This is a genomic window from Polynucleobacter sp. (genome assembly GCF_044342855.1).
GTDB lineage: Bacteria > Pseudomonadota > Gammaproteobacteria > Burkholderiales > Burkholderiaceae > Polynucleobacter.
This window is the reverse complement of record NZ_JBIIPA010000017.1, coordinates 1-44,607: the sequence shown is the minus strand read 5'-3', so window position 1 is coordinate 44,607 and position 44,607 is coordinate 1. Positions and strand designations below refer to the sequence as shown.

Annotated in this window: 57 protein-coding genes and 2 pseudogenes; 38 read left to right on the top strand and 21 right to left on the bottom strand. The window is 45.8% G+C overall.

Annotated features, from left to right (window positions below; genetic code table 11):
* Nucleotides 1-164 (bottom strand): annotated as a pseudogene (locus ACIQZ3_RS07080) (transposase); the annotation flags it as partial.
* 113 nt (nucleotides 165-277) lie between these two features.
* On the opposite strand from ACIQZ3_RS07080, the gene ACIQZ3_RS07075 reads away from it, so the two are divergent.
* Entirely contained in the window at nucleotides 278-469 is a 192-nt protein-coding gene (locus tag ACIQZ3_RS07075; RefSeq protein WP_397391656.1) for a hypothetical protein, read from the top strand.
* Nucleotides 470-600: 131 nt separating this feature from the next.
* Here the strand turns inward: ACIQZ3_RS07075 and ACIQZ3_RS07070 are convergent, their stop codons facing one another.
* Nucleotides 601-1,500 carry a histone deacetylase gene (locus ACIQZ3_RS07070; protein ID WP_397391661.1) on the bottom strand — a complete coding sequence of 300 codons (900 nt, stop codon included), beginning with the start codon at nucleotides 1,498-1,500 and terminating at the stop codon, nucleotides 601-603.
* Nucleotides 1,501-1,557: 57 nt separating this feature from the next.
* On the opposite strand from ACIQZ3_RS07070, the gene ACIQZ3_RS07065 reads away from it, so the two are divergent.
* Both ACIQZ3_RS07065 and ACIQZ3_RS07060 read left to right on the top strand, forming a co-directional pair.
* Nucleotides 1,558-1,737, top strand: coding sequence for a DUF2256 domain-containing protein (locus ACIQZ3_RS07065; protein ID WP_397391653.1), 180 nt, complete (start codon nucleotides 1,558-1,560; stop codon nucleotides 1,735-1,737).
* Nucleotides 1,738-1,740: 3 nt separating this feature from the next.
* The gene (locus ACIQZ3_RS07060; RefSeq protein WP_397391651.1) at nucleotides 1,741-2,997 is read left to right on the top strand and encodes a DASH family cryptochrome; all 1,257 of its coding nucleotides are present in this window, start codon (nucleotides 1,741-1,743) and stop codon (nucleotides 2,995-2,997) included.
* A 4-nt stretch (nucleotides 2,998-3,001) separates the two neighbouring features.
* On the opposite strand, the gene ACIQZ3_RS07055 is transcribed toward ACIQZ3_RS07060, so the two are convergent.
* From ACIQZ3_RS07055 to ACIQZ3_RS07045, 3 genes are read right to left on the bottom strand one after another with little or no spacing between them, the layout of a single operon-like run.
* The gene (locus tag ACIQZ3_RS07055; protein ID WP_397391648.1) at nucleotides 3,002-3,382 is read right to left on the bottom strand and encodes a DUF2237 family protein; all 381 of its coding nucleotides are present in this window, start codon (nucleotides 3,380-3,382) and stop codon (nucleotides 3,002-3,004) included.
* Between the two features lie 37 nt (nucleotides 3,383-3,419).
* A complete protein-coding gene (locus tag ACIQZ3_RS07050; protein WP_397391646.1) occupies nucleotides 3,420-3,995 on the bottom strand; it encodes a histidine phosphatase family protein in 576 nt (191 codons plus the stop codon).
* Between the two features lie 13 nt (nucleotides 3,996-4,008).
* Complete coding sequence (locus ACIQZ3_RS07045) at nucleotides 4,009-4,704, bottom strand: SDR family NAD(P)-dependent oxidoreductase (RefSeq protein WP_397391644.1); 696 nt, start codon at nucleotides 4,702-4,704, stop codon at nucleotides 4,009-4,011.
* A 60-nt stretch (nucleotides 4,705-4,764) separates the two neighbouring features.
* Here ACIQZ3_RS07045 and ACIQZ3_RS07040 point away from each other — a divergent pair, with 60 nt between their 5' ends.
* The 8 genes from ACIQZ3_RS07040 (at nucleotide 4,765) to ACIQZ3_RS07005 (ending at nucleotide 9,618) form a co-directional block, all read left to right on the top strand.
* Nucleotides 4,765-5,034 carry a TIGR03643 family protein gene (locus tag ACIQZ3_RS07040; RefSeq protein WP_397391642.1) on the top strand — a complete coding sequence of 90 codons (270 nt, stop codon included), beginning with the start codon at nucleotides 4,765-4,767 and terminating at the stop codon, nucleotides 5,032-5,034.
* Nucleotides 5,035-5,039: 5 nt separating this feature from the next.
* Nucleotides 5,040-5,426: a thiol-disulfide oxidoreductase DCC family protein gene (locus tag ACIQZ3_RS07035; RefSeq protein ID WP_397391640.1), complete on the top strand. Its 387-nt coding sequence runs from the start codon at nucleotides 5,040-5,042 to the stop codon at nucleotides 5,424-5,426.
* Between the two features lie 4 nt (nucleotides 5,427-5,430).
* Nucleotides 5,431-5,979: a chalcone isomerase family protein gene (locus tag ACIQZ3_RS07030; RefSeq protein ID WP_397391637.1), complete on the top strand. Its 549-nt coding sequence runs from the start codon at nucleotides 5,431-5,433 to the stop codon at nucleotides 5,977-5,979.
* The gene (locus ACIQZ3_RS07025; protein ID WP_397391635.1) at nucleotides 5,980-6,534 is read left to right on the top strand and encodes a DUF3833 domain-containing protein; all 555 of its coding nucleotides are present in this window, start codon (nucleotides 5,980-5,982) and stop codon (nucleotides 6,532-6,534) included.
* An 8-nt stretch (nucleotides 6,535-6,542) separates the two neighbouring features.
* Nucleotides 6,543-8,087, top strand: a complete 1,545-nt coding sequence (locus ACIQZ3_RS07020) for a cryptochrome/photolyase family protein (RefSeq protein ID WP_397391659.1) — start codon at nucleotides 6,543-6,545, stop codon at nucleotides 8,085-8,087.
* Between the two features lie 68 nt (nucleotides 8,088-8,155).
* Nucleotides 8,156-8,284, top strand: a complete 129-nt coding sequence (locus ACIQZ3_RS07015; protein WP_397391633.1) for a hypothetical protein — start codon at nucleotides 8,156-8,158, stop codon at nucleotides 8,282-8,284.
* A gap of 48 nt (nucleotides 8,285-8,332) precedes the next feature.
* On the top strand, nucleotides 8,333-8,608 hold the full coding sequence (locus ACIQZ3_RS07010; protein ID WP_397391631.1) for a hypothetical protein: 276 nt from the start codon (nucleotides 8,333-8,335) through the stop codon (nucleotides 8,606-8,608).
* Between the two features lie 29 nt (nucleotides 8,609-8,637).
* Nucleotides 8,638-9,618 (top strand): quinone oxidoreductase family protein, encoded by a 981-nt coding sequence (locus ACIQZ3_RS07005; protein WP_397391629.1) that lies wholly within the window; start codon nucleotides 8,638-8,640, stop codon nucleotides 9,616-9,618.
* A gap of 93 nt (nucleotides 9,619-9,711) precedes the next feature.
* Here the strand turns inward: ACIQZ3_RS07005 and ACIQZ3_RS07000 are convergent, their stop codons facing one another.
* On the bottom strand, nucleotides 9,712-10,083 hold the full coding sequence (locus ACIQZ3_RS07000; RefSeq protein ID WP_397391627.1) for a hypothetical protein: 372 nt from the start codon (nucleotides 10,081-10,083) through the stop codon (nucleotides 9,712-9,714).
* 43 nt (nucleotides 10,084-10,126) lie between these two features.
* Nucleotides 10,127-10,354 carry a hypothetical protein gene (locus ACIQZ3_RS06995; RefSeq protein WP_397391624.1) on the bottom strand — a complete coding sequence of 76 codons (228 nt, stop codon included), beginning with the start codon at nucleotides 10,352-10,354 and terminating at the stop codon, nucleotides 10,127-10,129.
* A 185-nt stretch (nucleotides 10,355-10,539) separates the two neighbouring features.
* Between ACIQZ3_RS06995 and ACIQZ3_RS06990 the strand changes: the two genes are divergently transcribed.
* From ACIQZ3_RS06990 to ACIQZ3_RS06975, 4 genes are all read left to right on the top strand, one after another.
* The gene (locus tag ACIQZ3_RS06990) at nucleotides 10,540-11,118 is read left to right on the top strand and encodes an HdeD family acid-resistance protein (RefSeq protein ID WP_397391623.1); all 579 of its coding nucleotides are present in this window, start codon (nucleotides 10,540-10,542) and stop codon (nucleotides 11,116-11,118) included.
* Between the two features lie 38 nt (nucleotides 11,119-11,156).
* Nucleotides 11,157-11,345: a hypothetical protein gene (locus ACIQZ3_RS06985; protein ID WP_397391620.1), complete on the top strand. Its 189-nt coding sequence runs from the start codon at nucleotides 11,157-11,159 to the stop codon at nucleotides 11,343-11,345.
* A gap of 51 nt (nucleotides 11,346-11,396) precedes the next feature.
* Nucleotides 11,397-12,473: an acyltransferase family protein gene (locus tag ACIQZ3_RS06980; RefSeq protein WP_397391618.1), complete on the top strand. Its 1,077-nt coding sequence runs from the start codon at nucleotides 11,397-11,399 to the stop codon at nucleotides 12,471-12,473.
* 66 nt (nucleotides 12,474-12,539) lie between these two features.
* Nucleotides 12,540-13,148: an NYN domain-containing protein gene (locus tag ACIQZ3_RS06975; protein ID WP_397391616.1), complete on the top strand. Its 609-nt coding sequence runs from the start codon at nucleotides 12,540-12,542 to the stop codon at nucleotides 13,146-13,148.
* Between the two features lie 163 nt (nucleotides 13,149-13,311).
* Here ACIQZ3_RS06975 and yjgA read toward each other — a convergent pair whose 3' ends face one another.
* The gene (gene yjgA, locus ACIQZ3_RS06970) at nucleotides 13,312-13,839 is read right to left on the bottom strand and encodes a ribosome biogenesis factor YjgA (protein WP_397391614.1); all 528 of its coding nucleotides are present in this window, start codon (nucleotides 13,837-13,839) and stop codon (nucleotides 13,312-13,314) included.
* Nucleotides 13,840-13,952: 113 nt separating this feature from the next.
* Between yjgA and ACIQZ3_RS06965 the strand changes: the two genes are divergently transcribed.
* From ACIQZ3_RS06965 to ACIQZ3_RS06940, 6 genes are all read left to right on the top strand, one after another.
* Entirely contained in the window at nucleotides 13,953-15,596 is a 1,644-nt protein-coding gene (locus ACIQZ3_RS06965) for a GMC family oxidoreductase (protein WP_397391612.1), read from the top strand.
* The gene (locus tag ACIQZ3_RS06960; protein ID WP_397391610.1) at nucleotides 15,589-16,518 is read left to right on the top strand and encodes an EamA family transporter; all 930 of its coding nucleotides are present in this window, start codon (nucleotides 15,589-15,591) and stop codon (nucleotides 16,516-16,518) included. The genes ACIQZ3_RS06965 and ACIQZ3_RS06960 overlap by 8 nt, the downstream gene beginning before the upstream one ends.
* A gap of 145 nt (nucleotides 16,519-16,663) precedes the next feature.
* Nucleotides 16,664-17,848, top strand: coding sequence for an ABC transporter substrate-binding protein (locus tag ACIQZ3_RS06955; RefSeq protein ID WP_397391608.1), 1,185 nt, complete (start codon nucleotides 16,664-16,666; stop codon nucleotides 17,846-17,848).
* Nucleotides 17,849-17,996: 148 nt separating this feature from the next.
* Entirely contained in the window at nucleotides 17,997-18,875 is an 879-nt protein-coding gene (locus ACIQZ3_RS06950; RefSeq protein ID WP_397391606.1) for a branched-chain amino acid ABC transporter permease, read from the top strand.
* Between the two features lie 2 nt (nucleotides 18,876-18,877).
* Nucleotides 18,878-20,806, top strand: a complete 1,929-nt coding sequence (locus ACIQZ3_RS06945; RefSeq protein WP_397391604.1) for an ATP-binding cassette domain-containing protein — start codon at nucleotides 18,878-18,880, stop codon at nucleotides 20,804-20,806.
* 31 nt (nucleotides 20,807-20,837) lie between these two features.
* Entirely contained in the window at nucleotides 20,838-21,566 is a 729-nt protein-coding gene (locus ACIQZ3_RS06940) for an ABC transporter ATP-binding protein (RefSeq protein ID WP_397391603.1), read from the top strand.
* An 80-nt stretch (nucleotides 21,567-21,646) separates the two neighbouring features.
* Here the strand turns inward: ACIQZ3_RS06940 and ACIQZ3_RS06935 are convergent, their stop codons facing one another.
* Both ACIQZ3_RS06935 and ACIQZ3_RS06930 read right to left on the bottom strand, forming a co-directional pair.
* Nucleotides 21,647-22,144: a hypothetical protein gene (locus ACIQZ3_RS06935; RefSeq protein WP_397391602.1), complete on the bottom strand. Its 498-nt coding sequence runs from the start codon at nucleotides 22,142-22,144 to the stop codon at nucleotides 21,647-21,649.
* A 59-nt stretch (nucleotides 22,145-22,203) separates the two neighbouring features.
* Entirely contained in the window at nucleotides 22,204-23,028 is an 825-nt protein-coding gene (locus ACIQZ3_RS06930) for a sulfite exporter TauE/SafE family protein (RefSeq protein WP_397391600.1), read from the bottom strand.
* A 66-nt stretch (nucleotides 23,029-23,094) separates the two neighbouring features.
* Between ACIQZ3_RS06930 and ACIQZ3_RS06925 the strand changes: the two genes are divergently transcribed.
* Together ACIQZ3_RS06925 and ACIQZ3_RS06920 are read left to right on the top strand one after the other, a co-directional pair.
* Entirely contained in the window at nucleotides 23,095-23,967 is an 873-nt protein-coding gene (locus ACIQZ3_RS06925; protein WP_397391598.1) for an MBL fold metallo-hydrolase, read from the top strand.
* A 13-nt stretch (nucleotides 23,968-23,980) separates the two neighbouring features.
* The gene (locus tag ACIQZ3_RS06920; protein ID WP_397391595.1) at nucleotides 23,981-24,298 is read left to right on the top strand and encodes a metalloregulator ArsR/SmtB family transcription factor; all 318 of its coding nucleotides are present in this window, start codon (nucleotides 23,981-23,983) and stop codon (nucleotides 24,296-24,298) included.
* 50 nt (nucleotides 24,299-24,348) lie between these two features.
* Here ACIQZ3_RS06920 and ACIQZ3_RS06915 read toward each other — a convergent pair whose 3' ends face one another.
* Genes ACIQZ3_RS06915 through ACIQZ3_RS06900 form a run of 4 tightly spaced genes read right to left on the bottom strand, consistent with a single transcriptional unit; the run spans nucleotide 24,349 to nucleotide 27,090 of the window.
* Nucleotides 24,349-24,795: a hypothetical protein gene (locus ACIQZ3_RS06915; protein WP_397391593.1), complete on the bottom strand. Its 447-nt coding sequence runs from the start codon at nucleotides 24,793-24,795 to the stop codon at nucleotides 24,349-24,351.
* Entirely contained in the window at nucleotides 24,792-25,619 is an 828-nt protein-coding gene (locus tag ACIQZ3_RS06910; RefSeq protein WP_397391592.1) for an FAD:protein FMN transferase, read from the bottom strand. The genes ACIQZ3_RS06915 and ACIQZ3_RS06910 overlap by 4 nt, the downstream gene beginning before the upstream one ends.
* Nucleotides 25,616-26,170, bottom strand: coding sequence for an FMN-binding protein (locus ACIQZ3_RS06905; protein WP_397391590.1), 555 nt, complete (start codon nucleotides 26,168-26,170; stop codon nucleotides 25,616-25,618). The genes ACIQZ3_RS06910 and ACIQZ3_RS06905 overlap by 4 nt, the downstream gene beginning before the upstream one ends.
* An 11-nt stretch (nucleotides 26,171-26,181) precedes the next feature.
* Entirely contained in the window at nucleotides 26,182-27,090 is a 909-nt protein-coding gene (locus ACIQZ3_RS06900) for a DUF6662 family protein (protein WP_397391589.1), read from the bottom strand.
* Nucleotides 27,091-27,243: 153 nt separating this feature from the next.
* On the opposite strand from ACIQZ3_RS06900, the gene ACIQZ3_RS06895 reads away from it, so the two are divergent.
* Nucleotides 27,244-27,483, top strand: coding sequence for a DUF3820 family protein (locus ACIQZ3_RS06895; protein ID WP_216228743.1), 240 nt, complete (start codon nucleotides 27,244-27,246; stop codon nucleotides 27,481-27,483).
* 4 nt (nucleotides 27,484-27,487) lie between these two features.
* Here ACIQZ3_RS06895 and ACIQZ3_RS06890 read toward each other — a convergent pair whose 3' ends face one another.
* Nucleotides 27,488-28,507, bottom strand: coding sequence for a DNA/RNA non-specific endonuclease (locus ACIQZ3_RS06890; protein ID WP_397391587.1), 1,020 nt, complete (start codon nucleotides 28,505-28,507; stop codon nucleotides 27,488-27,490).
* A gap of 109 nt (nucleotides 28,508-28,616) precedes the next feature.
* Here ACIQZ3_RS06890 and ACIQZ3_RS06885 point away from each other — a divergent pair, with 109 nt between their 5' ends.
* Both ACIQZ3_RS06885 and ACIQZ3_RS06880 read left to right on the top strand, forming a co-directional pair.
* Nucleotides 28,617-28,781, top strand: a complete 165-nt coding sequence (locus ACIQZ3_RS06885; RefSeq protein ID WP_397391586.1) for a hypothetical protein — start codon at nucleotides 28,617-28,619, stop codon at nucleotides 28,779-28,781.
* A gap of 245 nt (nucleotides 28,782-29,026) precedes the next feature.
* Complete coding sequence (locus ACIQZ3_RS06880) at nucleotides 29,027-30,010, top strand: transglycosylase SLT domain-containing protein (protein WP_397391585.1); 984 nt, start codon at nucleotides 29,027-29,029, stop codon at nucleotides 30,008-30,010.
* 76 nt (nucleotides 30,011-30,086) lie between these two features.
* Here ACIQZ3_RS06880 and ACIQZ3_RS06875 read toward each other — a convergent pair whose 3' ends face one another.
* The gene (locus tag ACIQZ3_RS06875) at nucleotides 30,087-30,434 is read right to left on the bottom strand and encodes an FKBP-type peptidyl-prolyl cis-trans isomerase (RefSeq protein WP_397391583.1); all 348 of its coding nucleotides are present in this window, start codon (nucleotides 30,432-30,434) and stop codon (nucleotides 30,087-30,089) included.
* A gap of 75 nt (nucleotides 30,435-30,509) precedes the next feature.
* On the opposite strand from ACIQZ3_RS06875, the gene ACIQZ3_RS06870 reads away from it, so the two are divergent.
* On the top strand, nucleotides 30,510-31,526 hold the full coding sequence (locus tag ACIQZ3_RS06870; protein WP_397391582.1) for a DUF6352 family protein: 1,017 nt from the start codon (nucleotides 30,510-30,512) through the stop codon (nucleotides 31,524-31,526).
* Here ACIQZ3_RS06870 and ACIQZ3_RS06865 read toward each other — a convergent pair.
* Nucleotides 31,523-32,725, bottom strand: coding sequence for an MFS transporter (locus ACIQZ3_RS06865; protein ID WP_397391581.1), 1,203 nt, complete (start codon nucleotides 32,723-32,725; stop codon nucleotides 31,523-31,525). The two genes, ACIQZ3_RS06870 and ACIQZ3_RS06865, sit on opposite strands and share 4 nt — an antisense overlap.
* A gap of 252 nt (nucleotides 32,726-32,977) precedes the next feature.
* On the opposite strand from ACIQZ3_RS06865, the gene ACIQZ3_RS06860 reads away from it, so the two are divergent.
* The 6 genes from ACIQZ3_RS06860 to ACIQZ3_RS06835 all read left to right on the top strand — a co-directional run bounded on the left by ACIQZ3_RS06860 (nucleotide 32,978) and on the right by ACIQZ3_RS06835 (nucleotide 39,305).
* Complete coding sequence (locus ACIQZ3_RS06860) at nucleotides 32,978-35,212, top strand: NADP-dependent isocitrate dehydrogenase (protein WP_397391579.1); 2,235 nt, start codon at nucleotides 32,978-32,980, stop codon at nucleotides 35,210-35,212.
* 159 nt (nucleotides 35,213-35,371) lie between these two features.
* Nucleotides 35,372-36,334, top strand: coding sequence for a protein-methionine-sulfoxide reductase catalytic subunit MsrP (gene msrP / locus ACIQZ3_RS06855; protein ID WP_397391578.1), 963 nt, complete (start codon nucleotides 35,372-35,374; stop codon nucleotides 36,332-36,334).
* A gap of 23 nt (nucleotides 36,335-36,357) precedes the next feature.
* Nucleotides 36,358-36,945 (top strand): sulfite oxidase heme-binding subunit YedZ, encoded by a 588-nt coding sequence (locus tag ACIQZ3_RS06850; RefSeq protein ID WP_397391576.1) that lies wholly within the window; start codon nucleotides 36,358-36,360, stop codon nucleotides 36,943-36,945.
* 13 nt (nucleotides 36,946-36,958) lie between these two features.
* Nucleotides 36,959-37,534 (top strand): lipocalin family protein, encoded by a 576-nt coding sequence (locus ACIQZ3_RS06845; RefSeq protein WP_397391574.1) that lies wholly within the window; start codon nucleotides 36,959-36,961, stop codon nucleotides 37,532-37,534.
* A 1-nt stretch (nucleotide 37,535) separates the two neighbouring features.
* On the top strand, nucleotides 37,536-38,474 hold the full coding sequence (locus ACIQZ3_RS06840) for an MBL fold metallo-hydrolase (protein WP_397391572.1): 939 nt from the start codon (nucleotides 37,536-37,538) through the stop codon (nucleotides 38,472-38,474).
* Between the two features lie 60 nt (nucleotides 38,475-38,534).
* Entirely contained in the window at nucleotides 38,535-39,305 is a 771-nt protein-coding gene (locus ACIQZ3_RS06835) for an SDR family oxidoreductase (protein ID WP_397391570.1), read from the top strand.
* Between the two features lie 6 nt (nucleotides 39,306-39,311).
* Here the strand turns inward: ACIQZ3_RS06835 and ACIQZ3_RS06830 are convergent, their stop codons facing one another.
* Nucleotides 39,312-39,851: a DUF2889 domain-containing protein gene (locus ACIQZ3_RS06830; RefSeq protein WP_397391568.1), complete on the bottom strand. Its 540-nt coding sequence runs from the start codon at nucleotides 39,849-39,851 to the stop codon at nucleotides 39,312-39,314.
* Nucleotides 39,852-39,952: 101 nt separating this feature from the next.
* On the opposite strand from ACIQZ3_RS06830, the gene ACIQZ3_RS06825 reads away from it, so the two are divergent.
* A complete protein-coding gene (locus tag ACIQZ3_RS06825; RefSeq protein WP_397391566.1) occupies nucleotides 39,953-40,687 on the top strand; it encodes a pseudouridine synthase in 735 nt (244 codons plus the stop codon).
* Nucleotides 40,671-40,982, top strand: a complete 312-nt coding sequence (locus ACIQZ3_RS06820; RefSeq protein ID WP_397391564.1) for a 4a-hydroxytetrahydrobiopterin dehydratase — start codon at nucleotides 40,671-40,673, stop codon at nucleotides 40,980-40,982. Before ACIQZ3_RS06825 ends, ACIQZ3_RS06820 begins: the two co-directional genes overlap by 17 nt.
* Before the next feature lie 4 nt (nucleotides 40,983-40,986).
* On the opposite strand, the gene ACIQZ3_RS06815 is transcribed toward ACIQZ3_RS06820, so the two are convergent.
* The 3 genes from ACIQZ3_RS06815 to ACIQZ3_RS06805 all read right to left on the bottom strand — a co-directional run bounded on the left by ACIQZ3_RS06815 (nucleotide 40,987) and on the right by ACIQZ3_RS06805 (nucleotide 42,348).
* Nucleotides 40,987-41,205: a hypothetical protein gene (locus ACIQZ3_RS06815; protein ID WP_046329638.1), complete on the bottom strand. Its 219-nt coding sequence runs from the start codon at nucleotides 41,203-41,205 to the stop codon at nucleotides 40,987-40,989.
* 58 nt (nucleotides 41,206-41,263) lie between these two features.
* Entirely contained in the window at nucleotides 41,264-41,737 is a 474-nt protein-coding gene (locus tag ACIQZ3_RS06810) for an isochorismatase family protein (RefSeq protein WP_397391562.1), read from the bottom strand.
* Nucleotides 41,738-41,817: 80 nt separating this feature from the next.
* Nucleotides 41,818-42,348, bottom strand: a complete 531-nt coding sequence (locus tag ACIQZ3_RS06805; protein ID WP_397391561.1) for a GNAT family N-acetyltransferase — start codon at nucleotides 42,346-42,348, stop codon at nucleotides 41,818-41,820.
* Between the two features lie 110 nt (nucleotides 42,349-42,458).
* On the opposite strand from ACIQZ3_RS06805, the pseudogene ACIQZ3_RS06800 reads away from it, so the two are divergent.
* From ACIQZ3_RS06800 to ACIQZ3_RS06790, 3 genes and pseudogenes are all read left to right on the top strand, one after another.
* Nucleotides 42,459-43,231 (top strand): annotated as a pseudogene (locus ACIQZ3_RS06800) (sulfite exporter TauE/SafE family protein).
* Between the two features lie 19 nt (nucleotides 43,232-43,250).
* Nucleotides 43,251-43,568 (top strand): hypothetical protein, encoded by a 318-nt coding sequence (locus ACIQZ3_RS06795; RefSeq protein WP_397391559.1) that lies wholly within the window; start codon nucleotides 43,251-43,253, stop codon nucleotides 43,566-43,568.
* A 48-nt stretch (nucleotides 43,569-43,616) separates the two neighbouring features.
* On the top strand, nucleotides 43,617-44,435 hold the full coding sequence (locus tag ACIQZ3_RS06790; RefSeq protein ID WP_397391557.1) for a peptidyl-prolyl cis-trans isomerase: 819 nt from the start codon (nucleotides 43,617-43,619) through the stop codon (nucleotides 44,433-44,435).
* Nucleotides 44,436-44,607 lie beyond the last annotated feature (172 nt).

Sequence of the window (44,607 nt, the reverse complement as noted above, 5' to 3'; positions counted from 1 at the left end):
CGACGCACTTCACTGGCACCTAAATCACCATATTTTTTCTTCCAAATGTAGAAGGTAGCTTGCGATATTCCAATGCTGCGGCAGACATCTTCAACAGCGGTTCAGGATTCAGCCTGGCGCAGAACGTAGGTAACTTGCTCTTCAGTAAATTGAGATCTTTTCATCGTTTTTCCCTATTTTTTAAAATGGGTCTAAACGACATTACTCTAGTTTTGAGGTCTACCAGTTTATTGGGAGAGGGTCACTATTTGATAAGCGTCGTTCTGAGCCCGTTTTTATGGAGGCAATGAAAACTGGTGAGGGGGTTGGTGCTGGATATCAGCAGCAGTACCAAGTCATCATCTTTAAAAATACGGACGCTATCGATCAGTTCCTATTAACCTCAATTGATGGGCAGCGTGGTGGCATGGATGTTGACGCGAATTTCTCAGATGGTTCCGGTGGAACTGTTCGCTCTTTCAATCCATAAATTTCGATCTATACGGTTGGTTTGTCTGGATACGATCTGCAGGCAAATTATGGTGGAACGCTACTACCTAGTAGACAAACAGTTAAACGATGTCAAAACGTTAAACTCCTTGCCATCCAAGAGTCAGTAATTTATAAAAATTGTTGTTGGTATCGCAGTGCAGTTTGGATGGTTTGAAAATGAATGTCCACAGTCGACTGAATTTCCCTGCCATAGCCACCCGCCATGCTAAATGCGATCGGGATTTGGTGAACTAAGCCGTACTGGAAAACGGTTTCGTCTCGCTGGCGCATACCATCTTTACTGATACTGAGTTTTCCTAGGCGGTCTCCTTCATATGGATCGGCCCCAGCCAGGTAAATAATGAAATCAGGCTTGAATCTATTGAGTATCTCCAAGCCTTGATTAAGGGCGCTGAGGTAATCGCCATCCTCACATCCATTGGGCAGTCCAATATCTAAATCACTCTGCTCTTTGGTAAATGGGAAATTATTTTCACCATGGATGGAGAGGGTAAATATAGAGGCATCATTTTGCAGAATTGATGCCGTGCCATTACCTTGGTGTACGTCTAAATCCACAATGGCCACCTTCAGTTTTGGATAAATTTCTTTTTGCAATACTCTTGCTGCAATTGCTGAATCATTGAATACGCAAAAGCCGCTACCCATATTGCGATAGGCGTGATGTGTACCACCCGCAAGGTTTGCTGCCAAGCCTTCATTCAAGGCGGCTTTAGCGGCTGCGACAGTAGCGCCGGCCGAGCGCCTAGAGCGCTCCACCATGAGTTCACTCCAAGGGAAACCAATATCCTGTTGCTCTTTTGGGCTAAGGCTTCCTGAAATGACTTTAATCAGATATTGAGGATCATGGGCATAGAGAATCTGCGTATCCGTAGCGGCTGGCGCCTCGACGAGCTCGACTCCCTCTAGATTGGTGACAAGGTCTCGTAGCTGACTGTACTTTTCCATCGGGAAGCGATGCCCCGGTGGAAGTGGTAAAACATAGTGGTCGGTATAAAAAGCTTTCAAAGCCAGTCTCACGCATGCGGTATGCACATGAGTCTATTCGTTTTTCTATAGGTAGGTATGTCTCGATCTGAAAAAGCAGGTTTTAAGGGGAATAAATCATTTTTGCCTAGCAAGACTTGCCTCGTCTGTGGCAAAGAGGTGACCTGGCGCAAATCTTGGGCTAAAAATTGGGATGAGGTTAAATATTGCTCCGATGCCTGCCGCTCTAAAAAATCAGGCAACAAGACTGAGGCGTAATCTATGAGTACATTGATTTACTGGTTTCGCAATGATTTGCGCTTAGCGGATAATCCGGCATTTACACAGGCTTGCTTATGTGCGGATCATCTTCTGCCGGTTTATGTACATGACTCGAAAGAGCAGGAAACAGTTTATGGTTTTGAGCGACAAGGACCGCATCGCCAGGCTTTCTTAAGGGCGTCCTTGGATGACTTAGGGGCTCAGCTTCGCACTCTAGGCTCAGACTTATTAGAGTTTTCTGGCAAGCCAGCGGAGGTATTGCTGCGCTTACTCAAAGATGCGTCTGCAAAAGCAATCTACTGCGAACAAATTGAAGCCCCCGAAGAAATTGAGCAAGTACGAATTTTGCAGGAACAGGGTGTTGATGTTGAAGAGTTCTGGCAATCAAGCATGTTGGATCCGCAGGCTTTTCCATTTGAGTTGGAAAAAATGCCTGATGTCTTTACTGCATTTCGTCGCGAGATTGAGAAAGCGCAACTCAAGTTTGCACAGCCCATCGATGCACCCAAGAAAATTCCTGCGCTACCAGCAGCTTTGCCTCACGGCTCCATATTGCCTTCTAGAGCTCAATCATTTTTACACCCTTATTTATTAGGGGGTGCCAGCTATGCGTACGCCCACCTGAAGCAATATCTAGAGCGGCGTTTGCCGGATAGTTATAAGGAGACTCGTAATCAGCCCATTGGCATGGATTACTCCGGTAAGTTTTCGGCATGGCTTGCCTTGGGCTGCATCTCAGCGCGCGATATAGCGGCGCAACTCCACGAGTACGAGCATTATTACGGTGCTAACGACGGTACCTATTGGCTTTGGTTTGAACTACTGTGGCGTGACTATTTCCGCTTTATTCACTTTAAGTATGGTCAGAAGTTATATCGCGCTAGTGGCTTAACCGGCGTACCCGTAAAACCATCTTACGCACCCAGCTTTGAGCAGTGGCGTACAGGAACCGCCGGAACTGCTTTAGTGGACGCAGGTATGCACGAGCTTCAGCAAAGCGGTTATCTCTCCAATCGGATGCGTCAGATTGTGGCGAGTTACTGGATATACGATATGAAAGGTGACTGGCGTGCTGGCGCAGCCTGGTTTGAATCCCAACTAATAGACTATGACGTTTACAGCAATCAGGGTAATTGGCTGTATATCGCTGGACGCGGAACAGACCCTAGGGGAGGCAGGCCATTTAATGTTGCCAAGCAAACTCAGGACCACGATCCTCAAGAAATCTATCGCAAGCTTTGGCTCTCACCCGAGTAAGTTTTTACAGTTTTTCTACTTCCGCATATTGCTCTAGTACTTCTAGAGAGACTTTCTCCAAGGCTTTGATGTGCGTACTCTCTAGCTTAATCATTGGCGCACAGTTGGCCTCTAGAGCTTCGATCCAGCGATTGAGACATAGGCACCACTGATCCCCTGCAATCAGCCCTGGGAACTGGTACTCCGGTCTTGGGGTAATCAGATCATTGCCACGTTTCAGACTAAATTGTAAAAAGTCATTGCTGACTAATGCGCAAACTAAGTGACTCCCGACATCTTGTTCGTCGGTCTTGCAGCAACCATCCCTAAAAAATCCCGTTAAAGGATCGAAGGAGCAGGGAACCAGTGGTTGGCCTAAAACATTGAGGGGTAATTCAGTGGACATAGTTACTCTTTTGGAAGTGATGTATTGATTGATGAAGTTATGGACTAGGGTAGAGCTTGTGCGATACAGCTTGGCCCGAGGAATTGACCTTCACTAAAATCATGTCACCTGAATTAAGCGCCTTACCCGTGAAGGATTCGATATTGACATGGTGGGTCACCATAATGATTGGTGCATTTGGATATTTAATGCGCTCTGTCTGAATTAACTTTGCCAAATCTTCAGTCTGCTTTTTCGCCTGACCCATATCATCAAAGAAAGACCCGAGTGCCGCCTCCTTTTTAACTTGACCCTTATTGAGAAGAGTTGCAGTATCAAGACATCGACACCAAGCACTGCTATAGAGCTGCGCCTTGGTAATACCCTGCTTGGCTAGCCACTCGCCAATAGCTTGGGCTTGTTTCCTGCCACGCTCTCCTAGATTGCGTTGTGTGGAACACTGGTTCAGTTGGTAGCCCTGAGGATCACCATATCCGGGTGCATCAGCATGGCGCATGAGTAAGACATGTTGGCCATCTTGCATAGCGCTAGCCAACTCAGTTTGAGCTAGGGTAACGGTCTGCACCCCGATCAGCATGAGTAGTGCAATTAAAAATTGGGAATAATATTGCATAAGGTGTTGTAAGTTACCAAGGTAATTTTTCGCTAGAGTAAGTAAGGAAGCTTCCTGAATCCTCTTTATCGATTGAGAGAAGAACATTCAGCATGTCTTGCGCAGCATCAAGAGGAGGCCTGCCAATTTGCTCCCCCTTAAAAGCTTTTGATAGGTGGGAATTGACTGTCCCTGGATGTAGTGCAACCAAAGCGGTGTTGGGTTTGGTTCTTGAGAATTCAATTGATGCTGTCTTAATCAGCATATTCAATGCTGCCTTAGAGGCGCGGTAGCTGTACCACCCACCGAGACGATTATCTTCAATACTCCCGACCTTGGCAGAGAGCGTTGCCATGACGGAGTTGTTAGGGTCTAGTAACTTAGAAAAGTACTTAATAGTTAATCCAGGTCCGATGGCATTAATTTGGATCAACATCTGCAATTGTTCGGCATTGAGATCGTCCAGCCTCTTTTCGGGCATCCAATCCGCAGAGTGCAATATGCCGATGGTATTGATAATCAGATGAAAGGGCGCTTCATCCGAGAGGGCCTTCGCTGCCGATTCAATAGTGCTGAGATCTTGATAATCAATCGGGTTATCGGAGTTTCGATGAATTCCAGTTACCCCCAAGCATGCTGGATCATTTTCTAGTAATTCCACAAAGGCAGAGCCGATGGTTCCAGAGGAGCCGATCACAAGTGCGCGGAAGGGTTTGGGGATTAATGGCATGAATTAGGGGGAATAGATAGGGTCTCAGCCAGTTTATTGAATAAGTCTTAAACTTGCCTGATGACAACGCGCTTACCCCAGACACTATCAGAAGCTGATCTCTCGAGGTTGATTGAGATGGCTTGGGAGGATCGCACCCCTTTTGATGCGATCGAGGCTACTTTTGGGTATTCCGAACCTCAAGTCAAGGCCTTAATGAGGAAAAATCTCAAACGTAATTCGTTCGAGTTATGGCGCAAGCGAGTGACTGGTAGAGCGACCAAGCATGTTGCTTTGCGCAGTAAGTTGGTTACTCGTGCTTATTGCGCAACTCAGTACAGGCTAAAATAAGCGCCATGAAAAAGCTGACTATGTTTTATGACGGCCTTTGCCCCCTATGTCAGGCGGAGATTCAATTTCTGTCTGGGCGAAATCAGGCGGGATTACTCAGCTTTGTTGATATTAATTCATCTGAATACTCTCCTGAACGCGTGGGCGTCTCTTGTGATCAAGCCTTGGCTTCCATGTGCGCGCAATATGATGATGGCCAGCTGCTTGAAGGTGTTGAAGTATTTTCAGCAGCCTATAGTCGAGCAAATCTTCCTAGGCTGGCGTGGATTTTTTCTAGACCGGCACTCAAGCCTTTTTGGAATATAGGCTATCGATTGTTCGCAAAGCATCGTCATGCGATTTCATCCTTGTTTGGGCCTCTTGCTTTACGGCTAGTAAATAGAAAAGGGTAAAGATATGAAGCTCTCCCGTGCATTGGTAATTACTTTAGCTCTCGGCGTACTCACTCCAAACAGTTTTGCTAAGGGGCCGCCACATATTAAGAGCATGATGGGTCAAGTCCAATTGCAGGGCTTTGGCAGGCTCAACTTTTGGGGCTTTCATGTTTACGATGCCAATCTATATCGTGGTACTGCCAAGGATTCTCAAGAGTTTGCTCTCGAACTGAGGTATCAAAGATCATTCACCGGCGAAGCAATTGCCAGCCGTACGGCCGAAGAGATGAAAAATTTAGGTGTCTCCGATACTCAAGCAACTGCTTGGAGTAAGGAGTTAGCGAGCATTCTTCCGAATGTGGAGCCTGGCCAGACCATTGCTGCCGTATATATTCCTAAACAAGGAACCAGTTTCTTTTACGAAGGCAAAAAGATATTCCAAATTCAGGGTGCTGATTTTGCAAAAGCCTTTTTTGGAATTTGGTTAGATTCAAAAACGAGCGTCCCAAAACTGAGGGCAGAACTCTTGGGGCAGGGCTGCCCACCACCACTTATTTCAGGAGCATGTTAAATGCGTAAAACTTATATCGCTGCAAAATGGATGATCGTGGGTTTAGCGATTGCGGGCTTGTTTGCTTGTTCCTCGCCTTTAGTAACGCAGTACGCAAATGAAAAACCAAATCTAGATCTCAGTGAATACTTCAATGGCACGATAGATGCCTATGGAATCTTTACCGACCGTAGCGGTGAAGTTAAAAAACGGTTTACTGTGCTTTTGGTGGCGCAGTGGAAAGTTGTTGATGGTAAAAAAGTCGGCACTCTGGATGAAAGCTTTGAATATTCCGACGGCACTAAACAAAAGCGCATCTGGACTTTGACTGAAACTGCTCCCGGTAAATATATTGGTAAGGCAGATGATGTTGTAGGTGATGCGCTGGGCGAATCAGCAGGTAATGCCCTCAATTGGACCTACACCTTGGCATTGCCAGTAGATGGCACGATCTATCACGTGCAATTTAATGATTGGATGTACCTTGTAACGCCTAAGGTTATGCTGAACAAAGCCAAGATGAGTAAGTTTGGCATTGATCTTGGCGAGGTTACCCTGAGCTTTTACAAGCGCTAAGCCCGGTAATCAGCGAGGATAGACACCTGAAGAAGCTTGTTCTGATACTGGGTGATCAGCTAGATATCAATAGCCCGGTAATAAAAAAACTCAATCTCAAGACTGATCAGGTGGTCATGATTGAGTCTACGGATGAGGCTACGTATGTTTGGTCTCATAAGGCAAAAATTGCTTTGTTTTTGTCGGCAATGCGCCACTTTGCTAAGCAACTAGAAGAACTTGGTATACCGCTGAAATATATTCAACAGTCTCCCCAATCGATTGGAGACACTCTACGAGCGATTATTCAAAAAGAAAAATGCACTCATTTGGTTTGTCTTGAACCGGGGGAGTATCGACTCAAGTGTGAAATTGAAACATTAGCTTCTGAATTAAACATTGAATTAGAAATGCAGGAGGATCCCCATTTCTATTGCTCCCGTCAGGAATTTTCTAACTGGGTTGCTGGTAAGAAAGAATTGCGTCTGGAGTACTTCTACCGACTGATGCGCAAGACTCATAACATCCTGGTCGACAAAGAAGGCAATCCCGAGGGTGGTCAATGGAATTTCGATCGAGACAATCGCAAGCCTTTTCCAAAGAAAGGCCCTGGTTTAATCCCCTCTCCTGAATTATTCGAACCAGACGTCATCACCAAATCTGTTCTGGCTGAGGTGGAAGAGCTCCATCCAGATCACCCTGGATCATTGGCGAACTTCCAGTGGCCGGTGACTCGCCAACAAGCACTACAAGCTCTAGAGGGATTTTTGGAGCACCGTTTAGCGACTTTCGGTAATTATGAAGATGCGATGTGGACGGACACTCCTTTTGGTTGGCACTCTTTGTTGTCGAGTTCACTGAATTTGAAGTTGCTGAACCCGAGAGAGGTGGTTGACGCAGTTTTAGTTGCCTGGAAAAAATATGACCTAGAGTTGGCAACTGTAGAGGGATTCATTCGCCAGATTTTGGGTTGGCGAGAATTCGTGCGAGGCATGTACTACCTCGACATGCCGCAAATGGCTGAAGATAATTTTTACAAGCACCAGAATTCTTTACCTGACTGGTATTGGACCGGCGATACAAATATGAAATGTATGCAGGAGTCGATTGGGCAAACGCTACAGTACGGCTATGCCCATCATATTCAGCGCCTGATGGTTATTGGTAACTTCGCATTGCTCGCAGAAATTCTGCCCCAAGAGGTGTGTGATTGGTATCTAGCTATTTATGTGGATGCGATTGAGTGGGTGGAGTTGCCCAATACTGCTGGTATGGCCTTATTTGCTAGTGGCGGCCGCTTCACTAGCAAGCCTTACATTGCGAGCGGCGCTTACATTAAGAGAATGAGTAACTATTGCGGCTCATGCCAATATAAGACTGATATCCGATTTGGGGAGGGTGCCTGCCCAATGACTAACCTTTATTGGAACTTCCTCATTAAACATCGCAAGCAATTTGAGGCTAGTCCTCGCACTAGATTGATGACTGCTAATTTATCCAGAATTGATGAGTCAGATCAAAGATCTATCCAGGAGCACGCCAAGACCATTTTGGGCAATCTGAACGCGCTGTGAGCGGGGGCGGCAAGGTTCTGGGTTTTGTGTCACACTTTGCCAATTAAATCAATAGCTTAAAGACTGCAATGCGAATAGAAGACACTGATCCGGCACGGCATGCTGGCATTGAGTATCCCATGGAGGTAGGTGCACCCGTATTTGCGCCGATCAAAGTCTTGGAAGAGAAAGACAAGGCAGTCAATGTCGCTCGCTAAAATGCCAAGCTTGAATATGACCGCATTATGGAGCAGGCTGAAGTGCTCATGAAGCAGGCACGTGCTCTTCAAGCTAGATTGGACGCGACAGAAATGGTGCACAGCGCTAAATTTGGTTTTAATCCTCTGCATGGCAAAACTTATCACCTGTATTTCGATAGCTGTATTGGTACAAATGTGTTGATCCAAAATGGCTCTGATCAATGGAGTTGTGGCATACCTGATTCTTGGGCCTATGTCATGGCAGTTAAAAAGCTCGGTGATAGTACCTGGGCAATCGTTGAGGATGGGGAGCTGACATCTTCATCTGTTGCGGTAAGATAAATTTTCCTATAAAAATAATAAGGTGACTTGTGACAACTGCTCGAATTGTTAGTCTTTCAGAACTCGGTAATGCCGATGTAATTCAACTAATCGATAAAGAGCTGCCAGCTCCAGGAAGGGGTGAAGTACAACTTCGTCAAACTGCAATTGGCTTTAACTTTATCGACGTGTATCAGCGCTCAGGTATTTTCCCATTGGAATTGCCAACGGGCTTGGGTCACGAGGCGGTTGGTGTTGTCGAGGCGCTTGGTGAAGGCGTCACTCGATTCAAGGTGGGCGATCGCGTGGTGTATATGAATGCGGGTATCGGTGCTTATGCCAATGCACGCAATGTGGCGGGGGATAAGCTGGTGTCGGTGCCAGACAATGTATCTGATGAAGTCGCTGCTGCTGTGTTCTTTAAGGCAATGACTGCGCAATACTTAATTCAAAAGACCTACAAGGTCAAAGCTGGTGACGTCGTGCTTGTGCATGCTGCTGCTGGTGGTGTTGGCCAAATCTTAGCGGGTTGGGCAAAATCATTGGGCGCTTTTGTAGTGGGTACTGTTGGCTCCGAAGTCAAGTTTGCTGCAGCAAAAGAGGCGGGATGCGATGCTGTGGTCGATTACTCAAAACCCAATTGGGTTGAGGAGGTCATTAAGGCAACAGGTGGTCGCAAGGCGAATGTGGTTTACGACTCTGTTGCTAAAACTACTTTCTTGGGATCTCTCGAGTGCGCCGCTCCATTTGGTACGGTAGCCTTATTTGGTGCGGCTTCTGGCCCAGCGCCAGAGATTCAGCCAGAGATTTTGAACAAGAAAGGCTGCCTCTTCTTAACAAGACCTTCAGTGTTTCCGCATAACGCTACTCCAGAGTTGCTTCAAGAAAATGCTCGCGCGGTATTTGATGCGATTGCACAAGGTCGTGTAAAAGTACAAATCGGTGCTAAGTTCTCTCTCGAACAAGCTGCAGATGCACATAGAGCGGCCGAGGGAAGAAAAGTTTCGGGTGCGATTGTCATTACGCCTTAATCCAGGCATATGAATAAATAGCCGACTAGTATTGTTTACTTAAAAGCCCCGCTGATGAACTGGGGCTTTATTCATTTATGTATCAGAAGCACTCTAGAAGCTAAATTCCCTGTAATGCCGATAGAGGTTGGCAATTGATGCAAAGCCCAGAACTACGATCAGAACGGCAAAAAGGTAGTCAATTGTTAGGTAGGTAAACACGCCTGCCTGAATCGCAATAGCTGCGGCAAGAAAGGCGGCGATGGCACCCAGTACCACCAACTTAAAGCTGGGAATGAATGCCCCCAGAGTTATGGCCACAAATAACAGAATGAGTTCTGAAACGAGCTGGTCGGCCATCAAGAAGATTCCGTTGGTGAACTCTGGGTTGGTGATCTTGCCAACAATCGCAAGCACAAGAATGCTGCCCAGCAACGCAAAGTTGAGTTTGGCTTTCTTGAGAATCGTGAGAAGTTGATCGTTCATAGTGGCGGGATGCTCCTAGTTTTTTTTCTTCTCTTAGTTGCTATTAATAATTAGGGCTGCCGCTGAAAACCAGGCTGATGCCGATCCACAACAAGATGAAAGCAATCAAAATAGTGAAGCCGAGTTTCTTGAGGAAGTAACCCAGGGTATCCATATAGGCTTCGTCATTACGACCAAAATATTGGTCAAAGCGCTTCCATGCCAAGCGACCCACAACAAGGGGTAGCAACATGGCAACAATGCCAAGAACAACGGTGAGAGTGGTATCCATCTAAATTCAATACTTTCTTAGGCTGGCGGCTAGTGACTAGCCATATAAAAGAAGTAAGAATACCTGTTTTTCCTACGCACCAATTGGGCCTAGAGGCTTGTTCAGCCTGATTTATGCTCTAAAACCCTGAGTTTGTTGATACAGTAGAGTCTTTACTGGTCAATATTTCTTCGAAAGCATTCAATATGACCGAATTATCCGTAAGCCAAATTAAAGAAATCCGCACTGCAGTCCTTGGTGCCGCAGCTAAAGTGCCTGGTGCACTAATTGGCATGGGCGTTTTGTTTATTGCCTTGGGAATGATTGGTATCGCTGGTCAGACATTGTTTTCATTTATCACTATTAATGTATTGGGTGCATTCTTGATTTTTGGCGGTGCCGTTCAATTTGCCCATGCTCTCAAATCAACCGGCTGGAAGAATGTCGGAATTCAAGTGGTATTGGCTGTTTTGTATATTGCCGCTGGTGTTTACACCTGGGCCTTCCCAATTCCTGCTCTAGAAGCAATTACTCTCTGGCTTGCTGCAATCTTTTTTATTACCGGCTTTCTGCGTTTGATTTCTGCATTTCAGCACCGTCATTTCCGTGAATGGTTCTGGTTGGTGTTGTCCTCTGCGATTTCTATCTTGATGGGTGTGCTTATCATGAATGGTTATCCAGAAAGCAGCTTGTGGTTACCTGGCTTACTCATCGCAATCGAGTTGCTCTTGCAAGGCTGGTCGTTATTGTTCTTGGGCCTAGCCGCACGTTCATTAACTAAATAAAAATAGAGCCGTAAAACTTATTTAGAAATGCAAATGTTATGTCAATGAAAAAAACCGATCTCTATAAAAACCTGGCCCTGACCACTGCGCAGCGTATGAAGAATGCCGCTAAGACGCCAAAGCCAGGTGCTGCGGAGAGTATTGCGAAAACCAAAAAAGAGCTTGCCAGCAGTAATCCTATGCTGGCCTCTTTGATGGGCAAAACAAAGTCCGAGAAATCCAAATAATTACTTTCTATAGACACTCTTTATTCATTTGAGTGCCGGTCTATTTCTGTTTTGAAGCAAACCCAATCCCTTTTCTTAATTGATCTTATCAAGGTCTTCGCAGCGCTGTTAATTATTCTGCATCACCTATCTAGCTACGGCCAGATTGCAGAAGATGCGCGCTTAATATTGCCAGGCTTGATGACATGGCTCTTTGAGTATGGTCGCTATGCCGTGCAAATCTTTTTAGTGATGGCCGGCTACTTGGCAACTCAGTCCCTCACGCGATTCGCTAATGCAAAATTCAGTAGTCGGAATTTACTGCGAGTGATCATCAATCGCTATTTACGCTTATTTCCCCCTTACATTGCCGCTTTGATTTTCACGACTCTCTGTGCCTGGATTGCGCGCTTATGGGTGAATGATGAATTCGTTGGCGAGCAAGAGACCTTGAGTCAATTTATTGCCCACCTATTTTTTCTGCAGGGCATTCTAGGTCTTGATTCGATCTCTGCAGGCGCTTGGTACGTAGCGATTGACTGGCAGTTGTACTCAGTGCTGGCGGTACTACTCATTTCTTTTTCTTCTTATCAAGCCTTGATATGGTTGATCAGCATTGTTGCTGTGAGCTCTTTGCTGTACTTCAATCATTCCGCACAATATGAAGCCTACTTTATTTATTTCGTCGGCTCTTATGGTCTTGGCGTGCTGGCTTATCTTGCTAAAAACTTTGCCGATCAGAAGATCCAAGGATTAGCCAAGTTTGCACTCATTGCTATTGGGGTAGTTATTGCGATCTCCACTTTACAACAAGTGTGGTTGCGTAACTTCTTGGCTTGGTTTGTAGCCTTACTATTATTTATATGGGGTAATGCTACTTATCCTGCTATTGGGGCTGCAACTCGAGGATTGAAAGCATCAACATTACGTGCAATTGCTTGGGCGAGTCCGCGCTCCTACTGCGCCTTCTTAATTCACTTTGCCTTTATCTTGCTGGCGAATACGCTTTATATTGCCTCTGGAATGCACGCTCATGAGAGTGGTCTGATTGCAATCAGTCTTATGCTGGGAGTTGTGGTGTGTAGCGCTTTTGCTGCTAGCTACATGTATCGCTTGGTGGAGATTCCTTCAGCGAAGTTAAAGATTTAGAAGATTTTTTATATTTCAGAATTGAAAACCATTTAATATTTAGGTGAATTCACCAATCTTCAAAAGGTGTATGATTTATCCACGACTCACCCATTAACCGTTCGGTATATCCGATTGCTTTTTGGGCGACAGACCACCTTCGGGTGGTTTTGTCTTTTATGGAATGGGAAAATTATCAAAACTACTATTTGTATTGATGGTTACAACCTCTATTACGGCTTGCTAAGAAATTCAAAATTGAAGTGGCTTGATATTGTTAGGTTATTTTCTGAGTACATCTTAGATAAAAATGCAGAATTAACACAAGTACGCTATTACACGGCGCCTGCTCTAGGAAGGATGTCGGATGACCCGATGTCAACCCAGCTACAACGCTTATATCTTCAGGCCTTAAGAAAAATGTATCCCAATTCTTTGGAAATAATCCAAGGAAAAATTTTGGCGACAACACCCTATCAAAGATTGGTGAGACCGATTAATGAGGTCCCTGAATTAAAAATAGTTCAGGTTTATGACTTCAATGAAAAAAAGACGAATGTTAATTTGGCATCAGATCTAATTACTGGGGCTTGGACGGGGGCTTATGAGCAGGCGGTAGTTTGCAGCAATGATTCTGATCTTGAAGGTGCGTTAGCAGCGGTAAGAGGCACCATGTGCAATTGCGAATTGGTTTAGTTGCGCCAATTCAAAGTAAAAATCACCGACATATTTCGGGTGATCTAGCAAAACACTCAGATTGGAGAAAGATTCTCAGCGTTACACATATTGCTGCTGCGCAGCTTCCACCCAAGATCCCAAACTCAAAAATTCAAAAGCCTGATTCTTGGTAATTGGGAGGCTAGATTCCCATATCTTTTAAGACGCGGAAGATTTCACGGAAAGCCTTAGGGGGTTTATTGGCTTCTTTTTCTTTGCGCGCATTACGAATAAGAGTACGCATATTCTGAATATCCATATCTGGATATTGCTCAATCATTTTGGTAAATGTTTCATCGTTCGCTATTAGGCGATCGCGATAGGACTCCAGATGGTGGAGTTTTGCAGTTTCTGCCTTGCTAACGCCCTGAATGGCATCCAAGCGCTTTTGAATCGCATCAAGCTCTTCCTCATCCAAAAAGCGCATGAGCTTGCCAAGATACTGCTTATGGCGACGGATCGCCTCAAAACTCTTAATCTTGTTTGTTTCGGCAATGGAGGTTTTAATAGCCTCATCCATTGGTATGGTCTTTAAGGCATCACGACTAAGCGCTGCTAGCACTTCGGCCAGCTTTTGGCGCTCGGTCATCAACCGCTTTAGCTCCGATTTGCTTGGTCCCTCATCAAGATCTTCTTTCTTGGGGGTGCGGTTCTTTTCATTGACATGCATGGGGCTATTTTAGACGGGTATTTGCCGTTTCTAGCTGAATCGCCTAATTTCTTCGTAATGGGAGATTTGGTAAATAATAGAGTTTAAAAATAGACATCTATAAAAGTAGAGACATGAGCAAAACCAGCCATCCAAACACCTACGACTACATCATCATTGGCGCTGGCAGCGCCGGCTGCATGCTTGCCAAGCGCCTGACTGAGAATCCCGCTAAACGCGTGCTCTTAATTGAGGCTGGCAAGAACGATAACTACATCTGGATACATGTGCCAGTTGGTTATTTATATTGTATCGACAACCCAAGGGCAGATTGGCGCTTTAAGACTGCTGCGGAAAAAGGTCTGAACGGACGCTCATTGTTGTATCCGCGCGGTAGAGTTTTGGGCGGTTGCTCATCTATCAACGGCATGATTTATATGCGCGGCCAAGAGGGTGATTACGCCTCATGGGTTAAGGCAACCGGTGATGAATCTTGGTCTTGGCAAAATGCATTGCGCCGTTACAAATCATTTGAGGACTATCACGGCGCAGCCAATCAGTGGCATAGCAAAGGCGGAGAGTGGACTGTATCTAAGCAGCGTTTGCGTTGGCCCATCATGGATGTCTTTAAAGAGGCTGCAGTAGAGGCAGGTATTCCGGCATCAGCTGACTTTAATCAAGGCGATAACTTCGGTGTCGGGTATTTTGATGTCAGTCAGCGTAAAGGTTGGAGACTCAATACTTCAAAAGCATTTTTGCGTGATGCTGCCAAGAGATCCAACCTCACTGTAGTTACCGAGGCTATTGTTGATAAACTATTGATCGATCCCAGTTCGAAAAATTGTTACGGCGTTCAATATATTAAAGATAGTAAAACTATCGACGTGCATTGCACCGCTTCTGATGCTGGCAATCAAGGTGAAGTGATTTTAAGTGCGGGTGCCATTGGCAGCGTGCAGGTTCTAGAGCGCTCAGGTATTGGCTCAGCTGCGCACCTCAATAAGCTAGGCATTCAGGTGATTGCTGATTTACCTGGCGTAGGCGAGAATTTACAAGACCATTTGCAATTGCGCATGATCTACAAGGTCAACAACATCAAGACTTTAAACACTAAAGCTAATTCTTTATTGGGTAAGTTGTTAATTGGCATGGAGTACGTATTTAAGCGCTCCGGCCCGATGTCAATGGCTCCCTCGCAGCTGGGTGCTTTTGCATACAGCTCGCCTGATCAGCCCTCAGCAAATCTGGAATATCACGTTCAACCTCTATCGCTAGAAAAGTTTGGCGAAGATTTACATTCCTTCAACGCGATTACTGCTAGCGTTTGTAATTTACGCCCAACATCTCGCGGTAGTGTGCACATCAGCTCGCTTGATCCAGAAACGCCCCCAGTGATTGCGCCAAACTATTTATCGACTCAGGAAGATCGAAAAGTTGCGGCCGATTCTTTGCGCCTCACGCGCAAGATTGTGGAAAGCCCTGTACTTAAGCCATACACGCCAGATGAATACAAGCCAGGCAAGCAGTATCAAACTGATGAAGAGCTTATCAAAGCTGCTGGTGATATTGGTACAACGATTTTTCATCCAGTGGGCACTTGCAAGATGGGGCGCGATGACGATCCGTTGGCAGTGCTCGACTCTGAGTTACGCGTGAGAGGTATTCAGCATCTGAGAGTAGTGGATGCATCTGCGATGCCAACAATTACTTCTGGTAATACTGCAGCTCCGACCATGATGATTGCGCAACGCGCTGCAGAATTGCTTACGAGTGAGTAGTTCAAAACTACAAAGTAGTTCGCAGCCACATCCTGGCCTCCCAGCGAGTCACTTGTTATTAGCGCTCGCTATCGTTGCGGTATGGGGGACGAACTTTGTCGTTATCAAGATTTCTCTTGCTAGCTTTCCACCATTTTTCTTTGCTGCACTGCGATACATTTTTGCTTTATTGCCGGTAGTATTTTTTATGCCTAGGCCCAAAGTCTCCTGGGGCAATCTTTGTGTCTATGGCTTGGCAACTGGGGTGGGGCAGTTCGGTGTCATGTATTTTGCGATTGATGGGCGTATTTCTCCTGGCCTCGCTTCTTTAGTGATTCAGACGCAGGTGTTTTTTACGATTGGCTTTGCGATGTTCTTCGCTAAAGAGGGTCTCAGGCTGTATCGGGCGGTAGCCGTGGCCGTAGCAATGACGGGTTTGGTAATTATTGCGCTGCACACAGATGCCACAACAACTTTCTTGGGCCTCGCTTTGGTGGTATTTGCTGGCTTCTCATGGGGTGTTGCTAATACGGTGAGTCGTAGGGCTGGCGCTATCAATATGCTGTCTTATGTTGTTTGGGCAAGCGCATTCTCAATACTGCCCTTAATGATCGTTTCGCTCATCTTTGAGGGCGGCTTTACTCATTTATGGGAAGTAACTCTAGCGGCGCCTCCAGGAGCATGGGTTGGCGTACTCTGGCAGTCTTGGGCCAACACCTTATTTGGCTATGCGGCATGGGGCTGGTTACTCTCAAAGCACCCGGCAGCCGTGGTGGCCCCTGCACCTTTGCTAGTACCCATCTTTGGAATGGGGGCTTCAGCCTTCTTCCTGGGTGAAGCCTTGCCAAGCTGGAAAGTCATGGCAGCTGGCTTGGTAATCGCTGGTCTTGTGGTCAATCTTTTTTGGCCCACATTGCGCGAGAAAAGTCGTCGGTTTTTTTAATGTGACTTTTATCTCTTGGCCTAATGTAAAACCCTAATACAAACCCCCTTTTTTGCCCCTACATTAACTGTAAGATGGTTATTCGTTTTAAGTTGTACCTAAAAAAGAATTTATTTAATTAAGCATTTTTAGCCATGGAGACTTTATGAATATTCGTCATCACATTTTTGCTGTAGCTGCTGCGGCAATGTTTACAACCGGCGCTTACGCTGCCGACATCAAAGTTGGCGTTATCGGCCCATTCACAGGCGGCTCATCCTCAATGGGTGTGAGCATGCGTGATGGCGTCCGCTTAGCTGCTAAAGAAATTAATGCTGCTGGTGGTATCAACGGCAATAAAATTGTTTTAGTTGAGCGCGATGACGAAGCTAAAAATGAACGTGGCGTGCAAATTGCTCAAGAATTGATCAACAATGAGAAGGTTGTTACTGCTTTCGGCTATATCAACACTGGCGTTGCCTTGGCGTCCCAACGTTTCTTCCAAGAAGCAAAGATTCCGGTGATTAACAACGTAGCAACCGGCTCCTTGATTACCAAGCAGTTCCCTAACGCTCCTGAAAACTATGTTTTCCGTAATGCTGCTGCAGACGTTATTCAAGCTCCAATGATTGCTAAAGAAGCAGTTGAAAAGCGCGGCTTGAAAAAGGTGGCGATTTTGGCTGACTCTACAAATTACGGTCAATTGGGTCGTGAAGACTTAGAGAAGGCATTGAAGGCATACGGCGTAACTCCAGTTGCCACTGAGAAGTTCAACCTTGGTGACGTCGATATGACATCCCAGTTGCTCAAAGCAAAAAATGCTGGTGCTGAGGTGATTTTGACTTATGCAATCGGACCTGAGTTGGCGCAAATTGCTAACGGTATGGCGAAGTTGGGTTGGAAGAAACCAATGATTGGTTCTTGGACATTATCTATGGCCAGCTTTATTGATACGGCTGGTAAGAACGGTAATGGCGCAACAATGCCAGAGACTTTCATTCAGCAACCTGCCACTACTCCAAAGCGTAAAGCATTCGTAGAGGCTTACCTTAAAGAGTTCAAGCCAAAGAATGGCGTCATTGCTTCACCAGTTTCTGCTGCTCAGGGCTATGACTCTATTTACTTGTTCGCTGCTGCAGTTAAGCAAGCTAACGGCACAGAGGGTCCTAAGTTGTTGGCTGCTTTGCAGGACCTGAAGGCTCCAGTAGACGGCGTCGTAATGACCTACAACAAGCCATTTAGCGCAACTAATCACGAAGCGATTTCTGAAAAAGACGTTGTGATGGGTGTTGTAGAGAATGGCCGTGTTGAATTCTTGAATGCTGAGGACGCAACAGCTAAGAAGAAGTAATTTAAGTTCAATTGGTAGGCATTAGCCTTACTTATTTTGCACTGCAGCAATTGTTAGGCCAAAGCGCCGCCCAAAAGGCGGCGTTTTGCTTACAATGTCGAATTCTTCAATAAAACCGTTTTAAGTATTTTCTTTTGGGCCAATAAAAATGGACATGCTTGCACAAATCCTCTCAAGCGGTATCGCAGTGGGGATGATCTATGCGGTAATCGCTTTCGGTTTCCAGCTAACTTTTGCCACATCTGGCACATTGAACTTCGGACAAGGTGAGGCACTGATGTTGGGTGCCTTAGTTGGGCTGACTTGTGTAGATACCTTTGGTATGAACTACTGGGTCATGATTCCTGTAGTTTGTTTATTCGGCATGATTCAAGGTAGCTTTGTTGAATTGATTGGCGTGCGTCCAGCAATCAAAATTAAATCCGAGTTTGGTTGGATTATGTCCACCATTGCACTCGGTATTATTTTCAAGAACGTCGCTGAAAATATCTGGGGCCGCGATGCCTTGCCGTTCCCATCACCCTTAGATATGGAGCCTATGAGCTTCATGGGCGCAAATATTTTGCCAATGGAAATCTTGGTGGTGGTTGGCGCATTGGTCATGATGTTGTTGGTGGAATTTTTTAACCGTAAAACGATTTACGGTAAAGCGGTAGTTGCGACAGCAAACGATCGCGATGCAGCTGGCTTGATGGGTATTAACACGAGCTTAGTGATTACCTTCTCTTACGCTTTATCTTCTTTGACTGCAGCTTTTGCGGGTGTATTGATTGCACCATTGACATTAACAGGCGCGACGATGGGTGGCGCTCTGGGCTTAAAGGCTTTTGCAGTGGCGATTATTGGCGGCTTATCTAGCGGTCTCGGAATCATTGTGGGTGGTTTGATTCTGGGTATTGTCGAGACTGCTACTGGTTTCTATATTTCTACTGGCTATAAAGATGTGCCAGGTTTGATCTTGCTCTTGCTAGTGCTTGCATACAAACCATCTGGTCTCTTTGGTAAATCTGCAATTAAGAAAGTTTAATGATGAAATTGAAGTCTCTATTACCTCTATTAATTGCGATCGTTGGCTTGTTTTGTCTGCCTTTGTTCATCCACAATCCGTATTACATTCACTTAGCTGAAACGATTCTGATCTACACCATTCTGTTGTTTGGTTTGGATATCGTGGTGGGTTATGTGGGTCAGGTTTCCTTAGGGCATGCTGCCTTATTCGGAATCGGTTCCTATACAGCTGGCGTGTTGTTCTTCCACTTTGGACTGCCAATTTGGGCAACCTTGCCAGCTTCCGTTGTAGTTACCGCTATTTTCGGTGGCATCTTGGCGCTTCCGGCCTTGAAGGTGATTGGACCTTACTTGGCGATGGTAACTTTGGCGTTCGGAACAATTGCACAGATCTTGATTAACGAGATGACTTGGTTGACTGAAGGTCCATTGGGCATCAAGATTCCTAAGCCAGAACTCATGGGTGTGCCGATGACCAAGGCTGAGTATTTCTGGCTGGTCTCGATCATTCTGATTCTTGCCTTGATCGTGGTTGATCGCTTTGTGAAATCACAAATGGGTCGTGCTTTTGAGGCTTTGCGTGACAGCCCAATCGCTTGTGACTGTATGGGCGTATCTGTATATCGCTTTAAGGTGATCGCATTTGTGATTAGTGCTGGCTTTGCTGGTTTGGCTGGTTGCTTGTATGCCTACTCTGAGCAATACATCTCACCAAATACTTATAACAATGAGTTGGCCGTACTTTTCTTGCTCGGCATCATCATGGGTGGACGTAAGTCACGTTTAGGTGCGGTGATTGGCGCGGCAATTATTGTGCTGCTACCAAAACTCCTTGATGATATTAATTTATTCCGTATTGTTGCCTCGATTATTGCAATCGTTGTGGCGGTCGGTGCTGCAATGGCTTTATCTAAGAAGGTAACTACTCCAAGACGTGTAGCCGTGCCTTTGGCAGGCGTTATTGGTTTGGCGGTTTTCTCATTCTGGTTAGATAATATTTCTGACTGGCGCTTGAGTATTTTCGGCTTCATGATTTTGTTGGTGGTGTACTACCTCCAAAACGGCATTGTTGGCTTTGCGAAGAGCTTCTACCAATCCATCGTTGGCAAAACAAAAACTACTCGTGGTGAAGAAGTTGAAGCGGTAGATGACTCAATTAGCTTTATCAGCAAAGTTAGCGATCAAAATTCTGGTGCCGAACTTCTGAAAGTAGATTCCGTCTTGATGCAGTTTGGCGGCTTAAAAGCGCTAAACAACGTGAGCCTCAGCATTAAGCGCGGCACCATTCATGGTCTGATCGGTCCTAACGGCTCCGGTAAGAGCACGATGATGAACGTGTTGACTGGTATTTATATCCCTACTGGCGGTAATGTGCTGTTTACTGGTCAAAGCGTAGTTGGTCGTACGTCTTCAGACATTGCACTTTCTGGTATCGCTCGTACCTTCCAGAACGTACAGCTCTTCGGTGAAATGACAGCTATCCAAAATATTTTGGTTGGCTTGCACCACACCTTCAAGTCCAACATGGTAGAGATTGCCTTGCATCTACCGCGTTACAAGAAGGAAGAGGCTGAAGCGCACGCTCGTGCAATGGCCCTCTTGAAGTTCGTTGGCTTGGATGACTTGGCAAATGAAGAAGCGCGTAACTTGCCATACGGTAAGCAACGTCTCTTGGAGATTGCTCGTGCCTTGGCCTTGGATCCAGAGTTGCTCTTGTTGGATGAGCCAGCTGCTGGTTTGACAGCACCAGATATTAAGGAACTCTTGCGCATTATTCGTAAGATCCGCGATAGCGGTATTACCTTCATCCTAATTGAGCATCACATGGATGTGGTGATGTCAGTCTGCGATACCGTTTCTGTATTGGACTTCGGTCAGAAGATTGCAGAAGGTAAACCAGCTGAAGTTCAGGCAGACGAGAAGGTGATTCATGCCTACTTGGGTACTTAATCACTAGAACCATATTGAATCGGTAAATACCATGTTATCTATTAAGAATCTTGAAGCAGGCTACGGCAAAGTAAAAGTTCTGCACGGCATCAATATTGATGTTCCTAAAGGACAAGTCATTACTTTGATCGGGTCAAACGGCGCCGGTAAAACAACGACCATGCGCGCTATCACCGGAATGATTAAGCCAACTGCTGGTGAAGTAACCTTGGGCGGTGAAAAAATTGATGGTTACGACTCTCATAAAATCGCTCGCCTAGGTTTGGCTCATAGCCCAGAAGGTCGTCGTGTCTTTACGACTATGTCAGTCAATGACAACCTATTGTTAGGTGCATTCCCACGCTTTACAGGTAGCCGTCCAAAAGGCGATATTAAGAACGATCTAGAACGTGCTCTAGAAATGTTCCCACGCTTAAAAGAGCGTCGCAACCAATTGGCTGGAACATTGTCAGGTGGTGAGCAACAGATGTTAGCGATGGCTCGTGCCGTGATGCTCAATCCAGAGATTATTCTCTTGGATGAGCCATCAATGGGTCTCGCCCCAATTTTGGTTGAGGAAGTATTTAAGATTATTTCTAACCTTAAATCTCAAGGCGTGACGATGTTATTAGTTGAGCAGTTTGCTGCCGCAGCTTTGAATGTTGCTGACTATGGTTATGTTCTCGAGAACGGCAAGATTGCAACTCATGGCCCGGCCGACAAGTTGATGCATGACCCAGCTGTGAAAGCGGCTTACTTGGGCGGTGCTGGCAGTCACTAAGATTTAGCGGTACCGTGTTTGTTAAAAAGCCCTCGACAGAGGGCTTTTTCTATTGAGGTGCAATCAAGCCACTTCCCGATCTAATTCTGAAGCAGTGAGATCGCCTCTCTGATGAGTAGGGCGCGATAGCCCATATAAACTGCTACACCTACAAAGCCCAGTAGGAATAGTTTGGGTACTAAAGCGCCCTCGGCCACTAGCTCTGAATTGAGAAGACCCACCGCAACAGCCAGGAAGAAGAGGGCGCCTAGACCTAAGACTCTCCAATTCTCATGATTGCTCACTTGCCGGGTCTGATTAACATAAGCGAGCACCTGAAAGCCATTGCCTTTTTGATGGCCGGAGACTGTCAAGGTGTCACCATCACTCACCACCATGGGTGTTGAGAATTTAGCTTCGACAGCCAGATTGCCTAAATTGAATTTAGACACAAAGAAGCGCTGGTAATACACGGAAGAATGATCGTGAGTTGGCTTTTCAGGATTGACATATTCCAACAGCTCATTATTGAGATTGCTGACCGTTCCAGAAATGATGCTCACAGAGTTAGTTGGAAAAGAACTGGGTTTCAGTGTCATGAGTATGACTCCCATCAGTATGAGAGAGAAAGTAAGAAGAAAAGATAGAAGCGGACGTTTCACGGATTTAAAGTTAGCACACCTTTAATGAGCAGGCTAACTGCAATCGCTAAAGTGAAAAGCGAGAAAATCAGTTGAGTATGTGGACCACTTAACTTTTTACCCAGGAGGAGTCCAATCAATAGGCCGCCTAGCGCTGCCAGCGCAAATGGCGCAGCTACTAATATATTGAGACTGCCAGACGCTGCCGAGAAGATCACACCCCCACCGGTGATGATGGCAAGAACCCCGAGTGAGGTGGCAACTATGGATTTGATTGGTAAATCGGTATAGCGCTTGAGTGCTGGGACGATGATAAAGCCGCCGCCAACACCGAGTAATCCAGATAAGAAACCTGCAATACTGCCGGCAAACATCAGTGCACGTGCGCAGGGTAGCGTCCATTGGAGCTTTCCAATGGCCGAGTTCATTAGGCAAGGAGGCGGCTTTCTGCTTGTTTCGGGGATGCCGTTAATCTGACTGTGAGCTTGTCTCAATAGGCGGACAGCTACATATAAGAGAATCAAGCTAAATAGAATCTGTAGTGGTGCATTTGGAATCTGTGGGGCAAGCCAAAGACCTAGAGGTGATAGCGCTAAACCAAAGATAGCCATGAACACTGCCGCCTTGTAGCGCAAGATTTTATTTCTTAGACCTAGGATGGCCCCAACGCTAGACGCGAGGGCAACGGCACAGAGCCCAATCGGAGCTGCTTCTGCAATAGGGAGCCCCAGAAAGAAGACCAGCAAGGGAACCGACAAAATACCGCCCCCGGCACCGGTGAGGCCCATAAGGACGCCCACTAAGATTCCTAGTGCTGGGCTGATAAGGGTTGAATAGTCCATTGCAATTTATTTTAGAATAATATACTATATAAATATATATAATATTTATTCAATCGAAAGAATATCGTGAGCACACAGCAAAGCCCGCTAATTAAGGACTTTTTTGATTCAGAAACCTCGACATTTACTTATGTGGTCTATGAAGGTTTTGGTAGTTCATGCGTCATCATCGATTCCGTACTGAACTACGACCCCAAGTCAGGTAGAACCAGCATAACATCAGCGGATGAAGTCATTTCTTTTATTAAAGCTCACCAACTTCAGGTAAGTTGGATTTTGGAGACCCATGCCCATGCGGATCATTTAACTGCTGCACCTTATTTACAAAGTCACCTAGGTGGTAAGTTGGTAATTGGAGATCACATTAAAAATGTACAGACGGTATTTAAGGGTGTCTTCAATTTAGATGATTGCTTTAAGCCTGACGGCACTCAGTTTGATTACTTATTAAAAGAGGGCGAGTCACTCGCCTTTGGAAATCTTTCCTTGAAAGCACTTTTGGTACCGGGCCATACCCCTGCCTGCATGGCTTATGAAATCGGTGATGCCATCTTTGTGGGCGACACCTTGTTTATGCCGGATGTCGGTACAGCCCGCTGTGATTTTCCTGGTGGTGATGCGAAGACACTCTATCGCTCGATTCAAAAGATCTTGTCTTACCCTGGCCAGACCAAGCTGTATATGTGCCACGACTATCCGCCAAATGGTCGTCCAGCCATGGGCGTGACTACTATTGCTGATGAAAAGGCAAGCAATATTCACTTACATGATGGTGTCACTGAGGAGCAATTTGTACGGATGCGTACAGCGCGAGATAAAACCTTGGAAATGCCAACCTTAATTTGGCCTTCTATTCAGGTGAATATTCGGGCAGGGCATTTTCCTGAGCCAGATGCCAATGGCGTTGCCTATCTAAAAATCCCTTTAAACGCACTTTGATTGTGAGATGACAATGAATATGCCTATCTCGAAAGCGGAGCTAAAAAAGATGCAGTCATCGGCGGATGATGCTTGCAAACTCATGAAGGTCTTATCCAATCGTGACCGCATGATGCTCTTGTGTGAAATTGGTCAAGCGGAAAAGTGCGTTGGGGAGTTGGAGGCTGCATTAGATTTACATCAACCAACACTCTCTCAGCAGCTCACCGTATTGCGTAAGGAAAATCTAGTTAAAACGCGTAGAGAGGGCAAACAAATTTATTACTCCCTATCAAGCCAGGTCGCTGTAGCAGTCATGAGCTTGCTATACAAGCATTACTGTAAGAAATAGTAGTAAGTAATCTCTCCGATGTGTGATTAAGGTGTAATGAGGGATAAAACTCAATACACCTTATTTCCATTTGGGGTGACTATATTTTTAGCATAAACGCCGTGCAACAAAAAGATGGCAAAGAAAGCAATGCCAATCACCCAGTGGGTTGTGATGACGCTATCTCGAATTTCTTCAGGGCCGTAGTACAACAAGGCGCCTGATATCAATAAAGTAGCCAAAAAAGCCAATTGGCTTAAACCGCTCCACAGTTTCCTCTTAGACTTTAGGCCCGCCTTTAGGTGAAAGGGTAAGACTGAGCCCAAAGCCATCGTCGCTATCATTGCGGCAATGCCATGCCACATCAATATAGAGTGAGCGCCCAATGCAGTACCTTGAATGTGAAATTCATGTCCAAGCAAATAGGCTGTGCCGGTAAGAGAGCAGCTCAACATGCCAGTGAGGACGAAATATCTTTGCCATGCTGGCATCTTGCCAAGGCGATTAGTATTTTTCATAAGGTGATGGCGTGAGGAATTTTGATCGCTTGAGCAGAAAAATGACTCAAGCAGGGATGCTGGGTGTTGCCAGAAATACTGACTACCTTTGTTAAGGCATCCGCATAGACACATTCATTAGCGATGACTGAGTAAGACTCTGAAAACTCAATGTATTCATGATTGAGGGGATTGACCATATAACTTTTGGCATCAGCGTCGCGTTTTGAAAAGTAGAGACTGCTAGTCGCAATCGCGCCCACTTTCATCTTGCCAATCTGAATGAGCTCATGAGGCAATGAGGGGTTGCGGATTTTAATATCCTTCGTGAGATTTCCAAAGACGCGCATATCGCCACCAGCATTGACTGATCCAGATTGGATGTCGTGAGCAAATAAGACCTCTACCGCTTTATCAACTGCATAGCCTTTAGCAATGCCACCAAGATCAAGGCAGAGTGGGAGCTTAGATTGAACTAGGTTTGGCTCAATAAATCGGAGATCTTCAATACCTCCGAATGAGTGATCATGTAGGTTGACATACCTTGGCAGCAGACCTGCTTCTACCAGGCGGTGACCAATCCCACAATTAAATATGCCTTGAGACTCAATATGAATCTCTTTGGCAATGGCCAGCACCTCGGCTGTCCAGGAGTGAATGCGAATTGGTTCTAAATGGGATATAGCATTAATTTGAGAAAGCTCACTCTCCGGATCATGAAATCCCATTAAAGATTGAACCTGTTCAATGGCTGCGAATGCCATCTCTATTGCACGCAGTGAAAGTTCTCCATCATCAGTTGAAATTTCAACAAAGGTGCCTAAGAGTGGTTTGCAGCGAATCATTTTGCTTTGGGCGCTTGAGATTGGCTTTTGAGTGCAATGTCATAAAGCACCGCAATGCGCTTGACGCCATCGGTTAGATGTTTGCAGGAGAGTGTTGCGCCACCAATATTTTGAATATCTTGATTGAGCTTAATGGGATCGGTTGCTGTTTTTCCAATGAACTGCTTGCGCCACTGGGCTTCTGCTACTTCGTATCCATAGGATTCAACATATTCTAGGATCTCGATGCCGGTGACTGCCCCCGATGGGCTCAGTACCACGGCATAAGTAATCATTTCATGTTTACCGACTACCTCATCTACGATGAACCAACTTCCATCGGCCGCCTTCCAAATGCGATCTCCTTGAAAGGGGTGGCGAACGCTTGAAGCCGAACGCATTTTGTCCTGGAGTTCATCTGTAATGATGATTGGGTTTTTGATAAGCGGTTTATTGGGTACGAGTATCTTTTGCGCTTGCTCCACGGGTAGGTAAATCTTGGCGTGCGCTACGATCGGTGCCGTTGCTGCAGCGAGGCCAGCCATTAATAGGGGGTTAAGTTTCCAGTTCATTATCTTTTTCTTTAGTTGAGCGGAAATCCAACTTTGACAATGAATTCATTTACTGAATGACTATCCCAAACTCGGGCGTTGGAACACTCGGCTTCACCGCCGCCCATGCAGGTGCCACCCTTTAATTGATAACGCCAGGCGCCGGTGACCCACCAGTCTTTTGCTGCGTAGTGCATGTTTGGTCCGACAAAGGTTGCGCGTTGTACTTGATTGCGTAAATTCAATTCTGAATAGTCATTATGAAAACGTGCCTCAACACCAGCAGACCATTTGGGAGCGAATCGATAGCTAGCACCTACGAGAAAGTCGAGCATCGATTCAGGTACGTTGCCATTCTCAATAAACTTTAAGCGTTCATTTGCCACGACTACGTTACCTGCCAAGACCAATCGATCGTCAATAAAATTGGATTGCAATAGTAAGCGACCTTCAATTTCATCTTTGTTTCTTCCCCAGGTAGGCTCTAAATACAAACCAACCCCAACAGGTGATGTCACTGGATTGGTCAGTCGATAAATAGCCTCCAAGGACCCACCCTCGATGCCACTCTTTCTATAAGGGGTTGAAGGGTCATGGCCTGATGGCACTCCGTAACCACCTGTGCAACTTGGGCTATCGCCACAGGCTTCAGGATTGGTGTAGTTCTGATTAGCGTTGGTGTAGTAGGAGTTGATATAGCCGGCAATTTGCAAATCATTGGTCAGGCCATATTCCAACTCGGTTCTCGCTGTCCATGCATCGTAGGTGCCAGCGGCTTGTTGTTGATTGAGCTGTAAGCGCTGCTCGAACTCAAGCTTTCCTTTTGGTTGGAGGTCTAGGGTGTAAATCCATCCAAACGCACCTTCACCCGCATTGGCGAATGAGAAGTGCAAGGCGGTGGCTAATAGGATGCTAAAGGCAACGAGTCTTTTGATAGTCATTTTCATAGTGAGGTGGTCTGGTTAGTAAAAGTAATTGAGAATCATTCGCAATATACAGTAAATGAGAATAATTCTCAATTGAGAAAATGACCCTATGTGCTTTGATGTTGAGAATTGACTGGAGTTACTGCCAAGCTTGTAAGATCCGTAGCTATGGATTCAGAAGCCCTTGTGAAGCTGGTCACAATGAAGATGCCTTATGGCAAGCATGCTGGTCGAGCGCTTGCCGACCTGCCTGGGAATTATTTGGCCTGGTTTGCTCGCGAAGGCTTTCCTAAGGGCGAGCTTGGACAGCTCCTGGAGCTAATGCACACCCTCGATCACAATGGATTGCGAGGCTTGTTGGCGCCTATTCAGCGGGCCCATGGAATTGCTCCCCGCACTCGGGGGTAATAATTTATTTGTTGTGCACTATGGCTATGATGCGATTGCGTTCATAATTTACATTGGCTGAATCCGGCGGACTACTTTGCGAGAGTGTGACCAAGCTTGCGCTCTGAGCTTCAATCTCTTTCGCTAGGCTTTGAGCCAAATTGAGATTGCGGTCATATTGAAGCTCTATGCTGGCAACCCTGCCTGACTTGATGTTAGAGATGATGGCTGCCACCTTCTCGGGTGAATATTGGTCAAAAAAGACCGGATACCAGCCACCCATTACTTGCCTAGGAGCTGATGCGCCCTTCGTAGCTGATTTGGTTGGCTTACTTTCAGCGCCCTCTACCGGTAGGTGAAAGTCGATACCAGTTTTCTGAATCAGATCAGCATAGGAGATTGGTGCGCTCATTTGCGCATCGTCGGTATTCTCGACCCAATAAGCCCAGGCTAATTTTTTGTTGGGGTCATAGACCAGTTTATATAGATGGCTTGGAATAGTGACCTTACTTTTACCAATGCTGCCCGCATTGCCAACTGATCCAGTAAAGACGTATACATTGCCATGCGCGCGTTTGATATACACCCTCGTAGGCTCTTCAACCCGTTTTGCCCAGATGCCCTGATTATTTTGTCTTGCCTGCGGCATCATATTTGCTAAGGAGAAGGACTGCGCCATCCCCTTTTCATTTGTCATATCGCCAGCTGGAACGTTGTGTCCACGGTCATACCCACTGCCGCGATAGTCAGTCAGTAGGGCGCGTTCATGAAAAGGCAGTCTAGCCTCCTCATAGAACTGATTGGTACGGCGCGGGTGAGGCGCTTGGAGTTGCTCACCATTGAGTTTCTCAATGGTATAGATAGGCTTTTTATTTAAAGGCGAATAGTAAATCGCAAAATCATCGAAGCAAAGGTCTCGTCCCGCCTGAGTCGTTGTTGGTAATTGCTGGGTTGGGAATAAATCCCTGCATTGATCGAATAGGGCGAGCGCACTTAGTGGTAGCCAAAGTAGGCTGAGTAAGAGGGGCTTAACCAGGAATTTCATTGCATGTCAGTGTAATGAGTACCACCATCAACAAGTAATAGTTTTTTGTCTATCAGGCTTTTAAGTTAGCTCTAGAGCTAGTGCGGATGGGGCTTGAGAAGCATTTTGCATGACCGCTTTACGTCATCGTCATGCGCAAAGAATGCGAGAGTCTCCCTTGGTGGTGAAGACCATCAAAACACTACCGGTAGAAAATCCAACTCATTGGAATACTAGATATATGGGTCAGGCAGCTCTTTTGAAGTTGAAAAATAGTAAAAAAGTTGGATTTTGAGTGCTTTTTTATTATATGAAATAAGTGCTCACTAACTTATTTAAGTGACTGAAATTAAAGGGTTAAATATAAAAATTAGGTGCCTCATTAGGGGGCATCCTTATTTCAAGACCTAAAAGTTATTGAAATAGACTCCTTTATTCTTGACTTGATATAAGAACCTTCTTAGCATGACCTATGTTTTTTACTTATTGCATCGCAACATAAATCAGAAGTTTGATTTTCGGTGTGCTGCAAGACCCTGAATGATTAAATGTTTTTCTGCCAATTCGAGTGACTTACAACTAGCCCAGCCGGCAACGGCTAACGCTAAAGAGTTGTTAGCTCACGCACTATCGCCTGTGTATCGGGTGATGATTGGTATATTGATCGTGACTGTTTTCATGATCGTGGGACTTTGGCTCTCCGGCAATGGAACTCAAGCGGGCTCGTTTGGTTTGGCTCGCATTCTGGTTCCCGATGAAGCGCGCCATATGGTGTGGCAAAACGGTTTTGGAGTGCTCGATCTGCACCAGGAGGAAACTCCAAAGGCCATTGCAGATAAAGAGATTGCCAACGTGATCTACGGCAAGGCTTTGGTCGCCCCTAGTAGCGGCCTTATGCTCGCTAAGCAGCAAACAGTTGCTCTATTGATGCCATCAGTGGCTCATGCCCAGGTAAAGCCGATTTCTCATTTATCGGATCGCATTCCCACTTCAAAAATTGATCCTCAGGCGCTCGATTCCAAGTTGATGGTATCGATTCAGAATCAACGTGCAGTTGCTGACTTCTTTGAGAAGAAGTACAAGTTAGATCGTGCCAAGATTGAGGAATACGTTTCCAATACAGTATTAATCGCAAAAGAAGTCAACATTGATCCAGTTTTGTTGCTTGCCGTAATTTCAGTGGAGTCGAACTTTAATCCGCTGACTAAAAGCCAGGCTGGTGCCGAAGGATTGATGCAGGTGATGACCAGTATCCACAAGGATAAATATGCCATGTACGGCGGGGCGACTGATGCTGTTAAGCCTGAAGTGAATATTCGGGTAGGCGCTTACATCTTGAAGTATCTGATTGCTACTAGTGGCTCATTGCGTAATGGCCTGAAATACTACGTCGGCGCTGCAAATGCGGATAACGATGGTGGCTATACCGATAAGGTAATGGCTGAAAGAAATCGCTTGATTGGTTTGTGTCAGCCAGCAACGAAAAATAAATTAACCTTAAACGGAAAAGACTTGCGTTCGTAAGATCGGCAGTTTTTCTTTGGTAAAAAATAAGGCCACTCATCGAGTGGCCTTATTGCTTGCAGATGCTAGCTTGGAATTAATTTACTCCGTGTAGCTCTACGTCAAATACCAAGGTTGCGTTTGGTGGAATGACGCCACCAGCACCGCGTGCGCCATAGCCCATTTCAGAAGGAATGATGAGAGTACGTTTGCCGCCGATCTTCATGCCTTGTACGCCTTGATCCCAGCCTTTGATGACATGGCCAGCGCCTAAAGGAAAGCTAAACAGTTGGCCGCGGTCTAGGGAACTATCAAACTTCTGACCTTTGTTATCTGGCGCTTTGTCATCAAACAACCATCCGGTGTAATGCACGTCTACATGATTGCCGGCTGTCGCTTCTTTGCCATCACCAACAACGGTATCTCTTTTTTGGAGTTCGCTCACGTTTATCTTCCTCTTTGGCTGAAATTGAAGGGCTAGTATATTCTGAGCGTAATCTTTTTGTTCGAGCAAACTAACATGACAAACTTTTGGCTCCATTCTGCGTATAAAACCCTCGCGGTTGGCTCGGATAATCAATTACTGGTGACGGATGATTTTCTGCGCACTTACTTATTGCGCCCAGAGTTAAACCTGGTTCCTGAATCCTGTGATGCAGAGCGTGCCCTGCATCAGCGTTTAAGTGAGAACCCCCGAGCAACTATTTCAGAGCAAGAAGTAGCTGCCATGGCGGATCCGGATATTCAGGTGAACTATCAAGTTTGGTTGAGGTATCGAGCCAAGCTATTGGCAGCCAGCTCTTTAGAAAACTTCTATATGAGTTTATTTAAAGGTGATGGCGTTGATGTACCCCCATTATTTATTTCTCAGCTGGCGCAAATATTTATTCGACACATCTTGGGTGAAGATTGCCATCCTTTGGATGCGCGTATGGGTGAGATTTTCTTCCGGACTCAAAAGATCACGGTACTAGAAGACGGCGTTGTGATGAGCGCGGATGATGAGGTGGTGACTCGCAATGCGCAAGCTGGTGAGAATGGAAACATCCTGGATCTTCTGAAGAGTAAGTCGATGTCCATGCGCTCGATCGATTTGGATGTATTACATGAAGAAAACGCGGATCTATATTGGGAGAAGAATGAAAACCATGATTTTGCAGTTCAGCTGAATTTTGCTCAGCCACCCATCAATCATTTTTGTCGTGTCCTTGAGAAATGGGTGCAACACTTTTTAGGTGCCCAGGTACGCATTACTCCAATGCAGCAAATTTCCGATCCGAAGTGGTCCTGGCATGTTGGTCTAGATGCCGCTGCAACCGATATCTTGAATAAGCTTTACAACAAAGAGCCAGTCGATTCTGACGAGCTTGAGAAGGTGATTTGTTTATTCCGTCTAGACTTTATTGATGAGGCTGCAGTCACCCAATCTCAGGCTGGCAAGCCGGTTTATATGGGCATTGCCATGAATGATGAAAAGCAGCTCAAACTCAAACCGCAAAACTTACTCTTTAATTTGCCCTTAGCTAAAACTTCCTAAGTAGCAGAAGCTGCGCCAGTCTTCTTGCGATTGGCGCTCAGCCAAATCAAAGCGCACGCCGTGACCGCAACGGGGAGCAGTGATCCGAAGTTCAGGATATTCCAGCCCTGCGAGGTAATGAGTGCGCCAGATCCAAATGAAGTGAAGGCCATGGTGCCAAACACAAAGAAGTTAATTGCTGCCTGAGCTTTGTCACGTTCTTCTGGGCGGTAAGTTGTCATCGCTAATGAGGTGGAGCCAGTAAATAAAAAGTTCCAACCGACACCCAATAAAAATAGTGCGATTAAGAATTGATGCAAGTTGGTGCCGGAAAGTGCAATTGCAATACACAGGAGATTGAGGATCACCCCAACGCCCATGATCTTGAGTGTGCCAAAGCGCTGAATAAGTGAGCCAGTAAAAAATCCAGGTGCGAACATACCAATCACATGCCATTCCAATACCAGTGCTGTCTCGGAAAAGGGTAGTCCACAAATCTGCATGGCCAGTGGCGTTGCCGCCATAAGCAGGTTCATGACGCCGTAGCCCAGAGATGCGCCAATCACAGCAACCATAAAGACGGGTTGGCGAAGAATGGTCTTGAGATCTCTGCCGTCAGAAAGTGAGTGCTGGGTTTTGAACTCTTCTGGGAAGTGGATGAATTGCATCACGATGATCCCGATAAAGCCGGCTATCGAGAGGGTGAGGTAAGTGCCCAAGAAGGCGGTATCAAAGAAGTCTTTAGTCCATGAGGCGAGGTTGGGTCCAATTACGGCGCCAAGGATTCCTCCGGCAAGCACCCAGGAGACCGCCTTATCCCTCTGGCTGACAACAGTTAGCTCGGCAGCTGCAAATCGATAGAGCTGCCCATTGGCGCTGTAATAGCCTTCAATAAAGGTGCCGAGTACGAGAAGCCAGAAGTTCTTAGTAATGGCGGCATAGGCGCACAGGAGCGCCGAAAAGACGGCTACCAATAGACCTAGCTGAAAGGAGATTTTCCGGCCAAAGTAATTTTGGGTTTTGGCCACAATAGAGGTTGAGAATGCGCCGCCTACAACGTAACCCATCACCGGCAAGGTGGCCATCCAGGCAACTGGGCTCAGACTAAGTCCAACTAGGCCATTAATGGCAATAAAGGTCACATTATTGGTTAAAAACAAGCCCTGGCAGAGAATCAACAGTACGAGGTTTTTGTTGAGTAGGGGGTGCTTGTTAGTCATGTATCGCAGTTTACGTTGTAAGTGGATGGGGGATTGGCTTGGTGGATTCCCTTAATATTGACCCACTTCAGCCAATTTGGTGCCTAAAAGCCCTTAAATTGCCAGGGTCGATGATTTAAAATAGATGTCTCGGTCCAGTGCGTGAAATTACACCCAAGACAGCCAAAAGCGCCTGAAGTGTTGCGTGCGGAATGCGAGAGTGATTCGGTATAAGACCGAGCCCTAATATTTATCCATATCGAGGAAACATCAATGGCTTCAGAGAAATCAAAGATCATTTACACGCTGACAGACGAGGCGCCCTTATTGGCGACCTGTGCATTTTTACCAATCATTCGTACTTTTACAGCGCCAGCTGGGGTACAGGTTGTAGAGAGCGACATTTCTGTTGCGGCACGTATCTTGTCGGAGTTCTCTGATTGCTTAACGGCTGAGCAGAAATTTCCTGATAATTTGGCTGAGCTTGGCCGTATGACTTTATTGCCTGATACCAACATCATTAAGTTGCCCAATATCAGTGCTTCAGTTCCACAGCTGCTCGCTGCTATTAAAGAATTGCAATCGAAGGGCTACAAGATCCCTGATTTCCCAGATGATCCTAGGGATGATGCTGAAAAATCAATCCGCACTCGTTACGCAAAGTGCTTGGGTAGTGCAGTAAACCCAGTATTGCGCGAAGGCAACTCTGATCGCCGCGCACCAAATGCTGTTAAGCGCTATGCCCGCAAGAACCCGCACTCGATGGGTGATTGGAGCCAAGCTTCCCGTACGCACGTATCCCATATGCATGGCGGTGACTTCTACGCAGGTGAGAAGTCAATGACCATGACTAAGGCGTGCGATGTGAAGATGGATTTAGTAACGAAGAGCGGCAAGACGATTGTTCTTAAGCCAAAGGTCTCTTTGCTTGCTGGTGAAATTATTGACAGCATGTACATGAGCAAGAAAGCACTCTGCGAGTTCTACGAAAAGGAAATCGAAGATGCTTATAAGACTGGCATGATGTTGTCCTTGCACGTGAAGGCAACCATGATGAAGGTGTCACACCCAATTGTGTTCGGTCACGCTGTAAAGATTTTCTACAAAGATGCTTTTGAAAAGCATGCCAAGTTGTTTGAAGAGTTGGGCGTTAATCCTAACAACGGTATGAGCAGCTTGTATGACAAGATTAAAACTTTGCCAGAATCTAAGCGCGAAGAAATTATTCAAGATTTGCACGCTTGCCATGAGCACCGCCCAGCATTGGCGATGGTGGATTCTGCTAAAGGTATTACCAACCTCCATTCACCAAGCGATGTGATTGTGGATGCGTCTATGCCGGCGATGATTCGTGTTGGCGGCAAGATGTGGGGTGCTGATGGTCGTCTGCACGACACCAAGGCAGTTATTCCAGAAAGTACCTTTGCCCGTATTTACCAAGAGATGATTAACTTCTGTAAGACTCACGGTAACTTCGATCCAACAACGATGGGTTCTGTACCAAACGTGGGCTTGATGGCTCAGCAGGCAGAAGAGTACGGTTCACATGACAAGACTTTTGAGATCCCTGAAGCGGGTGTAGCTCGTATTGTTGCGGATGACGGCACAGTATTGCTCGAGCAGAATGTCGAAGAGGGTGATATCTGGCGCATGTGTCAGGTTAAAGATGCGCCAATTCGTGACTGGGTTAAGTTGGCAGTCAATCGTGCACGTTTGTCTGGTACTCCAGCAGTATTTTGGTTAGATGAGTACCGTCCACACGAGGCTGAGTTGATCAAGAAGGTTCAAACCTACCTGAAAGATTACGACTTAACTGGTGTAGATATTCAGATCATGTCTCAGACTCGTGCAATGCGCTACACCTTGGAGCGCATCATTCGCGGTAAAGATACGATCTCTGTGACAGGTAATATTTTGCGTGACTACCTCACTGACTTGTTCCCAATTATGGAACTCGGTACCAGCGCCAAGATGTTGTCTATCGTGCCTTTGATGGCAGGTGGTGGCCTCTTTGAAACCGGTGCGGGCGGCTCTGCTCCTAAGCACGTTCAGCAATTAGTTGAAGAGAACCATTTACGTTGGGATTCTCTAGGTGAGTTTTTGGCCTTAGCTGTTTCATTGGAGGATATTGGTGACAAGACTAATAATCCAAAAGTGAAGATTTTGGCTCGCACTCTAGATGAAGCAACTGGTACATTGTTAGATAACAATAAGTCACCATCACCACGTACTGGTGAGTTGGATAACCGCGGTAGCCAGTTCTACTTGGCGATGTATTGGGCTCAAGCCTTGGCAGCGCAAACCGAAGACAAAGAGCTGCAAGCCCACTTTGCTCCGATTGCAAAAGCCTTAACTGAGAATGAGCAAAAGATTGTTGCTGAGTTCAAGGAAGTGCAAGGCAAGCCAGCTGATATTGGCGGCTACTTTATGCCTGATCAAGCTAAGTTCAAAGCGGTAATGTGCCCAAGCACTACGCTCAATGAGATCTTGAAAAAAGCTGCAGCTTAAGCTGAGTTAGCGTCACAAAAAAAGGCAAACCAAGCGGTTTGCCTTTTTTCTTGTGTACTTCTATTTGCTGGAATTTAGCAGTTCAGCAAGAAATTGATAGGCGTAGGAGAATGGTTGGTATTGGCAATGTTGGCCTATATCCATTGAGGAGAATTGAATATGCGCGCAAATGAACTGAAGCGGCTATCTCAGGAGGTAACCCCCAAGTCAGTTTTTGAGGGACGTCGTGACTTGATTAAAAGTGCTGCTGCTGGCGCTTTTGGGCTTGCACTTGCTCCTTGGTTTTCGCGCGAGGCGCTGGCAAGTAATCCACAGAAGTTACTTGCTACACCGAACCCAAACTTTGTTCTGAAGGACGAGTCGACTAGCTATAAGTATGTGACCAGCTATAACAACTTTTATGAATTTGGAACAGACAAGTCGGATCCTGCCGCTAATGCTGAGAGTTTGCAGACGCGTCCGTGGATAGTAACGATTGAGGGTCTGGTTAAAAAGCCAATGACCTTAGATATTGATGCACTGCTCAAGCTCGCCCCGATGGAGGAGCGCATCTATCGCATGCGTTGTGTTGAAGGTTGGTCGATGGTCATCCCATGGGATGGTTACTCTTTATCTAAGCTGCTGAATCAGGTTCAGCCTTTAGGCTCGGCCAAGTATGTCGAATTTATTTCCTTGGCAGATCGCAAGCAAATGCCAGGACTCAAGAGTCAGATTATTGAATGGCCTTATCGCGAAGGTCTGCGCTTGGATGAGGCAATGAATCCATTGACTCTTCTTACCTTTGGTCTTTATGGCGAGACTCTGCCAAAGCAAAATGGCGCTCCAGTACGCATTGTGGTGCCTTGGAAGTATGGCTTTAAGAGTGCTAAGTCGATTGTTAAAATTCGTTTGACAGAAGAAATGCCTAAGACTAGCTGGAGTCAGTTCGATGCAAGGGAGTATGGCTTTTACTCCAACGTTAATCCTTTAGTCGATCATCCACGCTGGAGTCAGGCGGCCGAGCGGCGTATTGGCGATCCCAAAGGTGTATTTGCTCCCAAAATCAAAACCCAAATGTTCAATGGATATGGTGATCAGGTAGCAAGCATGTACTCCGGGATGGACCTCAAGAAGTTTTACTAAGGTCATGTGATAAGTACAGCTTGATGAAGTTACTGATTTTCCTGTTGGCGCTATTACCTTTAGATCGTTTGATCTGGCTAGGCTTTGCTGATAGCTTGGGCGCCAACCCCATTGAGTTCATTACGCGTTCAACTGGCACATGGTCGCTAGTCTTTCTGTGCTTGACTTTGGCAATGACGCCATTGCGTTTGCTGACAAATTCAGTTTCATGGATTCGGTATCGCAGAATGTTGGGCCTATTCAGTTTTTTCTATGCCTGCCTGCATTTTGGTATTTGGCTTTGGCTGGATCAAGACTTTGATCTAGCGGGAATGATTAAAGATGTGGTGAAGCGGCCATTTATCACCATGGGTTTTATTAGCTTTGTGTTGCTCATCCCATTGGCTTTGACTTCTACCCATTGGGCTCAAAGAAAGCTAGGTCGTCGTTGGGCGCAACTACATCGACTAATCTATCTGATTGCTTGCACCGTGATCCTGCACTATTGGTGGCACAAGGCGGGCAAGAACGATCTGGATACCGTGACAATCTATGCAGTTGTTTTGCTATTACTGTTATGTTGTAGGATTCCTTATATCCGCAAGCTCTTGGGCAGGCAGTTCATTACTTAACATCAACTCTTCTATGACTCTGTTTTCACATTTTCGCGCTTCACTTATTCCCATATTGGGTGCGCTGCTGATTTGCCTAGGATCATCACAGGCCACAGCTCAGCAAGGCGACCAAGCAGTCAAGACCATAGCCTCCTTGGATGTCCCTCGCTATCTAGGAACCTGGTATGAGATAGCGAAGTTTCCGAACTGGTTTCAGAAAAAATGCGCCTCGAACACCAGGGCTGTATATACCGCTAAGCCTGATGGTAATCTTCGAGTACTCAATAGCTGTAAAACTGCTGGTGGAGAGACTTCAGAAGCAGAGGGTTTGGCTCGTCAAATTGGCGCTAAGGACTCCCCAAAATTAGAAGTACGCTTTGCTCCGGACTGGCTTTCATTTTTACCAATGGTATGGGGTGATTACTGGGTGATTGATTTGGATGCGCAATATCAGGTGGCAGCTGTAAGCGATCCGAGAAGAGAATATCTTTGGGTTTTATCGAGAACACCGCAACTCGATCCTAAAGTCTATGCCGATTTATTGCAGCGCTTGAAGCAGCAAGAGTTCGACATTCAAAAGCTTGAGCTAACTTCCCAGAAAAATTAAGGTGTCTGAAAAGCAAATCGGCAATTACTTGCTACCCCCCGGAATCGATATCTTCGAACGTGGGTGGTTATCAGCAAATAACATTTTTATTTTCGGTGATGATGATGTTTCCTTGGTTGATACTGGGTACTGCGCTCATCAACAGATGACGGTTGACTTAGTCGTCAATGCGCTCAAACGGCATGGCTTAAAAACGCTTAATAAAGTAGTCAACACCCATTTGCACTCAGATCATTGTGGTGGCAATGCAGCTCTATCAAACGAATTTGATTGCGAGATCTGTATACCAGAGGCCGAGGCAATTGCTGTGCAAGACTGGGATGAGAATTTACTCAGCTTTCAGCAGTTGGGGCAAGAGTGCCCACGATTTAGACATCATGCTCTTCTCATACCTGGACAAGAAATTACCTTAGGCTCTTATCGCTGGCAAATTCTTGCAGCTCCCGGCCATGACAACCATTCAATCATGCTGTACCAAGAGCAGCATCAAATCTTGATCTCCGCTGATGCGCTGTGGGAGGAGGGCTTTGGAGTCATCTTCCCTGAGCTCTGGGGTGAGGGCGGCTTTGAAGAGGTGGCGCAGACGCTAGAACTGATTGAAGGGTTTCAGGTTGCCTTGGTTATTCCGGGGCATGGCAAACCGTTTACTGATGTAAAGAAGTCTATCGATACTGCTAAATCCCGCCTGGATTACCTCTCAAGCGATGCCGATCGTAATGCCCGTCATGGAGCTAAGGTGCTTCTCAAGTACAAATTATTGGAATGGCGCAATCAGGATTTGGCAAAAGTTAACCAGTGGATTTCAAATACGCCAGTGCTGGAAAGCATCCGTCAGCAAATGAATCTCGGTGTCGAGGAATTTCAGGATTGGCTGGTGCAGGCTCTAGTGAAATCTAAGGCTGCAGCGATTGACCGAGATATGCTGGTCAATCTGGATTAATAGCTCAACAAGCGTTTAATATGCATTACTCACGTATTTAAATAAACTCATAGAGAGAATATGGAACATACAGTTTTAGTAACCGGCGCTACAGCTGGCTTTGGAGAGGCAACTGCTAGACGATTTCTGGCGAATGGCCATAAAGTGATTGCTGTAGGCAGAAGGGTGGAGCGCTTAGAAGCTTTAAAGGCATCCCTTCCGGCAGAACAGCAGAAAAAATTACTTACCTTGGCCGTTGATGTTTGTGACAGTGCGAAGGTTGATAGTCTTGCGGCAACATTGCCGGCCGACTTTGCGAAGGTAACGGTGCTGGTAAATAACGCTGGATTAGCTTTGGGTTTGGAGCCAGCACATCAAGCATTTCTCTCGGACTGGGATCAGATGATTGATACCAATATCAAGGGCTTAGTGCATATGACGCGCGCTTTCTTGCCTGGAATGGTGGAGCGTAAATGTGGGCATGTGATCAACCTAGGTTCCGTGGCGGCAAACTATCCCTACCCAGGCGGCAACGTTTACGGTGGTACTAAAGCCTTTGTGCAGCAATTTAGTTTGAACCTCAGGGCGGATTTAATTGGTACACCAGTGCGCGTTACCTGCGTTGAGCCTGGCATGTGTTCTGGAACAGAATTTTCTAATGTACGCTTTAAGGGTGATGATGATAAGGCGGGTAAGGTTTATAGCGGTGTTAAAGCATTGAGTGCGGATGATGTTGCTGAGGCTATTTACTGGTCCGCCAACTTGCCAAGCCATATGAATATTAATTTAGTCGAGTTGATGCCAGTGCAGCAAGCTTTCAACGGCTTTAATGTTCACCGTGGTGAGTTTTAAGGAAACCTAGACTGTAGGTTTCCACTTGTAAAACTTGGGATAGACGCGCATTACTACTGGCCCATCAAAGTCCCACGATTTACAGGTTCCTAAATAGAGCGGTGGCTTGTTGTCATCCGGATCAAGTAAGGCTCCGGGAATAGATTGGAAGGCAGCTGTTGCGATATTACTTAGCAGCTCTCGCAAGTGCGTGCACCCTTTAATTCCGCCAAGATGTTCATTGATGGTTTTGCGCCAACCTTTGCCAAGGCGGGCGCCAATTAGCGCATCCATCGGTGGTATGACTTGAGGGCATTCTGGGTGAGGATGACTATCCATTGCCACCTCAATTGCTTGAATGATTAATTCTGTATTGACGGTAATGCGAACCCACATATCGTGAAAAGCTTGGCCAGGCTCCCAGGTTTTTCCACCAGTAGTAAAGGGGTGAAATTTGAAATCCCGTAAATGGGCCTCAATGTCCCACAGGCCATCTTCTCGAGCATAGCCCTGAAAAGTAATTTCACGGGTATGTAAGGGGATTCTGGGGGCTGGGGTTGAGAGCATGGCGGCAGTAAGTAAGAAGCTAAGTGAAGGTATATATCAATCATAACGGCTTCATTTCAGGGTCGTGTAGTCAGTCTACTTTGTAGTATTCTCGGCAACATATGGCCAAACCAATTTCTCTCGAAAAAATATTATTTAGTCAAGGATTTGGCACAAGGCGCTTTTGCAGCGATTTAGTCTATGCCGACCTAGTCAAGGTCAATGGTGTTTTGGCGGAAGATCCTGAAGAGCGGATTCCGACAGAGGGCTTGATGCTCAATGTGGAAGGTAAGGACTGGGAGTTTCATGAAAAAGCCTATGTCGCCTTTAACAAGCCCCCAAACTATGAGTGCTCTCACAAAACCACGCATCATCCAAGCGTCTATAGCCTGTTGCCTAAGCCGTTTGTAGAGCGGGGCTTGCAATGCGTTGGCCGTTTAGATTTTGATACTACCGGCTTAATTCTGATTTCAGACGATGGTCAGTTTATTCATAAGATGACTACGCCAAAAAAGAATATTGGTAAGGTGTATGAGATCACCACTCCAGAGCCTATTACCCAAAAACAGATCGATCACTTGCTTAATGGTGTTGTGCTAGATGATGATCCAAAGCCTTGTTTTGCCGCAGCATGTAAACAGCTCGGCGAAAATTTATTGGCGATGACTATTGTTGAGGGTCGCTACCATCAGGTGAAGCGAATGATGGCTGCAGTAGGTAATCATGTTGCCAAGCTACACCGTACCGAAATCGGGCAATACCTGATGCCTGCAGATTTGGCCGAAGGTGAATGGCGTTGGTTATATCCAGAAGATTTACAAAAGTTATCCAAAAGCGTGGATGCCCCCAGTGCCTAAGCCAAAGCTAGTTGCAAGCGATTTTGAGTTTGAAAAAATACTACCCGAGTGGCAGGTGAATCGGAACGCTCAAGAGCTGGCTCGAGTATTTGAATTTAAAGACTTTAAAGATGCCTTTGAGTTTATGGCGCTCTGTGCAGACTTTGCTGAAGAGCTTGATCATCATCCAGATTGGTCTAATTCTTGGAATAGGGTGTCAATTCGCTTGAGCACCCATTCGATGAAAGCCTTGACTGAGCTAGACATCACGATGGCAAGCGCCATGGATCAATTTGCCCATCAAGTCTTGACCTAGCTATTTATTGAACTTCCTCGTCATCTTCATCTTCGGAAGTGATGCTCATGAGGATGGTTGCTAGTAGGCCATAAACAACTTCGGTTGCGATCATGCCATCTTCATCAAGCTCGTCAATCAGATCATTCAAGCAATCTTCTGTCGGCTCATTTAAGAGTGTCATGGCGCATTCGCACCCATAGTCAAAATCTTCGTCGTTTTGGGTTTGAGTGTCGTTTGTCATATAAATCCTTTAAGTGATGATGCAGAATAGCAAATAAAGCCCCGCTAGCCCAGCCCTATTATTTGAGTAGAGCAAGAACTTCTTTGAAGGTTGGATTTTGAGCGCTCTTGAGCCACTCAAATCCCAGCATCTCTCCAGTGATGAGTCTGGCTCCAGCGGTTTGCAGCCGGTCTAGCGCGATTTGCTTATCGAGCGCTCTGCGTGATCCAACTCCGTCCACCACTATTGATACATCGTAGCCTTCATCGATGAGTTTGAGTGCTGTTTGCATTAAGCAAACGTGGGTTTCGCAACCCATCAAAATGCATTGCTGGCGATTGCTGGGAATTGCTGCAGTAAGACCATCAGCGCAGGCATTGAAATGCTCCTTGCTAATAGTTGTGTCGCAAAAAGGCTTAATGGAATCGACATTGCTCCCTAGGCGGCTTGGGCTCTGCTCTGTGCCGATAATTGGAATCTCAAGCAGTTGGGCAATCTTGGCGGTGCGGATACATTGATTTAGTACCGCCTCGCCTTGATCTATTGCGGGCATAAGACGTCCCTATAAATCGATCAAGACCAAGATGGATGAATCTGAATGAATGTGATTGGATCTATTCATAGCTATTAGTTTTATAGAAGAAGACTCACAGTTTTAAAGTCGGGATCATCATCGAGATTGGTTATTTGAAAACCCAGATCAGAAACTAGGTGCAACATTTTAAGATTTTTACTTAAGACATAACCTAGCATTTCTTGTAATCCATTTTCTTTTGCATGTGCAATGAGGTCAAGCATTAGATGCGTACCAATACCATGGGTAGCATGGCTATCACTAACGCTCAGAGAAAATTCACAACTACTTTTCTTGGGCGGCGTCACGTAACGTGCGATTCCAACAATCTCATCCGTGCCTGAATGATTTGCAATGACTGCAACTAAGGCCATCTCTCTTTTATAGTCTAAGTGCAGGATGTCATCTAGAAAATCATCCGGCAACTTAGAAATGGCATGGGCAAAGCGCAGGTAGCGGCTTTCGGGTGAGAGGTGATTAAAGAGCCCAATGATTCGCTCTCGATCATCCAGTTGGATAGGGCGAATAAGGTAATGCGACCCACCGTCAAGCGCATACGTCTTATTGGAAAATGAAATCGGTGTCATCATCAGCTAGATATAGTCGAGGCTCCTTTCTTCAGGATACCTTTTTATAGCTACCTCCATCGTGTTTTAGCTCTAAAATAGGCTTTCGCCTTATCGCACTTGGCAATTCCCTCATGATTTCTTTGGTTCAGGCTTTTAACGACCATTCCGCACTCTTCTTCGTATTGGCGGTTATTAGCGTCATTATTGTCGGGATCTCTAAAAGTGGGTTTGGTGCTGGCTTGGGGATCCTTTCCTTGCCTCTGATGGCAAGTCAGTCCAGCATTAATGAGGCTTTAGCAATTCTGTTGCCACTCTTGATTGCCATTGATTTAGTAGGATTGCGACGATTTCTCAGAAATGCTGATTGGAGAATATTAAAGCTGGTCTTATTGCCAGCTGCCTTCGGAATGTTTTTAGGCTACCTCTTTTTTCTGCTATTACCCCCAAAATTCTATCGCTCTCAATTGGTATATTTACCTCACTCTTTTTGATACAAAGTGTGGTGATCTCGCGCTTGAATCTTAAAGAGGCTAAACCATTTCCTTGGCTTGGAAGGCTGATGGGAGGATTATCTGGTTTTACCTCGTTTATTGCGCATGTAGGCGGTCCACCAATCACAATCTATATGCTGAGGGAGAAGGTTTCACCCATGGTGTACACCTCAACATTGGGTATATTTTTTACCGCGATCAATTTTGACAAATTAGTTCCTTATGCCTATCTTGATTTGCTGAACTTTAATCAGTTGGCTACCTCAATACTCTTGCTGCCATTAGTGCCTGTAGGGGTTTATCTAGGTTTTTATTTGGCCAAGAAGATTTCGGTTAAGTGGTATTACATCATCGTCCAATTTTTCTTATTAGTGGCTAGTATTAAATTAATTGCTGATGACTTGCTGGCCTAAGTACAACCAAGAAAGATGTATGAATTATTCCATTCGGCTTAAAGCGTTTTTGATCTTCGGGATTACTTTTAGCTTTGCATTCCCCGTCGCCGTTATTGCGCAGACTTTTTCACCCTATACTCCTGAGCAAATCCAAGAGTTTAATAACCAGCCTATTGCGCCGATGGAGACCCCTGCAGGCCCGGTTTACTTGGATCCACCCCCAGTTAGTCAAAAACCAAAGGTGCCTTTTGATTCACGCTATGTCAAAAATCCAGATGGTGAAGAGCAGGCTGAAGCGCAGGAGACCGATTCCGCTGCGCCCTTTGAGCCAATACCTGCCACCTTTACCTTCTAGCAAGGCCTAACTGTTAATATTGTTTCTACATATTAGAAAAGAGTTCCCATGAAATTACATTCCATTCGTTTGCTTGCAAGTGCTGTAATAGCCTTAGGTTTTGTTACAGCGGCCCATTCCCAAAACTCGCTGCCGATTAATGCGGCTGCCTCTGTGAATGGATACGTTATTTCCAATGACGCTGTCGAGCAAGGCATTCAAGCAGCTTTGTCTCAGGGTCAAAAAGATTCCCCAGAGCTTCGCAAGGCAGTCTTGGCAAAGATGATTGAAATTTCTCTCTTGTCACAACAGGCTGATAAAGATGAACTTGCAAATTCTGATAGAGCCAATAGTCAACTGGCTATGATTCGTCAAAATTATTTAGCGGATCTAGAGTTATCTACTTATATGTCTAAAAATCCCGTGACTGATGCGGATGTTCAAGCAGAGTACAACCGCGAGATTGCTTCTTTAGGCCCACAAGGCGCGATTGTGGAGTACAAGGTGAGTGATATTGCTGTTGCTACTGAGGCGGATGCACAAGCTGCCTTGGCCAGAATTAAAAAAGGTGAGTCTTTCGATAAAGTGGCTAAGAGTGTTTCATTGGCCCCAAACAAAGTGCAGGGCGGCGCTGTAGGTTGGGTGCAGGCAGGTCAGACTTTGCCACAAATTGCCAGCGTCCTGACAACTCTTTCTAAAGGTCAGGTTTCTCCAGCGCCAATTCAGATGCCGCAAGGTTGGTATTTAATTAAGTTGGAAGATAAAAAATCCAGCAAGCCGCCAACTTTTGAGCAGGCTAAAGCAGCTATTCGTAATGGCTTGATGCAGAAGAAGCAGTTTGAATTCTTGTCCCAATTGCGTCAGGGTGCCACTATCGTCGTGCGTTAAATCAAGTTAAACGATGAAAAAGGGCGCCGAGTGAACTGACCCACAAAAGTTGGACAGTTTATTCGACCCTGTAAATAAATTTGTGTAAGTTCCTGCGGCCAATGAACCTTCATAGAAGGAGAGCCACATGGAACACAGCACAATGGATCGTAGTAAATTACAAGCCTTAGCC

What these genes read in the sequence shown, in the direction of transcription:
- ACIQZ3_RS07075 (WP_397391656.1), top strand. Translation starts at nt 278, where the DNA reads ATGGAGGCAATGAAAACTGGTGAGGGGGTTGGTGCTGGATATCAGCAG.
- ACIQZ3_RS07065 (WP_397391653.1), top strand. Translation starts at nt 1,558, where the DNA reads ATGTCTCGATCTGAAAAAGCAGGTTTTAAGGGGAATAAATCATTTTTG.
- ACIQZ3_RS07060 (WP_397391651.1), top strand. Translation starts at nt 1,741, where the DNA reads ATGAGTACATTGATTTACTGGTTTCGCAATGATTTGCGCTTAGCGGAT.
- ACIQZ3_RS07055 (WP_397391648.1), bottom strand. Translation starts at nt 3,382, where the DNA reads ATGTCCACTGAATTACCCCTCAATGTTTTAGGCCAACCACTGGTTCCC.
- ACIQZ3_RS07050 (WP_397391646.1), bottom strand. Translation starts at nt 3,995, where the DNA reads ATGCAATATTATTCCCAATTTTTAATTGCACTACTCATGCTGATCGGG.
- ACIQZ3_RS07045 (WP_397391644.1), bottom strand. Translation starts at nt 4,704, where the DNA reads ATGCCATTAATCCCCAAACCCTTCCGCGCACTTGTGATCGGCTCCTCT.
- ACIQZ3_RS07040 (WP_397391642.1), top strand. Translation starts at nt 4,765, where the DNA reads ATGACAACGCGCTTACCCCAGACACTATCAGAAGCTGATCTCTCGAGG.
- ACIQZ3_RS07035 (WP_397391640.1), top strand. Translation starts at nt 5,040, where the DNA reads ATGAAAAAGCTGACTATGTTTTATGACGGCCTTTGCCCCCTATGTCAG.
- ACIQZ3_RS07030 (WP_397391637.1), top strand. Translation starts at nt 5,431, where the DNA reads ATGAAGCTCTCCCGTGCATTGGTAATTACTTTAGCTCTCGGCGTACTC.
- ACIQZ3_RS07025 (WP_397391635.1), top strand. Translation starts at nt 5,980, where the DNA reads ATGCGTAAAACTTATATCGCTGCAAAATGGATGATCGTGGGTTTAGCG.
- ACIQZ3_RS07015 (WP_397391633.1), top strand. Translation starts at nt 8,156, where the DNA reads ATGCGAATAGAAGACACTGATCCGGCACGGCATGCTGGCATTGAGTAT.
- ACIQZ3_RS07010 (WP_397391631.1), top strand. Translation starts at nt 8,333, where the DNA reads ATGAAGCAGGCACGTGCTCTTCAAGCTAGATTGGACGCGACAGAAATG.
- ACIQZ3_RS07000 (WP_397391627.1), bottom strand. Translation starts at nt 10,083, where the DNA reads ATGAACGATCAACTTCTCACGATTCTCAAGAAAGCCAAACTCAACTTT.
- ACIQZ3_RS06995 (WP_397391624.1), bottom strand. Translation starts at nt 10,354, where the DNA reads ATGGATACCACTCTCACCGTTGTTCTTGGCATTGTTGCCATGTTGCTA.
- ACIQZ3_RS06990 (WP_397391623.1), top strand. Translation starts at nt 10,540, where the DNA reads ATGACCGAATTATCCGTAAGCCAAATTAAAGAAATCCGCACTGCAGTC.
- ACIQZ3_RS06985 (WP_397391620.1), top strand. Translation starts at nt 11,157, where the DNA reads ATGTCAATGAAAAAAACCGATCTCTATAAAAACCTGGCCCTGACCACT.
- yjgA (WP_397391614.1), bottom strand. Translation starts at nt 13,839, where the DNA reads ATGCATGTCAATGAAAAGAACCGCACCCCCAAGAAAGAAGATCTTGAT.
- ACIQZ3_RS06965 (WP_397391612.1), top strand. Translation starts at nt 13,953, where the DNA reads ATGAGCAAAACCAGCCATCCAAACACCTACGACTACATCATCATTGGC.
- ACIQZ3_RS06955 (WP_397391608.1), top strand. Translation starts at nt 16,664, where the DNA reads ATGAATATTCGTCATCACATTTTTGCTGTAGCTGCTGCGGCAATGTTT.
- ACIQZ3_RS06950 (WP_397391606.1), top strand. Translation starts at nt 17,997, where the DNA reads ATGGACATGCTTGCACAAATCCTCTCAAGCGGTATCGCAGTGGGGATG.
- ACIQZ3_RS06945 (WP_397391604.1), top strand. Translation starts at nt 18,878, where the DNA reads ATGAAATTGAAGTCTCTATTACCTCTATTAATTGCGATCGTTGGCTTG.
- ACIQZ3_RS06940 (WP_397391603.1), top strand. Translation starts at nt 20,838, where the DNA reads ATGTTATCTATTAAGAATCTTGAAGCAGGCTACGGCAAAGTAAAAGTT.
- ACIQZ3_RS06935 (WP_397391602.1), bottom strand. Translation starts at nt 22,144, where the DNA reads ATGACACTGAAACCCAGTTCTTTTCCAACTAACTCTGTGAGCATCATT.
- ACIQZ3_RS06930 (WP_397391600.1), bottom strand. Translation starts at nt 23,028, where the DNA reads ATGGACTATTCAACCCTTATCAGCCCAGCACTAGGAATCTTAGTGGGC.
- ACIQZ3_RS06920 (WP_397391595.1), top strand. Translation starts at nt 23,981, where the DNA reads ATGAATATGCCTATCTCGAAAGCGGAGCTAAAAAAGATGCAGTCATCG.
- ACIQZ3_RS06915 (WP_397391593.1), bottom strand. Translation starts at nt 24,795, where the DNA reads ATGAAAAATACTAATCGCCTTGGCAAGATGCCAGCATGGCAAAGATAT.
- ACIQZ3_RS06910 (WP_397391592.1), bottom strand. Translation starts at nt 25,619, where the DNA reads ATGATTCGCTGCAAACCACTCTTAGGCACCTTTGTTGAAATTTCAACT.
- ACIQZ3_RS06905 (WP_397391590.1), bottom strand. Translation starts at nt 26,170, where the DNA reads ATGAACTGGAAACTTAACCCCCTATTAATGGCTGGCCTCGCTGCAGCA.
- ACIQZ3_RS06900 (WP_397391589.1), bottom strand. Translation starts at nt 27,090, where the DNA reads ATGACTATCAAAAGACTCGTTGCCTTTAGCATCCTATTAGCCACCGCC.
- ACIQZ3_RS06895 (WP_216228743.1), top strand. Translation starts at nt 27,244, where the DNA reads ATGGATTCAGAAGCCCTTGTGAAGCTGGTCACAATGAAGATGCCTTAT.
- ACIQZ3_RS06890 (WP_397391587.1), bottom strand. Translation starts at nt 28,507, where the DNA reads ATGAAATTCCTGGTTAAGCCCCTCTTACTCAGCCTACTTTGGCTACCA.
- ACIQZ3_RS06885 (WP_397391586.1), top strand. Translation starts at nt 28,617, where the DNA reads ATGACCGCTTTACGTCATCGTCATGCGCAAAGAATGCGAGAGTCTCCC.
- ACIQZ3_RS06880 (WP_397391585.1), top strand. Translation starts at nt 29,027, where the DNA reads ATGATTAAATGTTTTTCTGCCAATTCGAGTGACTTACAACTAGCCCAG.
- ACIQZ3_RS06870 (WP_397391582.1), top strand. Translation starts at nt 30,510, where the DNA reads ATGACAAACTTTTGGCTCCATTCTGCGTATAAAACCCTCGCGGTTGGC.
- ACIQZ3_RS06865 (WP_397391581.1), bottom strand. Translation starts at nt 32,725, where the DNA reads ATGACTAACAAGCACCCCCTACTCAACAAAAACCTCGTACTGTTGATT.
- ACIQZ3_RS06860 (WP_397391579.1), top strand. Translation starts at nt 32,978, where the DNA reads ATGGCTTCAGAGAAATCAAAGATCATTTACACGCTGACAGACGAGGCG.
- msrP (WP_397391578.1), top strand. Translation starts at nt 35,372, where the DNA reads ATGCGCGCAAATGAACTGAAGCGGCTATCTCAGGAGGTAACCCCCAAG.
- ACIQZ3_RS06850 (WP_397391576.1), top strand. Translation starts at nt 36,358, where the DNA reads ATGAAGTTACTGATTTTCCTGTTGGCGCTATTACCTTTAGATCGTTTG.
- ACIQZ3_RS06845 (WP_397391574.1), top strand. Translation starts at nt 36,959, where the DNA reads ATGACTCTGTTTTCACATTTTCGCGCTTCACTTATTCCCATATTGGGT.
- ACIQZ3_RS06835 (WP_397391570.1), top strand. Translation starts at nt 38,535, where the DNA reads ATGGAACATACAGTTTTAGTAACCGGCGCTACAGCTGGCTTTGGAGAG.
- ACIQZ3_RS06830 (WP_397391568.1), bottom strand. Translation starts at nt 39,851, where the DNA reads ATGCTCTCAACCCCAGCCCCCAGAATCCCCTTACATACCCGTGAAATT.
- ACIQZ3_RS06825 (WP_397391566.1), top strand. Translation starts at nt 39,953, where the DNA reads ATGGCCAAACCAATTTCTCTCGAAAAAATATTATTTAGTCAAGGATTT.
- ACIQZ3_RS06820 (WP_397391564.1), top strand. Translation starts at nt 40,671, where the DNA reads ATGCCCCCAGTGCCTAAGCCAAAGCTAGTTGCAAGCGATTTTGAGTTT.
- ACIQZ3_RS06815 (WP_046329638.1), bottom strand. Translation starts at nt 41,205, where the DNA reads ATGACAAACGACACTCAAACCCAAAACGACGAAGATTTTGACTATGGG.
- ACIQZ3_RS06810 (WP_397391562.1), bottom strand. Translation starts at nt 41,737, where the DNA reads ATGCCCGCAATAGATCAAGGCGAGGCGGTACTAAATCAATGTATCCGC.
- ACIQZ3_RS06805 (WP_397391561.1), bottom strand. Translation starts at nt 42,348, where the DNA reads ATGATGACACCGATTTCATTTTCCAATAAGACGTATGCGCTTGACGGT.
- ACIQZ3_RS06795 (WP_397391559.1), top strand. Translation starts at nt 43,251, where the DNA reads ATGAATTATTCCATTCGGCTTAAAGCGTTTTTGATCTTCGGGATTACT.
- ACIQZ3_RS06790 (WP_397391557.1), top strand. Translation starts at nt 43,617, where the DNA reads ATGAAATTACATTCCATTCGTTTGCTTGCAAGTGCTGTAATAGCCTTA.